Below are 56,295 nucleotides of genomic sequence, written 5' to 3'. Positions count from 1 at the left end.
CCCGCTGATAGCCGGTCGACTGCGCGGACAGGCCGTACACCCGGGCGGCGCCGGCGGCGAGGATCTCGGCGTGATGGTCGCGCAACCAGCTGTCCTGGCTGCGGGCCCCGTGGATCTCCAGCAGGCCGCGGGGCAGATCGACGCCCGGCCGGCCGGTCAGCGGGTAGACGAAGATGACGCTGCGGCCGGGCCCGAGAGCGTGCAGGCTGATCGGCCGGCCGTCGGTGCCGTAGAACCGCAGCTCCGGCAGCGGCTTGCCGATCAGGTCGACCGGCTCGCTGCCGGCGCCGGCCGGGCCGGTGACGACCTGGCGGGCAGCGGTGTCGATGCGCGCGTCGAGGGCCTCCCGCTGGGCGGTCAGTTCACCGATGCGTGCCTGCAGGTTGGTGACCGTGCTGCGGAACGTGGCCACGGCGGCCGCGCACACGTCGTCGTCGTTGGCGATGGACTCGACGAACGGGCGGGTCTCCTCGACGGTCAGCCCCAGGGCCATCAGCTCGCGAATCTGCGCGACCTGGCGTTCGGCGATCGGGTCGTAGTCGCGGTACCCGTTGCCGAGGCGCCGCGGCACGACCAGCCCGGTCTCCTCGTAGTAGCGCAACGCCCGAATCGTCGTTCCGGTCCGCCGAGCCAGTTCCCCCACGCGCATGCGCCGACCTTAAACCCGCACCCCCGGGTACGGGTCAACGTGGTTCTCCTCGCGATGACAACCCGGCCGGCGGGCGGTCAGTCTGGTCCGGCAACCACGACGGGACCAGGGAGTGTGCGATGACGGCCATCAGCCGGGTGATCGGACGGCAGATCCTCGACAGCCGGGGCAATCCGAGCGTCGAGGTCGACGTGATCCTCGCGGACGGCTCGGTGGGCCGGGCCGCGGTGCCGTCCGGGGCGTCGACCGGAGCGAACGAGGCGGTCGAGTTGCGTGACGGCGACCCGGCCCGGTTCCACGGCAAGGGCGTGAGCAGGGCGGTCGCCGCGGTCAACGGGGAGATCGCCGGCGCCGTGACCGGTCTGGACGCCGAGGAGCAGGCGCTGATCGACGCGACGATGATCGAGCTGGACGGGTCGAAGGACAAGGGCCGCCTCGGCGCCAACGCGATCCTCGGGGTGTCGCTGGCGACGGTGAAGGCCGCCGCGCAGGCACACCGGCAGCCGCTCTACCGCTACGTCGGCGGGGTCGGGGCCCGGCTGCTGCCGGTGCCGATGATGAACATCATCAACGGCGGTGCGCATGCCGACAACCCGCTCGACTTCCAGGAGTTCATGATCGCCCCGGTGGGTGCGACCTCGTTCTTCGAAGCCGTACGGATGGGCTCGGAGGTGTTCCACACGCTGCGCAGACAGCTGGCCGCGGCCGGGCACAGCGTCAACGTCGGCGACGAGGGCGGATTCGCGCCGGACTTCGCCGACGCCGACGAGGCCCTCACCTTCGTCGTGCGGGCGATCGAGGACTCCGGCTACCGACCCGGCACGGACATCACCGTCTGCCTGGACCCGGCCAGCTCCGAGTTCTTCCACGACGGCGCCTACGTGTACGCCGGTGAGCGACGGACCCGCACCGTGGACGAGCACATCGCCTACCTGCGGGAACTGGCCGCCCGGTATCCGATCACCTCGATCGAGGACCCGATGGCCGAGGACGACTTCGCCGGCTGGAAGAAACTCACGGCGCAGGCCGGCGACCGGCTCCAGCTGGTCGGCGACGACGTGTTCTGCACCGACGCCGACCGGCTGCAGAGCGGCATCGAGGGCGGCTACGCCAACGCCATCCTGGTGAAGGTCAACCAGATCGGCACGCTCACCGAGACGCTGCGCACCGTCGACACCGCCCACCGCGCCGGATACCGGGTCGTGATGTCGCACCGCTCCGGCGAGACCGAGGACACCACCATCGCCGACCTGGCCGTCGCCACCGGCTGCGGGCAGATCAAAACCGGCTCGCTGTCGCGCAGCGACCGCACCGCCAAGTACAACCAGCTCATCCGCATCGAGGAGGAACTCGGCCGGGCCGCCCGGTACGCCGGCGCGCGGGGAGGCGTGCGATGACAGCCGAGACGCTGACCGGCGACGCCACACTGGCGCTGCCCGAATTCGATGCGCCACCGGCCGACCCGCTCGGACTGCTGCGAGCCTGGCTCGACGCCGCGGTCGCCCACGGTGTCCGGGAGCCGTACGCGATGGTGCTGGCGACCGCGGACGCCGCCGGGTCGCCGTCCAGCCGTGTCCTGCTGCTCAAGGCGGCGGACACCCGAGGATTGATCTTCACGACCTCGGCCGGCAGCCGTAAGGGCGCCGACCTGGCCGTACGGCCGTTCGCGTCAGCGACGTTCTACTGGCGTGAGACGCTGCAGCAGCTGCACGTGGCCGGCCCGGTCCGGCAGCTGCCGGAGCAGGAGTCGGACGCGCTGTTCGCGCAGCGCCCGGCCGGCGCCCGGGCCACGACCGCGGCCTCGCGGCAGAGCGCGCCACTGGACGACGCGGCCGCCCTGGCGCGGCGCGCCACCGATCTGCTCGCGTCCGGCGATGCCGTCCCGCGCCCGCCCGGCTGGCCGGTTACCTGCTGGAGCCGGCGGCTATCGAGTTCTGGCACGGCAACGCCGACCGCCTGCACCGCCGGCTGCGTTACGACCGGACCGACCACGGCTGGCGATCACAGCGTCTGCAACCGTGACCGCGGATCGTCCGTGACGGATGACGGGCTCGCCCGGTCCGCCTGCGACAGTGGGCCGGAGGAGGTGGCCCCGACTGATGCTTGACTCCGATGAGCTCGCCGTCAACCGCGCGCTGTGGACCATCGTCAACGAGCAGTTCACCGACGCGCGCGCCCGTCAGGCGTGGGCGGCCGAGGACTTCGCCTGGGGGCTTTTCGGCAACTCCGAGCGGCGGTTGCGCGTACTCGGTGACGTCGCCGGCCTGGACGTCGTCGAGCTCGGCTGCGGCACCGCGTACGTCTCCGCGTGGCTGGCCAGACTGGGCGCGCGACCGGTCGGCGTTGATCTGACACCTGCGCAGCTGGATACCGCCCGGCGCTGCCAGCAGGAGTTCGGGCTGTCGTTTCCGCTGGTCGAGGCGAACGCCGAGGATGTTCCGCTGCCGGACGGCTCCTTCGATCTGGCCGTCAGCGAGTACGGGGCGTGCGTCTGGTGCGACCCGGAACGCTGGATCCCGGAGGCGGCCCGCCTGCTGCGGCCCGGCGGGCGGCTGGTGTTCCTGACCAACAGCGTCCAGGCGATGCTCTGTGTGCCCGAGGACGGCGGACACGCGGGGGAGCGGCTGCTGCGGCCGCAGAAGGGAACCTTCCGGCTGCAGTGGCCGGGCGGCGGGTTCGAGTTCCATCCCAGTCACGGCGAATGGATCCGCATCCTGCGCGCCAGCGGGTTCGCCGTCGAAGGCCTCCACGAGCTGTACGCCACCGACGACGCCGAGACACACGAGTACTACGACATCGCCACGGCTGAGTGGGCGGGGAAGTGGCCGGTCGAGGACCTGTGGACCGCACGGCTGACCGCGAATCGGCCATCGGCATGCGAGGAGGGTACGCCGTCCTTCAGGGCGGTGGTGAATCCTCGCCGGGCATGCCAGGGGCCGTTGTTGAGTTCCTAACGGATGTCAAGCCGCCGACGGGTGGTTAATGTGGTCTGTGGACGGGCCGGCTGCTGGAGCGCTTCGCGACTCCTTACTGCGTCGGCCTGTTCCTTGTTTCTGCCGCTGCGCGGCACGTTGGGGCCGGTTGCGGGCGCGGTTGGCATCGGTGACCTGGTAGCGGGTTGCGCAGATGGTGCGGCCCTCGGTTGCGGTGATCGGCCGGGCGTCGACGTCGTGCAGTTGGTAGGGCGTGCGGTTGCGCCAGCAGGCGGCCAGCCGGGTGACGAGCACGGCGGCGAGGGTGCAGACGGCGGAGTTGTGGTGTTTGCCGGCCTGGGTGACCAGGCGGTGATACCGGGCGGCCAGGGTGGGGTCGGTTTTGCGGGCCCGGTCGGCGGCGTTGAACAGGGCTTCGCGTAGGGCGGGGTCGCCGGCTTTGGTGGGTGGTCCGTAGCGGCTGCTGGTGCCGGACTCGTCGAGTTTGGGGACCAGGCCGGTGAACGCGCGGACCCCGGCCAGGGTGGCGAACCGGTCGGGGTCACCGAGTCCGGCCAGGATGGTCGCGGCGGAGGTGACGCCCAGCCCGGGAGCCGACAGCAGGATGCCGGTGGGGTCGGCGTCGTCGTAGAGCACATCGATGCGGTCGTCGAGGCCGTCGATCTCAGCACTGAGTTGCAGGGCGAGGCGGGCCTCGCCGGTCAGGTCGGCGGCGAGTTCGGTGAAGTCCAGGCCGCCGGCGGCCCACAGTCGCAGGCTCTGTTCGGCGGCGTGCAGGATCCGGTCGGCGTGCTCGTCCCGCCACTGGCCGCGGCTGGCCCGCACGAGTAGGGCGGTCAGCCGTTTACGGCCGAGGCGTTTGAGGGCGTGCGGGTCGGCGCCGGTGCGTTCCAGGAGCGTGAGGGCGGTCTTGCCGTACTCGCCGGTGTTGAGGGCGTCGGCCCAGTGCGGTCCGAGCAGTTCCAGCAGCGCGTCGATGCGTGCGTAGGTGGCCGTGCGCCGTTTCACCAGCGAGCGGCGCCGGCGGGTGGCGCGTCGTAGCGGGTCGGCGGGGCCGAGTTCATCGTCGCCGAGGACTCGGAGTCCTTCGGGGTGCAGCAGCGGCAGCCGGGCCAGCATCCGGGAGTCGAGCCGGTCGTTCTTGGTGTGTTTGTGGTAGTAGTCGCGCAGGTCAGCCGACTGTTCCGGCGGCACCAACGCGACCTTCGCGCCGCGGGCGCGTAGCCACGCGGCCAGCGGCACCCAGGCGTTGCGGGTGGGTTCCAGCACGACCAGTACCTCATCGGCGGCCGGCAGGCTCGCCCACAGTTTCTCCAGCTCGTCGACGGTGGTCCGGAACCTGCGGCCGGAGAACAGGAAATGGCCGGTCTCGTCGGTGCAGCTCACCTGGTGTGCCGCCTTGCATGCCACGTCGACACCCAAACGCAGCCGCACATCACCTCCCCATCGTGGGCGTCCATCACGGTCGGGAAGCCTTCGTCACGACTCGCCGCGCACCCTCCGCAGGGGTGTGCCATCCAGACATTCGGTAGCAGCGGTCCATCGAAACTCGCTTCCGCGGCCGCGGGTTCCCGAACAGGGATCACGTGCGCCGGGCGGCCCTACCAGCCGAACGATCAATCCTCAGGAGTCACCGCGAAGCGGTGCTACCAGTCGTATACCGAGCCGTACCGGAGGAACCCGACCCGACGCACCCTACGAAGCCCCGAATCGATCTTCAAGGCCCAACATCAAAGCTAAATGTCGTACCCGGCCGCTAGGTTCAGGGCCAGGATCGTCTCAGAAAAGGGGTGGGCGAGGTGGCGCGGCGTGCGTACGTGTTCCTGTTGCGTCCCACTTCGGGGCAGGTGCAGCGGGCGTTTGCCTGCATCGAGGATCACCGGATCTTGTATAACGCGGCCCTGGAGGAACGGCGGACCGCGTATCGCAGGGCGGGGGTGACGATCCGCTACGGGCAGCAGTCCGGACAGCTCAAGGAGATCCGCCGCGCCGACCTGCAAGGACAAGGCCGATGGTCGTTCTCGTCGCAGCAGGCCACCTTGCGGCGGTTGAGCAAGGCGTTCGACGGTTTCTTCCGCCGGGTGAAAGCCGGGCAGGCGCCGGGCTATCCGCGGTTCAAAGGTCGCGGCCGGTTCGATTCGGTGCAGTGGCCGAAAGACGGTGACGCGTGCCGGTGGAACTCCACCCCGGACAGCGATCACACCCGGGTCTACCTGCAAGGCATCGGGCACATCAAAGTCCGCGCGCATCGCAAGGTCGAGGGCCGGGTCAAGACGATCACGCTCAAACGTGCGGGCAAGCGCCTGTACGTGGTGCTGTCGTGCGATGACGTGCCCGCCCTGACACTGCCGCAGACCGGCAGCAAGGCCGGGATCGACATGGGTGTCGTATCGTTTCTGACCACCAGCGACGGCCGGCACGAGCCGAACCCCCGGTTCGTCAAGACGATGGCGGGCGAGCTGGCCACCGCGCAGCAGGCCCTCGCCCGTAAGCAGCGCGGGTCGAACAACCGGGTGAAAGCCCGCGCGAAGGTTACGGCGATCCACACCAAGATCCGCCGGCAGCGCGCCGACTTCCACCACAAGAGCGCCCTCACGCTGGTCCGCGCCCACGATGTGATCGCCCACGAGAAGCTGCGCATCGACAACATGACCCGCTCGGCGTCCGGGACAGTGACGGAGCCGGGTACCAACGTGGCCCAGAAGTCCGGGCTGAACAAGAGCATCCTGGACGCGGGCTGGGCTGCGTTCCTGCGAATCCTGACCGCCAAGGCTGAAAGCGCCGGACGGACCACGATTCCCGTGGACGCTGCCCACACCTCCCAAACCTGCCCCGAGTGCGGGCACGCCGCGAAACAGAACCGCCGCACCCAAGCCGAATTCACCTGCCAGGGCTGCGGCTACACCGACCACGCCGACATCGTCGGCGCGATCAACGTATTGAGACGCGGGCTGGCGTCTCAGCCCGAACCCGTCAAGGTTTAGGCGAAGCCCCGTCCTTCAGGACGGGGAGCAGTCACGCCTGTCCCCGCGCAGATCGCCGCCAGTAAGCAGATCAGCCTGACCACCTACCGCAAGGACGGCACCCCGGTCGCGACCCCGGTCTGGCACGTGGCCGAGGGCGACACCGTGACCACCGTCTCGGTCGCCGACGCCGGCAAGGTCAAACGCATCCGCCGCAACCCCGAGGTCGAGATCGTGGCCTGCGACATCCGGGGCAAGGTCGCCCCGGACGCCCAGCCGGTCCGCGGCACCGCCATGCTCCTGCCACCGTCGGAGACCGAGAACGCACGCCGCCTGCTGGCGCGCCGCTACGTCACCGCCCGCATCGGCGCCTGGTTCTCGAAGATCCTGCGCATCAAGCGCCCACCGGGCATCGGCATCGTGATCACCATCTGAACCACCGCGATCGTTTGACCCCGACGCGACGTCATGGTTTGCGATGCACGCATGAACCGCGTGTCGTCGGCGTACCTCGCCTCCTACGTCCTGTCCCTGCTGGGCAACTCCATCGCCGGGGTCGTGCTGCCCCTGCTCGTGCTCCAGACCACCGGCAGCGTGCTCGCCACCGGCGCCGTCGCCGTCGCCTCGGCGCTGCCCGCGGCCGTCGCCGGCCTGGTCATGGGCGTCGTCATCGACCGGATCAACCGGCGGACCGCGTCGGTGATCACCGATGTGATCTCGGCGCTCTCGATCGCCGCGCTGCCGCTGCTGGACGCGACGGTCGGGCTCGCGCTGGGCTGGTTCGTGCTGTTCGCGGTGATCGGGTCGTTCGGTGACGTACCGGGGATGACCGCCCGCGAGGCGATGATCCCGGGCATCGTCAGGGCCGGGCGGATCAGCGCCGAGCGGCTGCTGGGGCTGCGCGAGGCGCTCGGCGCGGCGGTCCTGCTGATCGGGCCGGCGGCCGGTGCGGCGCTGATCGCGGCCTTCGACGGCGTCACCGTTCTGTGGGTCACCGCCGCGACGTCGGCGGCGGCCGCGGCCGTCACGATGATCATTCCGCGTGCCGCGGGCGCGATCCCGGCGGCCGAGGCCGGGACGGGTCCGCGGCGGGTGGTGCTGCGCGACGGCTGGCACACGCTGGTGCGTTCGCCGTTCCTGCTGACCACCACGCTGCTCAGCGTCGGTCTGGTCGTGGTGCTGGCCGGCTTCCAGGCGCTGGTTCTGCCGGTCTACTTCACCCTGCAGCAGCGGCCCGAGATGCTCGGCCTGGTGCTCAGCGCGCTCGCGGTCGGCCTGCTCGCCGGCGGCGGAATCTATGCCGCGGCGGGCGGCCGGGGCCGGCGGCGGACCTGGTTCCGGACCGGGTTGCTGATCACGATCGCCGGGTTCGGCGCGATGGCGACACTGGCCGGCCCGTGGCTCGTGCTCGGCGCCGCGGCCCTCGTCGGGTTCGGCAACGGCCTGTTCGGCAGCCTGATGGGTGTGCTGATGGTCGAGCGGATCCCGGACGCGATGCGGGGGCGGGTGATGGGCCTGCAGAACTCGATCCTCACCCTGGCGCCGGCGATCGGCATGGGCGGCGCGGCGCTGCTGGTCGACGGATCCGGCGCGCGGACCGGCGCTGTCGTGCTGGCCGTCGTCTGGCTCGCCGTCGGCGTCGTGGCGATGCTGGCGCGGGCGCTGCGCGACCTGGAACCGCAGCCGACGATCGAGCCGGAACTCGTACGCTGACCGGCGGGAGGCACCGATGAACAGCGGCGAGATCGCCCGGATGGCCGGGGTCAGCGTGCGCACCCTGCGGCACTACCACCAGGTCGGGGTGCTGCCCGAGCCGGTGCGGCGGGCGAACGGCTACCGCGAGTACACGGTGCGCGACCTGGTGCTGCTGTTGCGCATCCGGCGGCTGGCCGAGCTCGGCATCGCGCTCGACGAGATCCCGCCGCTGCTGCAGGCCGACGGGCGGGCCGACGCGGTGCTGGACGAGCTGGACCGGGAGCTGGCCGCGCAGATCGAGCGGCTCACCGCCCGCCGCGCGGTGATCGCCCGGCTGCGCGCCGCCGGTGCCAGCCCGGACACGCCGCCGGAACTGGCCGGCGTGCTCGGCAGCGGCCCGGACCTGCCGGCGGAGATGCTCCAGCACGACCGTGAGGTGATGATGCTGCTGCACCACCGCCTCGACGAGTCCGGCCGGGCGGCGCTGACCGGGCTGATGTCGCAGGTCGCCGAGCCGGCCGTGCTGGCGGCCACCACCGAACTCACGGTCCGGTTCGCCGCCCTCGCGCCGGACGCCCCGGACGAGGAGATCGACCGGCTCGTCGCGGACCTGCAGCTCGTGCTGGGGCAGTTGAACTTCGACGGGCTGGAGGACGTGGATCCGCGGACCGGGGCGCTGCTCACGGCGTACCAGGATGCGGTTTTCAATGATGCCCAGCGGGAGTTCCTTGCCCGGCTGAACCAGGTGCCCGGCCCGCCTCAGCGCTGAGACAGGTGCTCAGCCTCGAGGCGTTCCGCCTCCTCGCCGCCGATCGCCTCGCCGCGGGCTTCCATCCCGGCGACGTCCGACAGCGGGATCTCCTTGAGGAACAGCGCGAGGACCAACGCGATCACCATGAACGGGATGAGGTACCAGAACACCGGCGCAAGAGCGTCGGCGTACGCGGTCACGATGCCTTCCCGCACCTCAGCGGGAAGCCCGCGCAGCGTGGCCGGGTCGATCGTCGCGGTAGCCCGGCTCGCCTGCTCGGCGTCGGCGCCCGCGCCGGTGAACACGGCGGTCAGGTTCTCGGTCAGACGAGAGGTGAAGATCGTTCCGAACACGGCGATGCCGACCGCGCCGCCGACCTCACGGAAGTAGTTGTTGGTCGACGTGGCGGTGCCGATGTCGTTGGGTGAGACGGCGTTCTGCACCACCAGGACCACGACCTGCATGATGAAGCCCAGGCCGGCGCCGAAGATCAGCAGGTACCCGCAGATCAGCCAGATCGGCGTCGCAGCGGTCAGCGTGGTCATCGCGGCCATCGCGCCGCCGGTGATGAGCGCGCCCAGGACGGGGAAGATGCGGTAGCGGCCGGTCCGGGTGATCAACATGCCGGCCACGATGGAGGTGCCCAGCAGGCCCACCATCAGCGGCAGCAGGAGCAGACCGGACGCCGCGGCCGAGGTGCCGGAGGACATCTGCAGGAAGGTCGGGACGAAGCCGAGAGCGGCGAACATCCCGATACCCATCGCCAGGCCGATCGCCGTCGCGTTGACGAAGATCGGGTTCCGGAACATCGACAGCGGCATGATCGGGTCGGCGGCGCGGGCCTCGGTGAGCACGAACAGACTCGCGGAGATCACCAGGCCGGCGGCCCATGCCCAGGTGGACCACGCGGTCCATCCGTGACCGGCCGAGCCGCCGAAGTCCGCGAAGAAGATCAGGCAGGTCGTGGCGGCGGAGAGGAACAGTACGCCCAGCCAGTCGATCGGTTTCACTCGCTTCTTGTCGGGCAGTCGGAGCGCGAACACGGCGACCAGCAACGCGGCGATGCCGACCGGGAGGTTGATGTAGAACGCCCACTGCCAGGTGAGGTGGTCGACGAAGAACCCGCCGAGCAGCGGGCCGCCGACCGCGGCCAGGCCGAAGATGCCGCCGAGCGGGCCGAGGTACCTGCCGCGCTCGGACGCGGGCACGATGTCGGCGATGATCGCCTGCGAAAGGATCATCAGGCCACCGCCGCCCAGCCCCTGCATGGCGCGGAAGACCACGAACGTCCAGAAGTTCGTGGCGAACGCGCAGCCGAGTGAGGCGAGCGTGAAGACGGCGATCGCGACGATGAACAGACGCCGGCGGCCGAGCACGTCACCGAACTTGCCGTAGACCGGCATCACGATGGTGGTGGCCAGGATGTAGGCCGTGGTGATCCAGACCTGGGACGAGACGCCGCCCAGTTCGCCGACGATGGTGGGCATCGCGGTCGAGACGATCGTCTGGTCGAGGCTGGCGAGCAGCATCCCGGCGATCAGTGCGGAAAAGATGATCCAGATGCGGCGCTTCGTCAGGAGCAGTGGAGTCGTCATGCCCGGCTTTCTGAGAAGATCTCGGGAACGTCGTTCGCGAACACCGTATCCGAAGCGGCAGGGCAGGTGCAATCGAAGTGATCTATCTGCGGCCGGCGATCCGCTGCGTCAGCGCGTGCGCGGCCTCCAGCAGCAGCGCACCCAGCTGGGCCGTGCGCTCGCCGTTGAAGCGGGACTCCACCCCGGTCAGGCTCAGCGCCCACGCCGGTGATCCGGTCCGGTCGAACACCACCGCCCCGACGCCCCAGCTGCCCGGCACGACCAAGCCAGGGTTCACCGCGTACCCTCGCCGCCTTGTTGCCGCAACCCGCCGCGACAGCGGCGCCGCCTCGTGCTGCACACCGTACGCCGCCGCCAGCTCACCGCTGCGCGAGCGGACATACGCCTGCGCGTCCTCGATCGGCAGGTAGGCCAGGATCGCCAGCCCGGCCGAGGCGACGCCGAGCGGCAGCCGCAGCCCCTCGTGCAGCACGTGCGAGCGCAGCGGGAAGCTGCCCTCCTCACCGGCCAGGCAGACCGTCTCGTCGCCGCGCCGGGCCGAGAAGAACGCGCTCTCGCCGGTCTTGACGGCCAGCGACCGCAGGATGTCGCGGGCTGTCGACGTCACGTCGTAACGCTCGGCGGCCACCGAGCCGAGCAGGAACAGCTCGGGTCCGAGGAACCATCGTCCGCGCCGCACGTCGCGGTCGACGAACCCCTCCTCGGCCAGGGCGGCCAGCACCCGCTGCGCGGTCGAGCGCGGCAGCCCGGTCGCCGCCGCCACCTCCGCGGTGGTCACGCCCTCCGCGGCGCTCGACCCGACCCGCCGCAGAACAGCGGTCACACGTGCGATCAACTGAGTGCCCTGCATGCTCACATTATGAGCATCAGCTGCTCACCGGAGCCGCTGGGTGATCAATGATGCCGGCTGCGACGGCGGTGTGCCTACCGTGCCCGGCCATGAGCAAACTCGTCGACAGCGCGGCCGCAGCCGTCGCGGCCGTCGCCCGTGACGGCATGACCGTCGCGGTCGGAGGCTTCGGCCTGTCCGGCATCCCCACCTCGCTGATCACCGCCTTGCGCGACACCGGCGTCAGCGACCTCACCATCGTCAGCAACAACATGGGCGTCGACGGCAAGGGCCTCGGCCTGCTGCTGGAGAACCGCCAGGTCCGCAAGGTCCTCGCCTCCTACGTCGGCGAGAACAAACTCTTCGCCCAGCAGTATCTGGACGGCGAACTCGACGTCGAATTCGTCCCCCAGGGCACCCTCGCCGAGCGCCTGCGCGCCGGCGGCGCCGGCATCCCCGCCTTCTTCACCCCGACCGGCGCCGGCACCCCGGTCGGCGAGGGCAAACCCCAGGAGCACTTCGATGGCATCCGTACGATCCTCGAGCGCGGCATCGTCGCGGACCTGGCCCTCGTACGCGCCCACCGCGCCGACCTCGACGGCAACCTGCGCTACCGGCTCACCGCCCGCAACTTCAACCCGCTCGTCGCGACCGCCGGCCGGGTCACCATCGCCGAGGCCGAGACGATCACCTCGCTGGACCCGGACGACGTGCACACCCCGGGCATCTTCGTGCAGCACCTGGTCCGCAGCGAGATCCACGAGAAGCACATCGAGCAGAGGACGGTGCGGGCCCGTGTGGACGCGTGACGACATGGCGGCCATCGCCGCCGCCGAACTGAGCGACGGCCAGTACGTGAACCTCGGCATCGGCATCCCCACCCTGGTCGCCAACCACCTGCCCGCCGGTGTGCGGGTGACGTTGCAGAGCGAGAACGGCATCCTCGGCATGGGCCCGTTCCCGTACGACGGCGACGAGGACCCCGACCTGATCAACGCCGGCAAGCAGACCGTCACCCTGCTGCCCGGCGCGTCGGTGTTCGACTCGGCGCACTCGTTCGGCATGATCCGCGGCGGCCACGTGCAGACCGCGATCCTCGGCGCGCTGCAGGTCGCGGCCAACGGCGACCTGGCGAACTGGACCATCCCCGGCAAGCTCGTCAAAGGCATGGGCGGCGCGATGGACCTGGTCGCCGGCACCCCGCGGGTCGTCGTCGTCACCGAACACGTCGCCAAGGACGGCACCCCGAAGATCGTCGATAAGTGCACCCTGCCGCTGACCGGCGCGGGCGTCGTCGACCGGATCATCACCGACCGCGCCGTCTTCGACGTCACCGGCGACGGGCTCGTGCTGCGCCGTCTCGCCGACGATCAGACAGTCGACGGGGTCCTGGCCGTCACCGGCGCCGGTTTCACGGTGGACCTGGCATGAACGCCGTGATCGTGGGCTACGCCCGTACCCCGTTCGCCCGCTACACCGGCGCCCTCGCGCAGATCCCGGCCGCCGAACTCGGCGCCCACGCCACCCGCGCCGCGCTCACCCGCGCCGGGGTCAGCGCCGACGCCGTCCAGCGGGTCTTCGCCGGCCACGTCCTGCAGGGCTTGGCCGGGCAGAATCCGGCCCGGCAGGCCGCCGTCGCCGCCGGCATCCCGCTGAGCGCACCCGCGACCACGGTCAACGCCGTCTGCCTCTCCGGCCTGGAAGCCGTCGTCGCGGGCGCCGCCGTCATCGAAGCGGGCCGCGCCGACATCGTCGTGGCGCTCGGCATGGAATCCATGTCCCTCGCGCCGCACGCCTGGCACGGCCGGGCCGGCACCCGCTACGGCGCCGCCGAAATGCTCGACACCCTCGAACACGACGGCCTGACCGACGCCTTCGAACACCGCTCGATGGGCGCGCTGACCGAGGCCGGCAACGCCGCCCTGCACCTGGACCGGGCCGGCCAGGACACCTGGGCCGTCCGATCCCATCAGCGGGCCGCGGCCGCCCGCACGTTCCTCGCCGCCGAGATCGAACCGTTCACCGTGCGCGACCGGAACCTCGACACCGACGACGGCGTGCGTCCCGACACCACCGTGCAGACGCTCACCGGCCTGCGCCCCGCGTTCGGCGGCCACGGCACCATCACCGCCGGCAACTCCTCCCAGCTCACCGACGGCGCAGCCGCTCTCGTGCTGATGAGCGCGGCCGCCGCGGCATCGCACGGAGTGACACCGCTGGCCCGGATCCTGGCGTCGGCGATGGTCGCCGGCCCGGACCTCCACCTGCACCACCAGCCCGCCCACGCCATCCGCGCCGCCCTGACCCAGCTCGGCGCCAAGCCCGGCGACCTGGGCCGCATCGAGATCAACGAGGCCTTCGCCGCGGTAGCCGTCGCCACGACCGACGCCCTGGACGCCGACCCCGCCAACGTCAACGTGCACGGCGGCGCGATCGCCCTCGGCCACCCGATCGGCGCCTCCGGCGCCCGCATCGTGGGCACCCTGGCCCGCCAGCTGCGCGAGCCGGGCGCCGACGGCCTCGGCGCGGCAGCCATCTGCGGGGGAGGAGGCCAGGGCTCCGCCGTCATCGCGGAGGCGTGCTGACCGCGCCCCCGCCCGTCCCGCGGGTTGCGTCGGGGACGACGAACCTCATCCTGGAGGCGTGCTGACCGCGCCCGAATTTCGTCCCGCGGGTTGCGCTGACGGCGACGAAGGGAATCACGGCGAGGGCCAGCACGCCGCCCAGGACCGACAGGGTGGGATAGCTCGTCGCGCTCATGATCATGCCGCTGGCGATGCCGCCGCCGGCCCCGGCGAGGGCGACACTCACATCGACGGCGCCCTGGGTCTTCGCGCGGGTGGCGGCGGGCGCGGAGTCGGCGATCATGGCGGTGCCGGAGACGAGACCGAGGTTCCAGCCGAGGCCGAGCAGGGCCAGCGCGACGGTGAGCAGGACGACGGAGTCCTCCGGCGCCGTCGCGGCCACGATCCCGGCGGCCAGCAGCGTGCCGCCGGAGGCGATGGCCACCGGGACACGGCCGACGCGGTCGACGAGGATGCCGGTGATCGGCGACGGCAGGTACATGGCGGCGATGTGCACGGCGATGACCAGGCCGGTGGCGTGCAGATCGTGGCCGTGGGCGTGCATATGGACCGGGGTCATGGTCATGACGGCGACCATGACGACCTGGGTGAGGACCATGGTGACGGCGCCGGCCGGGACGCTGCCGGCGAAGGCGCGTGCCGAGGCCTGGCCGGTGGCCGGGGCCGGCGTGGACGGTGGCATGGTGCGGGCGGCCAGCAGCGGGTCAGGGCGCAGCAGCAGGAACAGGATGACGCCGGCCACGCTGTAGGCCAGGGTGGCCAGGGCGAACGGTCCGGCCAGGGCCGGGATGCCCCAGCCTTCGGCAAGCGTGCCGGTCGGGGCGACCAGGTTGGGGCCGGCGACGGCGCCGAGGGTGGTGGCGACCAGGATGGTGCTGACGGCGCGGCCGCGGCGCTCGGGGGAGGCCAGGTCGGTACCGGCGTAGCGGGCCTGCAGGTTGGTGGCGGTGCCGGCGCCGTAGACGAGCAGTGCGGCGAGCAGCAGCAGGACGTTGTCCAGGTAGCCGGCGAGCACGACGCCGGCGCCGCCGAGCGCGCCGGCGGCGTAACCCGCGGCGAGTCCGGTGCGGCGGCCGAAGTTCTGCGAGAGGCGGCCGACGATCAGGGCGGTGGCGGCGGAGCCGGCGGTGAACAGCGCGCTCGGCAGCCCGGAGAGGCTGGTGGTGTTGAGCATGTCCTCGGCGAGCAGGGAGCCGACGGTGATGCCGGCGGCCAGGCCGGCGCCGCTGAAGACCTGCGAGGCCATGACGACAGCAAGGGTGCGACGTTGCAAGGCCCGCTGTGCCGTGTCGACATCGGTGGTTGAGGTCATGTCGGGGTGTGTTCCTCAGGGTGTGGAGTGAGATGCGTGCAGCCCGGCCGGCGAACGCAGTGTCTCGCATCTCGCCACCGCGGCGGGTCTCGGCCTGACCATGTGCTCGGCGCACCGTCGAACAGGGCGAACTGCGCCGCCCGCCGCATGGATGCCGGCCCGTCGCGGTATGAGGCGCCGGTCCGGTTGACGATGGTGACCCGGCCGGTCAGCCCGGGACGCCCCCCGGCAAGCTCCCTGATCAGCCGTAACCTCGCTTGAGCAGGAACTTGGCGCCCGCGTCGAAGCCGTCCTTGTCGAGCACCTCGAAAGCGAACGCATCGGCCAGCCGGTTGGTGATGTTGAAAGCGGCGCACACTGCGAGAGCGTCTTCGACCTGCTGGCGGGAGACGCCGGCGGCCAGGACGGCCCGCATGTCCGCGGCGGTGACCGTGTGCTGCCGCGTCAGGGTGTCGAGCAGGCGCAGCGTCGCCCGCAGGCCCTCCTCGATCGGCGCGGTGTCCAGGTTGGTGAGCACCGCGTGGACCAGGGGCGGGTCGGCGTACGCCTGCTCTGCTGTTGCCGTGTGTGCCCCGACGCAGAACGTGTTCGCGTTGGCCCGGGACACGACGGCTGCCATGAGTTCGCGGTCGGCGACCGACCAGGGTGAGGGACCGCGCATCGCCAGCTGGGTGAAGCGCTTGGCGGGATTGCCGTAGAAGTCGGGCCGGTAGAAGACCAGCTTCGCGGCGTCGGGCAGCGCGCGGCCCGAGAACAGCCGGATCGTCGCGAACAGCAGCTTGGTCATCGGCCGGTAGCCGCTGTTGAGCACCTCGGGGCGCATCAGCCGGCGGCCGCTTCGTCGAGGGCGGCGAGCGCTGATTCGTACATGCGGGTCGACTCGCCGACGGCGGCGGCGACGACCACCTCGAACAGCTGATCCCCGGTGAAGCCGGCCGCCCGGGCGGTGTCGAAGTCGGCGTCGGTGATCCGGGCGGGAGCGTCGGCGACCTTGCCGATCAGCGGCTGCAAGGCAGGGTCCAGGCCGGCGTTTGCGTACGCCTGGGCGCGCTGCTGCGTGCTCGTCGTACCCGGCCCGTGCAGGATGCGATCGACCAGTGCTCGATGCGCTGCGCGTCTGTCGGCCATCAGCGGTCTTCTTCGAACAGCGCGGCGTACCGGTCGAGGTAGAGCGGCCATCCCTCGTCGTGCTCGACACCGTCGCGCACCGACTCCCAGCCGGTGCCGTGCCGGTCGAGGTGCCGGTGCTCCAGCTCGACCCGGGTGCGGTCGGCGGCCTCTGCGGTGAAGGTGACCTCGACCTCGCTGGTGAACTCCGGGTCCGTCTCCACCTGCCAGGTCGGGCCGATGTCCCAGCTGAACACCACGCGATGCGGCGGATCGTAGGCGAGGATCCGCGCCCAGCGGCATTCGCTGCCGTCGGTCCCGCGGTCGTAGATGTTGCCGCCGACCTTGGGTTCGAACACACTCTCCGCGATCGGAACGCCGAGCAGGTTGTGTTCGCGCGGCTTGAAGTCGCCGAACCGTTCGGTGAACACGGTGAACGCCCGCTCGATCGGCGCCCGGACCACGATCTGACGGCGCACCACCGTTGCTGCCTGCGTCATGAAGTCTCCTCATCCTGCTGCTCCGTGACGTCCCGATAGCCCTCCAGCGCTCTGCTCCAGAACGTCTCCAGCTGATCCCGCAACGCGGCCATCCCGACCGGATTGAGCCGGTAGACCCGCCGCGTGCCCACGGCCTGGTCGGTGACGAGCCCGGCGCCCTTGAGCACTTTCAGGTGCTGGGACACCGCGGGCCGGCTGATCGGCAGCTCGTCGGCCAGCTCGCCGACCGCGCGGGGCCGGTCGGCCAAGCACTGCACGATGGCGAGCCGGCTGGGATCGCCCAGCGCCTCCCAGCCCTCGGATGCTTGGTAAGTGGCCACGAACGGAAAGCTACGACTTACCGAAGGCCGGCGCAAGTCACCCGGCCCGGGGAAAGCGACCTCGTTCGAGTTTCGAGGTTTCAAGGGGTCTGTGCCGGTCGATACATTCCCGCATTCGGGGGAGGGACGGTGCAATGAGGACTGCAGCTGTGGAGTACATCGCCGCGACAAGCGTCGATGAGGTGCTCGCCGCGCTCGCGGACGGGGGAACGTCGGTGCTGGCCGGAGGCCAGAGTCTCGTCCCGGTGGTGACCCGGGCCGGCGCGCCACCGTGCCGGCTGGTGGACATCAACCGGGTCGAGGGACTCGGCACGCTGGCCGAGGTGGACGGATACCTGCGCGTCGGAGCGCTGGTGCGGCACCGCACGTTCGAATCCGACGTGGTCGGCGGGCCCCTCGGTGACCTGCTGCGGGTAGTGGTGCGCCACATCGGGCATCCGCCCATCCGGGCCCGGGGGACGATGCTGGGAAGCCTCGCGTACGCGCATCCCGCGGCCGAATGGCCCGCCATGGCGGTCACCGTCGGGGCCCGACTGGTGCTGCAGGGCCCGGACGGGCGGCGCACGGTTCCGGCGGACAGCTTCTTCACGGCGCCGTTCCGCACCACCCGCAGGCCCGAAGAATTACTGGTCGAAGCGCAGCTGCCGGTGCTGCCGGACGGGACCGGCATCGGGTACGCGGAGGACCGGCGTACCACGATCTATCCCCAGGCGGCCGTGATGGCGGCGATCACGGTGACCGACGGCGAGGTCAGCGCGGCGGCGATGTGCCTGGTGAACTCGGGGCCGTACCCGGTGCGGGCCGCCTGCGCCGAGCATGCCCTGTTCGGCACCACACTCTCGGACACTGCCATCGCCGCAGCCGCGCAGATCGCGGCGGAGAGGGACACCCGCCTGCTCGACGAGGACGCCAGCCGGCCGGGACGACGGCGTGCTTACGAGGTTCTGGCCCGCCGGGCGCTGCGCCATGCCCGGGAAGGAGCCGGCCGGTGCGGGTGAAGCTGACCGTGGACGGAACATGTCACGACCTCGACGTAGACCCCCGCCGCACGCTTGCCGACGTGCTGGGGACGGAGTGTGGCATCGCCGGTTGCCGGGTCGCCTGCTCCGACGGCACCTGCGGCAACTGCGCCGTGACGGTGGACGGCGACGCCATCCGCTCCTGTCTGATGCTGGCCGTGCAGGCCGATGGCCTGCCGGTCAGCAGTCGCTGCGCTGTCGGATGACGGATTGTGATCACACGGTGGCGTTAGGTAGACAGCGGGTGTTCACCGGGTCGCAGATCGGCAGGGACCATCATGGCGCTCGACACCTCCAAGGCCTACCGCCTGACCAATGACACGCTCGGCAGCGTCCGATCCCTCGACGCCACCACGCGGCTCACCACCGCGCCGGGCAACGACAGCGCCGGGCAGCGATGGCGGCTGCAGCCGCAGGACGGCGGGACGTACGGGCTGACCACCGAGGCGTTCGGCCCGTGCTACGCCATCGACGTCACCAATGACGACAAGCGGACGTTCACCCCGGTGCTCGTCCCGAAGGCGGGATTCACCGGCCAGATGTGGCACGTCGAGCCGCTGCCCGGCGGCACGTTCCGGCTGCGCAGCAAATACCCGGACGACCAGCAGCGCTGGCTGGGGGTGGACGAGCGCGGCGCACTGGTGACCCGGCCCGGAACCGCACAGCCATGGCGGCTCACCCCGCTCGCACCGCCACCCGCGGCGCCGTCGCCGGGCCGGATCCCGCAGCTGTGCCCCGGCCGCGCGGTCGACGAGACCGAGGGCCACGCCGACTACACGATGCATCTCTACCCGCACGGCGTGCTGCGCGCGGTGGTGATCTTCGCGGAGTTCCCCGATGCCCCCGGGCAGGTGGAGCCGGCCGAGATCGGCGCGCGGGTGCACGGGTCCGGTGCGGCCTCGCGGATGTTCGACACGCAGTCCTACGGCGCCCTGCAGCTCGAGGTCACCGTCCGCTCGGACCTGGGCTGGCTCGAGCTGCCGCATCCCTCGACCGACTACGACCACGGGGACGGCGGCAAGCAACGCCAGTTCATGACGGACCTCGCCGCCAAGATCAGTGCTGACGAGCTGCGGTTCGACGACTACGACCTGGTCCTGGCGGTGGCGGCGTACACGAAGAACGTCGGCCTGTCACCGGCCTACCATCACGTTCCCGGAGACGGCGCGCAGTCGAACTCCGGCGAGATCCTGCACGGCGTCACGTTCGGCTACGACCTGTACGACCGCGACCACCGGGTCCTGGTGCACGAGCTCGGCCACGTCCTGGGCCTGCCCGACCTGTACCCGCACGAGCCCGAGGACCAGGCCCGCGGCTGCCGCCCGGCCGACCCCCGCGAGAACATGGTCGGGTACTGGGACCTGATGTCCGACGTCGAGCACGCCGAGCACTTCCTCGGCTGGCACCGCCACAAGAACGGCTGGCTGCCGGCGGCGAGAAGCGTCTACCTCGACCGGGCCACGACGCGCCGGCGGGTCACGCTGCACCCGCTGTCCGGCCCGGACGGGCTGTCCATGCTCGTCGTCCCCTGCGACAAGGCTCGGCAACCGCGCAAGGTTCTCGTCGTCGAGCCCGCCGAGCCGGTGCGGGACCTCCCGGACGCGCAGGGTGTGCTCGTCTACTCGGTCGACGCCGGAATCGACGGCGGGAAGTCCCCGGTGGTCATCCATCCGCGTGACGGCCACGGGCTGGAGGACGCCCCGTACCGCGTCGGCGACGTCGCCGACATCGAGGACGAGCGGGGCGCCCGCCTGCGCGTGAAGGTGCTCGGCCGGTCCGGCCCGGCGTGGGACGTCGAGATCAGCTTCACGCCGGCCGGCTGATCAGCGCCCGGCTCGCGCCTCCGGAGCAGGTCCCGGCACGCCGATGACCAGGCCGGCGCCGGCCGGGGCGAGCGCGTTCGCGAATGCGGTCACCGCCTCAACCTCAAATGCTCGCCCCCCGCAGCGCGTGCCTCGGTGATGCCGCCGGTGTAGAGCAGGGCAGCCGCGGGGTCCGGGTAGTAGGCCGCGGCGGCCCGTCACGGCGCAGCCGGTCACTCTCACGTCCGGCGGACCGCCGCGGTGTCGGCGGCCTGACGGGCGTGCACCAGTTCCTGCTCGCAGGCGCGGCGCTCGCCAGCGCCGAAGGCGATCGTGCGGATCAACCGGCCGAACAGTGTGGCGTTGACCTTGGTGATCGTGCCGCCGGGCAGCGAGGACTGGGCGCGCTCTGGTACAGATCGTCGGCGCTGTAAGTGGGGGAGACCTCGCATTGCCGGATCGACAGCGGGCGCAATTCAGCGTGTCCGCCTGATCGCCCCGCTCCTACGCTCGACCCTGGAGGCAGCCCCACAGGAGGAACGATGCGCCTCATCACCTATCTGAGCCATCCCCGGACGGCCCTGCTGGCCCGGTGGGGACGGATCCCCGGGCTGCGCACCGCCAAGGTCACTCTGGCCGCCGTGCTGGCCTACGTCGTCGCCGACTCGCTGAACACCAGCGCGGCGCCGATCCTCGCGCCGCTGACCGCCATCCTCGTGGTGCAGCTCACCGTGTTCCAGACGGTCACCGAAAGTCTGCAGCGCATCCTCAGCGTGCTGGCCGGCGTCCTGGTCGCGGTCGCGCTGGCCACCATGGTCGGGCTGAACTGGTGGAGTCTCGGCGCCGTGGTGGCAGTCACGCTCGTACTCGGTCAGGTTCTGCGGTTGGGGCCGCACACCCTGGAGGTGCCCATCAGCGCAATGCTCGTCCTGGCAGTCGGTGGTGCTGCGGCGCCGCAGGCGGCCGCCGGCCGGGTGTACGAAACCCTCATCGGCGCAGTCGTCGGCATCGCGGTGAACTCCGCGATCGCGCCGCCGGTGCACGTCGGACCGGCCGGCGCGGCTGTCTCCGGCCTGGCCACCCAGCTGGCGGAGTTCATGCGCGCGCTGGCCACGGAACTGCGCGCCGGCTGGTCGCGTCACGTCGCGCAGAACTGGCTCACGGCCGCCCGGGGCCTGAGCGCACCGGTGCTGGCGGCCGACCGCGCGCTCGTGCAGGCCGAACAGAGCGCCGTGCTCAACCCGCGCGGCGCGGAGGTGCGCCTGGCCCAGCCGCGGCTGCGCACCGCCCTCACCGCCATCGAATACTGCAGCATCGTCATCCGCACGCTGTGCCGGGAGATCTTCGACCGGACGTTCTACCTGCCGCCGGAGCTCGACAGCGAGGCCTACTCCCCGGCAGCCCGCGACGCCCTCGCCGACGTGCTCGACGGCGCTGCCGCCGCCATGGACGAACTCGCCGCCGTTGCCGCAGGCGCCGAGCCGCTCGAAGCCGCCCGCGCCCGGGTGGCGCAGCGGCTCGACGAACTGCACCGCCGGCGCGACCTGCTGGGCCGGCTGCTGCTGGTGGACCCGCACACCGACGCCGCGGCCTGGCAGCAGCACGGCGCTCTGCTCACCGCGGTGGACCGGCTGCGGGTCGAAATCGAGGCGGCGGCCCGTCCCGCTGTCGAACCGTGGCGGCCACCGCTGTTCACCGCCGCGCCCCGGCGGGCCGCGCGGCGCGTCGTCAGCGCCGCCGAGGAGGCCATGCCTGTGGTCACGGATCGGTCCCGGCAGGCGGTGCGGCGGGTGATGGACGTTGCGGCGGAGGCCGCCACCGAGGCCGCGGCCAACCTGGCCACCCCTGATCCGCAGGCCGCACGCAGCCGCACCGCGGGCGCCGGCGCGACCTCGCCGACCGAGCAGGCGGCCTTCCGGGCCGCCGCGGAGTCCCTCGCGGAGCAAGAGACGGAGGCCGACCGGGCCGCCGGTCGAGACTGACCCGGGTGGCAGACGCGGACCCGCCGAGGGCGGCAGCGGTCATCAGATCGCGACCGTACGCGCGGCATCGCCGCACGACCCGCCCGCCGCCGGATGCACCGCTCATCGCCGAGGTCAGCTATCTTGCCCGGGTGGATATCCAGGTGGTGGAAGGTGCGCTGGTCGAGGTGCCCACAACCGACGTCACGGGCATCGACCGGCGGGCGTTCGGAGAGTTCGTCGGGCCGCGTGGCGAGTTGGCTTCATACGCGTTCGGCTGGACCACCGGATCAGACCCGCACATCGCTCACCTGTCGATCGGGATCGGCGCCGGCAATCCGGGCGGCGGCACCTTCCACGCCGTCATCTTCCGGCATCAGGACGGCCACGCGTACTCGCTGACCGATGAGCGGTTCGAGCGGGTGCCGCAGGGCGGCCCGGATCTGAGCGCGGACCAGGCGCGTGCCCATGGGGACCTGCCGTTCGTCTGGTGGGTCACCGACCACGTCATGCAGCACGACCGGCGGGCCTGGTGGATGCGGCACTGGCTGCTGGGAACCACCTGCATCCAGACCCGCGAGGTCTTCGAGCGCCACGAGCCCGTACTGATGGTCAGTCACGACGCCGACGACGGCATGTGGCAGCTCATCGGCGCCTCCGACGCGGACCCCGACACCGGCAAGGTCGGGCATCTGCACCACGCCGTCGACGAGGACCAGAGCCTGCTCGACGTCCTCGACCTGCCACCCGGACGCCACGCCACCCGACCCGGCGACGGGAAGCCCTGGGCCGTCCACCTTTAGTGCGGCAGCTGAACATCCAGCCCGCGCCGCCAGGTCGGCGGCCGCAATCACCCGTCCAGGCAATCGACGTCGATCACCGCCACCGCCAAGGTGGTGCGGGTGACCTACGGACCACCGCCGAACCAGCCCCCGTACCAGCCACCGCCCGGCTGGCAGCAGCCCACCCTCATCCAGCCGCCACCGAACAAGCGTGCGCCGTGGAAACTGATCGGCGGCATCACCGCCGCCGTGGTCGCCCTGTGCTGCGGCGGCACCCTTGCGATCGGCGTGTTCGCTGATCCGCCGGCCGAGCAGGAGAAGACCGCCCTGACCGGCGGCGCTGCTGCGCCCACCGAAACCACCCAGCCTGTGGGCACCGAGCCGACCAGCGAACCGGCCGCCGAGCCGGCGGCGACGACGGTGGCGCCGTCGCCCAGCGTGGCGCCGTCACCGTCGCAGGTTGTGCAGCCGAAGAAGTCGAAGTCGCCGAAACCGTCGCCGACGAGGACGACGAAGAAGGCAACCCCGAAACCGAAGCCGACCACCACGAAGCCGAAACCGAAGCCGCGGGTTGTGACGCCGGGCGCGTACTGCTCGCCGGAAGGCGCAACCGGGGTGTCGAAGTCCGGCAAGGTGTACCGGTGCACCCGCAAGGCCGGCGAGGACCGGGCACGCTGGCGGCGGGCCTGACAACTCCGCGTATCGGCGGACAATGCTCCTATGTTGCGGAAGATCGACTGCGTGCTGGTGCGCGTTCCTGATCTGACGGCGGCCGCCGACTTCTACACCGGGGTGTTCGGTCTGCGGCCGCTGTGGCGCGACGCGTCCTCGGTCGGCATGGGTATGCCGGACACCGACGCGGAAGTCGTGCTGCACACCATGGACCTGCCGGCAGATCGCAGCGTGCACTACCTGGTCGACAACGTGCCCGACGCCGTCCGGACGTGTCAGTCGGCGGGGTGCGTTGTCCGCGAGCCGCCGTTCGAGATAGCGATCGGCTTGTGCGCCGTGGTGCAGGACCCGTTCGGCAACGTGGTGTGCCTGCTGGACATGAGCAAGGGGCCTAGAGCGAGCTGATCGAGCCCGGATTTGTCTGGTTGCGGCGGGATGGTCACCGTTCGAGTCCTACGCTCGTGTGCGGGGCGGTGATCGCTCGAGCTGTCGGACGGATGAAGCGATGACGACACTGCACACGCAGGCCGAGCGGCCGGCCGGGCTGACATCGGCGCAGGTGGCGGCGGCTCGGGAGCGCGGCGAGACCAACGCGGTGCCGTCGGCGGCGTCCCGGCGGTACTGGACGATTCTGCGGGCGAACCTGTTCACCCTGTTCAACAACTTCCTGTACGTCATCGGCCTGTCCCTGCTAGCGATGGGTCGCACCAAGGACGCCGTCGTCAGCGTCGGCCTCGGGCTGCTCAACTCGCTGATCGGCTCGGTGCAGGAGATCCGCGCCAAGCAGAAACTCGACCGGCTCAAGCTGCTGCACCGGGCGCCCTGCCGGGTCGTCCGGGACGGCGTCGAGCAGCAGGTGCCGCCCGAGGAGATCGTCCGCGGCGACCTGGTCCGGGTCGCCGCCGGCGACCAGATCGCCGTGGACGGGCCGGTCACCGCCGGTGACCGGCTGGAGGTCGACGAGTCCGCGCTGACCGGCGAGGCCGACCCGGTGCTCAAGGGCGTCGGTGACCGGCTGCATTCGGGCACGGTCGTGCTCGGCGGATCGGCGTACCAGACGGCCGAGGCGGTCGGCGCGGCCAGCACCGCGGGAACGCTGACCACCACGGCCAAGTCGTGGCAACCGGATCCGACACCGATGCAGTGGCGCATCGACGCGATCGTCCGGCTGATCATGCTGACCGTGGCGCTGATGAGCGCGGCGGTGCTGGCCAACTCCGCGCTCAAGGGGCTCTCGCTCGTCGAGGTGGTCCAGACCGCGGCGGTGCTGTCCGGACTCGTACCCTATGGGCTCTTCTTTCTGATCACCATTTCGTACGCGGTGGGCGCGGCCGCCATCGCCCGGCGCGGAGCACTGATCCAGCAGATCAGCGCCGTCGAGGCGCTGTGCAGCGTCGACGTGCTGTGCACTGACAAGACCGGAACCCTGACCACCGGGCGGATGCGCCTGGACCGCGTGCAGCCGCTCGACGGGTACGACCTTGCGGAGGTGCGGCGGCTGCTCGGGGCCGCCGTCGAGGGCCTGACGACCCGCAACCACACCGTCGACGCGCTGGCTCCGGCCCTGCCCAGCGCGCCGTCGGATCGCCGCGAGCAGGTCCCGTTCTCCCCGGAACGCCGGTGGAGCGCGGTCAACGGCTACGTCCTGGGAGCGGTGGAAGCGTTGAGCCCGGCGTTTCCCGCCGAGGCGAACCTGCAGATGTACGCCGAACTGGACGCCCTCACCCGGCAAGGGCTACGGGTGCTGCTGTTCGCCGCGACCGTGGACCCCGACGCCGGGTTCGCCGACCACGCCGGTGCGCCCGCCCTCCCCGCGCTGACCCCGCTGGCCCTGGTCGCCCTGCGCGACGAGCCCCGCGACGGCGTCGCCGAAACCCTCGAGCGTCTGCGCGGCGAGGGCGTCACCGTGAAGATCATCTCCGGCGACGACCCGCGGACGGTGGCCGTCCTGGCCCGCAGCCTCGGGCTCGGCGACGGCGACCCGCTCACCGGGGCCGAACTGGAGGCGATGACCCCGGCGGCGTTCGACGACGCGGTAGCCCGCGGCACGGTGTTCGGCCGGGTCAGCCCGCGCACGAAGGAGCGGATGCTGGGCAGCCTGCGCCGGCAGGGCCGCTACACCGCGATGATCGGCGACGGCGTCAACGACATCCCGTCGCTGAAGAAGGCCCACGTCGGCGTGGCGCTGGGCAGCGGCAACAGCGTGGCCTGCGACGTCGCCGACGTGGTGCTGCTCGACGACTCCTTCGACGCGCTGGCGCCGGCCCAGCAGCAGGGCCGGCGGATCGTCACCGGCATCGCCACGTCGATGTACCTCTACCTGGCCCGGGTCAGCACCTCCATCCTCATCATCATCGGCGTCGCTATCCTCGGGCTCGGCTTTCCCTACGAGCCGTCGCAGGTGGCACTGGTGCTGTTCACCGTCGGCCTGCCCACGATGCTGCTCACCGCCTGGGCCGACCCCGAGCCGCCGAACCCGCACCTGATCGGATCGCTGGCCCGGTTCGTGGCCCCTGCGGCGATCGTCACCGCAGTGTTCGGCGTCGCCGTCTACGCCACCCTGTACGAATTCGTCACCGGCCTGCCCGACAAGCACGTGCCCGACCATCTGGTCGCCCGGTTCGAGGAGTTCACCGGCCTGCTCAGCACCAACGCCACGTTCCTCGAGCAGGCGGCCACGGTCGTCGCGCAGACCGGCCTGACCGTGTTCACCTCGTTCGCCGCGTTCCTGCTGATCCTCTTCCTGAAGCCGCCGGCCCGCCTGTTCGCGGCCTGGACGCCGGTGGTCCGCGACAAACGCCCCGCGCTCCTGGTCGCTGTACTCGTCGCCCTCTTCTGCGGCATCCTCGCCACGCCGCTGTTCTCCAACTACTTCGGCCTGTTCCCGGACGTCGCCGCCTTCGTCGTCGCCGGCCTGGCCCTGCCACCCTGGTTCCTGCTGCTGACCGCCGTCTGGCGCTACGACCTGCTGAGCCGCATGATCGGCTTCCACCGCGCACCCGAGCGGGACTGACCCCTGCGAGATGCCTTTTCGAACGGAAACACGATGAGGGTTGAAGTTCGGCGATCTTCTCGTTCGAACTACTCGCTCGAGGCCGCATGGCCTTTCACGCCGCCGAGTCGAAAGCCCGGAGGAGCGGCCGCAGCGCCGAGGGCATCTGTAGCACTCGGAGCCATCGCATCGCAGTGTGATTCGGCACCTCGAACGAGTGATAGTGCATATCCGTGCCTAGTCCTAAAGTGCGACAGTGAACAGTTCGCTGGTCTCGATAGATTCGTTGCGGCGCTCGGTGCAGTCGCGGCGATAATCTACGCAGTCTGCGTGATGTACCAACGCCGCCTCTGGCAATTCCCCGGTGATGCTGCGGCTAAGCATCGGAGACCAGCCGACAATCAGTTGGCAATCACGTTTGCGAGCCTCCTCCCTCAACGCCGGCTCATGTCCATCGTCAGCATCACGCGACGCGTGGCGGCAATTCTTTTGGCTATCTCAATTTTGACCTGCGGAGGCTCCTTCCTTTTTTGGCTTGGCAGAAATTCGATATCGATTGAGCAGACGCATGGGCCCAAGCCTGAGAAGCTCCACGTCTGCCCAGCATCCACTTCGCCGTTCGCCGCTTGCTTGACCTCAGCTTGGTGGCCGCTACCCAAATCGTCATCGCCTATTCGACTTGAGTATGAAGTAACCACCCACAGCGGAAGCAAAAAAGCACGGCAGGAATACTTCTATCTGGCGAAGGACAAGGACAATCAGGAAACCTGCAGTACGCGAGTCGAATACCAGGCGTGGATCAATGACAGCTTGGTCGAATCCGGTATTCTCAACAACCACACACTCAGCTTGACGTTGAACACCGACTCGACGAAGGTGGCCGTGCAATTCCGATCCACGGGAGAGGCGGATTGTACACCGAATATCCACATCGAAGACGACTACGGGATGGGCGTCGATTGGATGGATTGAGTAGTTCCTCCGGGGGAACGGTTGGCATGCCCGGCTTTGGGCGTGCTTGCGGTTGCCTCGTTCAGCCGGCGAGGTTGTCGTGTTGTTCGCTGTCGAAGCGGAACGCGACCCTGCGGACGTAGAAGCTGAACGGCTCGGCGTCGCCGATCAGCGTCTGCGCCGATTCTGAGCGGACAGGCCCGGCGAGGGACTCGCAACCCTCCGGTGTCAGGTCGAGCTGGATCTCCTGACGGGTGATCCAGCGGTGCCATGGCTGGACCGACAGCGCGCGATCCTGGTGCACGACGTACTTGAGCATGTCCTCGTAGGTGGCGAAGGCGGGATTCCACGGGCCGGCTGACGGGCGACGCGTCAGCGTCAGCAGTGCATGTGCGTCGGGGGCGCTGCCGTGCCCGGGGTCCAGGCGGAGCTGGACCGTGGCATCGCCGACCGTTTCCACTGCGGCGTGGTGCAGCAGGTGCATGGGCATCGCCTCGCACAACAGGCGCGCGCCGAGCGCGTACGCGAAATGGTTGATCGCGGTCGTGATGAAGTGGACGCCGGCGTGGCCGGTGTGCGGATCGTGGACGTAGATGCGCCAGTTGGTCTGGACGGGCGAGTGCAGCAGCCGGCGGAGCGGTCCGAGCAGGGCGGGACCGAGATGCCCGTGCCGGTAGGTGAGGAAGGTCAAGACCGCCCACTCACCGCCGGGTCCGACGCGCTGCAACCCCAGGCCCGCGGGCACGAGCGGCTGAAGGCGGCCGGCCGGGACGGCGTAGTTGACGTACACCACGTCGGTGACGTCGCTGAGCATCGCCGGAACAGGGAACAGTTCGCACATCGCCCGGGCGGCGCGGCTGTTGGCGAGCGCCTGTGCGGGCCTGGCCAGCAGGCCGCCCGGATGGATCCAGTTGGCGTAGCGGCCGTGGGCGGTCCGCGGCCGGCGTCGGCGCAACACCAGCTCGGTCACCGCCGCGAGCCCCAGCACACCGGCCGCTGCCGCCGTCACGCGAAGATCCACCAGAGGATTGTCCTTGGACGCTGCAACCGGTCAGCTCGGGTACGCCTCCAGCGCCGACAGCTGCCCCGCCGGCCAGCCGGTGTTCCCGGTCGCGGTGACCCGCAGATACCGGGTCGAGGTGGCCGCGAAGCCGACCGTCACCGTGTTGCCGGAGCCGGGATTGAACACCCGGGCGGAAGCCCCGGACAGTGTGGTGAACGTGGACCCGTCCATGCTTCCCGAGATCGCGAGCGTCTGGGTGCGCGCACCCCACGACGGCGGAAGCTTCAGCACGACCCGCCCGACCGTGACGGCCGCGCCCAGATCCACCTGGAGCCACTGCGGGAACGCGTTGTTCGCGCTCTCCCAGTAGCTGCCCGCGTCGCCGTCGACCGCGTGGCCCGGCCCGTACGCCTGGACCTGGCTGCTGGCGGTGGCACTCCTGCCCCGCGCCAGGTCGGTGACGGGCGGCGGGGTGGTCGGGGCGTCATCGCCGTACACCTGAAGTTGGGCGAGCTGGGCCGCCGGCCAGCCGGTGTTGGCCGTGAAGCTGAGCCGCACGTACCGGATGGTGGTGCCGGAAAGCGTGACCGTCGCCGCGTTGCCGGAACCGGGATCGAAGACGTAGCCGGCGGCGCCGGCGAGCGTGCTGAGGCTCGAGCCGTCGATGCTGCCCTGCACCGTGACCGTCTGCGTACGCCTCTCCCAGCCGGCGGGCAGGCGCATGACCAGGCTTTTCGCAGCGTACGCAGCACCCAGGTCGACCTGGAACCACTGCGGGAGCGCGCCGCTGGACTCCCAGTAGGTGCCGGTGCTCGCGTCGACGGCGTTCGACGGGGCGTAGGGACCGTTCACGCTGCTCGCGCTCGCCGCCCTACCTGCGGCGAGGTCTCCCTGCGCGGTTCCGGTTGTCGGCTGCGTCGGGCGTACGGAAGTCAGCGGAATTTGTCCTTTGAGCATTTTCCCCGCGTCCGTGGTGATCCGCAGGTAGTAGTCGGCGGAGCAGAACGTGCCGTCCTCGTCGAGCGCGCGGATGCCGGCGCCGGCGGGCACGGACGCGGCCGTCTCGGCGGTCTTGGCGATCTGGTTGCCCTCGTTGAACTCGTCGAACATGGACACGTAGAGGCCCTGCGCGCCGAGCCGGACCATGTTGTAGACGCTGCGCCAGTAGAAGTCGCCGTGCCGGCGGTGGCCCGAGGACAGGTCGCCGGGCAGCACGCAGGGCTGATAGTCGATGCCGTGCGCGTTGCAGTCGGCCTGGTCGCCCGCGTTGACGTTGGTGTAGAACCAGTCGAGCCCGGCCAGGTCGCCGGTGCGGCCGACCATCCACGGCGAGATCATGTGGAAGGCGTGGTAGACGTCGAGGAAGCCGGTGCGGCTGTCGTTCTTTCCCTCCCGCCAGTAGGTGGGGACGCCGCCGATCACGTAGCAGCCCTGCGCCTTGAACCAGGTGACCACGTCGAGGCACTGGGCCGGGGTGAACGGGCGGCCGTCGTCGTTGAAGCCGAAACCCCAGATGCAGACGACCGGTTTGCCGTTCTGCCTCGCGTACGCGCTGGACGCGGTGTGCGCCGACATCTTCGACGTCCAGTCGGTCTTGATCTGCGACTGCATACCGGTCCAGCCGGTCACGTCGTACATGATGTAGAACTTGCGGCCGGTGCGCTCGGCCGCGGCCCGCACTTTCTGCGTCATGGCGTCGCGGGTCGGGCCCTCGTCCCCGGTCGGGTTGAACCGCTGCAGCGCGGCGGTGTCGATGCCGTAGTCCCGCATCCAGTTGAAGTGCGTGTCCACCGTCTGCTGGTCGTAGGACGAGAACAGCGCGGCAGGCTGGCCGTTGCCGAGATTCGGGTACGCCGTCGGGTACGTGCGCGTGAAATCGCGCAGGTCCGGCCAGGACACGATCGTCGTGTTGCTGGGCGACGGCGGCTGGAAGCGGTCGCGGCTCCAGTGCCACCAGCCGCCGATCGGCGCGCCGTCGCCGGGACAGGCGAACCAGCCCTGGTAGCCGACGCTGACCTTGCCGACCACATCGCCGACGGGGGACGCCGCGCGAGCCGGTGCGGTGCCTTCGAGCAGGGCGGCCGCGGAGCCGAGAGCGACAGAGGACAGCAGGGTACGGCGAGTGACGGCCATGGGGACTCCAGTCGATCCTGAGGACGGGGGAGGGATCGACGGTCATCGTGACAGCATTGGGCATGGCGTCGCAATAGTTAGACGGGACTATGAAAGAATGCGACCCTCTTGCAGGTTCAGCGTTCGCCTGCCGACAGGATGGGGGCCGTCGGACGGAAGCCCTCGGGCGCCACGAACAGGCCCACCGCGCCGGTCTGCTCCCACCAGCCGAACAGCACGCCGATGTTGCCGACCAGCAGCAATGGCCCGCCGATCAGACCGAGCCAAGTCATGCCGCGCGGCACGAGGCCGGAGGCGTACATCAGGTAGCCGAGGATCAGGCGTTCCCGAACGGGACGACGAGTCCGGGTCCGAACAGGAACGCGGCCGGGATCGAGGTCAGGAACGTGAGGATGAACAGCACGCCGAAGATCCGGGCGTTTCTCTGGTCAACCGTCATATCGACCTGCCCTCCGAACCGCCGAAGCCGCCGAGTGTCCATCTGAGCGGGTGCGCCCGGCCCCCAGGGCCACCTGATCGGACCATCCCTGGCATCGATAACCCACGTTACGTTCTGGGACGACGCGCTTCACGGGGAGTCACGGAGCATCTTTCGATACATGCACCCGGGGGGAACTATGCGCACCTACCTACGCAAGGGGGCCGTCGGCGTCGCTGCTGCAGCCACGTCCCTGGCTCTGATCGTCGCTCAACCGGCACCGGCCACGGCCACCGTGCCGCTCGATGACGTGTTCGCCAAGATCCTGGTCAAGCAGGTCACCGGCGCGCACGCCAAGGAGCACCTCAACGCCCTGCAGGCGATCGCCGACGCCAACGGCGGCAACCGGGCCGCGGGGACGCCCGGCTACAGGGCCTCACGTGATTACGTCGCCAACAAGCTGCGCCGGGCCGGCTACAAGGTCACGCTCGATCCGATCAACTTCGTCCAGTCCTGGACGGAGAACAGCCCGCCCACGCTGAACCAGACCGCGCCCAACAGCAAGGTCTACGTGCCCAACCAGGACTTCTTCACCTTCCAGCCGTCGCCCGCCGGCGATGTGACCGCGCAGGTGCAGGGTGTCGACCTGACCCTGCCGCCGACCCCGACACCGACCTCGACGAGCGGCTGCGAGGCCGAGGACTTCAACGGCTTCGTCGCCGGCCGGATCGCGCTCATCCAACGCGGCACGTGCGGATTCGCCACCAAGATCCGCAACGCCGGGTTCGCCGGGGCCTCCGGGATCATCGTCTTCAATGAGGGGCAGCCCGGGCGCACCGACCCCTACCCGCTCGACATCGGCGAGTGGCGGGCCGGAGTGCCGATGGTCTTCGCCAGCTTCGCCGTCGGCAACGAGCTCGCCACCACGCCGGGCGCCACCGTCCGGCTCAAGGTGGACTCCACGCTGACGCTGGGGGCCGACCACAACGTGATCGCCGAGACCCGGTTGGGCAACCCGAAGAACGTGGTGATGGTCGGCGCCCACCTGGACAGCGTGACGGTCGGACCCGGCATCAACGACAACGGCTCGGGCACCGCCGCGATCCTCGAGACCGCGTTGCAGATGCGGCACTTCCCGGTCCGCAACAAGGTCCGCTTCGCCTTCTGGGCGGCCGAGGAGATCGGGCTGCTCGGCTCCGACCAGTACGTCGAGGGCCTGTCCGCCGCCGAGCGGGACCGGATCAGGCTGTACCTAAACTTCGACATGGTGGCCTCGCCCAACTACGCCTACAAGCTGTACGACGGCGACGACTCCGACGCGGTCGGCTCGCCGGCCGGGCCGCCCGGCTCCGCGCAGATCGAGAAGCAGCTGGAACGGTTCTTCGACTCCCGCGGCCTCGGCCACGTCGGCACCGACTTCGACGGCCGTTCCGACTACGGCCCGTTCATCGCGGTGGGGATTCCCGCCGGCGGCATCTTCACCGGTGCCGAGGGCATCAAGACACCCGAGGAGGCTGCTCTGTTCGGCGGCACCGCCGGTGTCGCGTACGACATCTGCTACCACCAGGCCTGCGACACCATCGCCAACCCGAACATGACCGCGCTGGACGTCAACGCTGACGCCATCGCCGACTCGACCGCCAGGTTCGCCTTCAACACCACGGCGATTCCCTGACGACGCCGGTAGGGGCCTCCGGTGGTGCGACCACCGGAGGCCCCGCGCTGGTCTGGTACGCGGCGTACGGGTCGAACATGTGCTCGGCGCGGCTGCGTTACTACCTGTCCGGTGGCTGCCCGCCGGGCGCACGCCGGGTCCTGCCGGGATGCCGGGACACCCGCGAGCCCGCCGCGATCCGGCCGCTGATGCTGCCGGGCGGCATCTACTTCGCCCTGAACTCCAGCCAGTGGACCGGCGGCGTGGCCCTCTACGACCCGCACCTTCCCGGCGCCACCGCGGCCCGCGCCTACCTGCTGACAGCCGGGCAGTTCGCCGACGTGGTGGCCCAGGAGATGCGCCGCGAACCCGGCATCGACCTGGACAGCATCCTGACCTCGGGCACCGCCCAGCTGGGACCCGGCCCGTACGAGACGCTCGTGCACACCGGCGAGCACGACGGCCATCCGGTGCTCACCTTCACCGCGCCGTGGGCGGCCGGCGACGTGAGCACCACGTCACCGGCCGCGCCGTACCTGGCGGTGCTCGCCGACGGCCTGCGCGAGGCACACGGCTGGTCCGCCGACCGCATCGTCGGCTACCTCGCCACCCGCCCCGGCATCGCCGGCGCATGGACCGTGGACCAGCTGCGGGACGTGGTCACCTCAGCGCCGCACCGTGCATGAGGTGGTCGCCTTCGCCGCCGGGTTGCTCTCGGAGGCGATCGTGACCGGCACCTTCGCGGCGCCCTGGACGTAGACCTCCACCGAGGACGAGCGGCCACCGGCCACGCCGACGACCGCCCGCGGCAGCACAGCGCCCGGCGCCGTGACCCGCAAGACGTCGGCGCTGCGGCCGGTGTTGCGGATCGGGATCTCGCACCGCGCCCAGCCCGAGGAGCCGGTACGGGCCGTGGCCGGCCACGCCTTCACCCCGCGGGCGGACGGTCCGGCGCCGTCGAGGGAACGCACCGCCACCTCGTACGAAAGCACGCCCTTGCGGTCCTTCTTGCGATCCAGAACGTAGAAGTGCAGCCGGTTCGCCGTGTCCGTGTACTCGAACAGGCTGCCCGAGCCGGTGCCGGCGTGGAACAGCGCGTCGGACAGCTGCCGGTAGTCGCCGATGGTCATCTTCTGCGGTGTCCCGTCCGGCAGCACGAAGTCGACCTTGTCGATGTCCTGCGGGTTGGCGTCGATGGTCCAGATGAACGGCGCGTTGTCCGCGTTCTTGGTCTTGGCCAGCAGCACACCGGAGTCCGGGGTGAACGAGTCGAAGCCGATCCGGTCGACCACTTCGAGGGTGTAGTTGTCGTAGCCACCACCGTCGCAGTACGGGTCCGCCGCGGGATCGCAGGTGGGGCTGCGGTCGCCGCCGTCCAGGGTCACGTTGATCCCGGCGAGCCGGCGGCCGTCCGGATCGATCGCGCGTGCCGTCACCCGGGTCACCACGACACCGGACCGGGCGAGCGCGTCGCGCGACAGTTTCAGCACGGCGTCGTCGTCGACGATGCCGAGTTTCATCTTGTTGCGCAGCATGTGCTGCGCGCCCATCGACGAGCCTGCGGTGCCCGGGATCAGCCACCGGCTGTGCGGCCCGCCGGGCCCGTTGAAGGTGCCCCGGCTCAGCATCTCCCACGGCCCGCTGTAGTCGCGGCGCGGCGGGACGCTGTACGGATTGTTGTAGTTGTCGCCGATGCCGAGGATGTGGCTGAACTCGTGGGCGTACGTCGACATGCCCGAACTCTCCGCCTGCAGCGAGCTGCCCTGCGTGGCGTTCGGCCAGATGTTCGCCGAGGCCTGCCAGGAGGTCCACTCGACGTAGCGGGTCGCGTTCCAGTTCGGCAGCGAGTCGTCCGGCGGGCCGAACTCCTCGGTGACGTCCTCCTTGGTGGTGAACTTCATCTGGCCGAACTCCTGCCAGGTGGCCGACTCGTCCTGCCCGGCCGACAGATAGAACACGAAGTCGTAGGTGGCCGCCTCGGCCTCACCGACCGCGGCGATCCAGGCGGCACGCGCGTCGGTGCGCAGGTTGCGCCCGCACACGTCGTCGCCCGGGCAGCCCATGCCACGCTGCATCGAGGCCTCGATGCCGTACTCGTGGCTGTCGGCCGGCATCTGGTACACCCCGAACGCGCCCAGCTCGATGCCGAAGCGCCCGTTCGAGTCCTCCATCCAGTACTCGTGGATGGTGTGACCCCGGTTCAGCGCGCCCGGCTTGTTGAGGAAGTCCCGGTAGAAGGCCGGGACCTCGGAGCGATTCAGATTCTGTACGCCGGACGGGTTGCCGTAGATCGTGGAGTTCGCCGGCTGGGTGACCACGAACGGCTGGTTCGGATAGTCGACCAGCACCAGAGCACCGCGGAAGTTGCGTTCCGAACCCCGCACCGCCGGGTTCGCCCAGTCGGTGCCGGGCACCGGCTTGTAGTCCGACCAGGTCATCGTGTCCGGCAACTCGTACCGTTGCGGGTCGATCGGCTGCGGCCCACCGGAATGCGCCAGCGTGGCGGCCTCGTCGACCTGCCACGGCTGGGTCTGCGGCCAGTGCCGCATCCGCCACGGCGTGTCCGGGTCGACGCCGCCCGGCGGCGCGGCGCTCGCCGGGGTCACGGTCAGGGCACCGGCCACCGCCAGCGCCGTTACGGACAATGCCGAGAGCAGCCGTCGCACCGTCATCCCGCCATCCTGGCAAAGCAATCGACGTCGCTCAATGACCATTTAAGCGGTGCATGATATACCCGGCGAATGGACCTGCAGCTCACCGGCAAGGTTGCCGTCATCACCGGCGGTAGCGCCGGCATCGGCCTGGCGATCGCCCGCGGCCTCGCGGCCGAAGGCGCGCACGTCGCGTTGTGCGCCCGCGACGCGGCGCGCCTCGAAGAAGCCGCCGACAAGATCAGAACCGACTTCGGGGTACGCGCGACAGCGGTCCCCGCCGACCTGACCGCCCCCGACGGCGCCACCGAGCTCGCCGCGGCCGTGGACCGCGAGTACGGCGGCGCCGACCTGCTGATCAACAACGCCGGCACGGGCAGCGAGGAGAAGATCCTCACCGCGCCGGACGAGCGCTGGCAGGCGTACTGGGATCTGCATGTGATGGCGGCGGTGCGGCTGGCCCGGGCGCTGGCTCCCGGCATGAAGTCCCGCGGCGGCGGGGTGATCCTGCACAACGCGTCGATCTGCGCCACCCAGCCGCTCGGCTACGAGCCGATCTACAACGTCACCAAGGCCGCCCTGGTGATGTTCTCCAAGTGCCTGGCCAACGAGCTGATCGGCGACAACATCCGGGTGAACGCGGTGAACCCGGGCCTGGTGATGACCGGCGACTGGGTGAAGACCGCGAAACAGCTGACCGCCGGCACCGACCAGACCTGGGAGGACTACCTGCAGAACATCGCGCAAGAGAAGGCGCCGATCGGCCGGTTCGCCACGCCTGAGGAGATCGCCGACCTGTTCGTCTTCCTCTGCTCACCACGGGCGGCGTACGCGGTCGGCTCCACCTATTACATCGACGGCGGCTGGCTGAACGTGACCACCTGACCGCCGCGGCGGCGTTCAGGAATAATCCAGTGGCGCGGTGTTGGTTTCGCGCCATGGCGTTCGAAGAAGTCGATGCGGTCGTGATCGGGTCGGGAATGGGTGGGCTCGCGGCACGCAATGTGCTGTCGTCGATGCCGTCGCCCGTACAGAGAATGGGTTTTCCGGTCGTCGAAAGGCTGTTCCCGGCGGCCTACCGATCGTCGCGCGACGAGATCGATCGCAGTGTCACCGACCCGCGGTTGCGGGCGATTCTGCAGGCCCGCCGGGGTCTGTACGGCACGCCGCCGGCGACGAGCGCGTTCGGCTATCACGCGGCGGTGCCGACGACGTTCTTCATGGCCGGCACCGCGCATCCGGTCGGCGGTGGCCGCGATCGACGCCGTGACCCCGCAGATCAGCAGGATCCGGTTGGCGCCGCTCGACGGTGATGTGCTGCCGTCCAGGGCCATCAGGGCAGCTCGCCGGTGCGGGCCAGCGCGCCGTACCAGTGGGCGCTGGGTTTGACCGTGCGCCTGAACGTGGTGCGGTCCACGGCGACCAGGCCGAACGTGTGCGCCCACGACCCCCACTCGTAGTTGTCCAGCAGGGACCAGTGCAGGTAGCCGCGTACGTCGATGCCGTCGGCGACTGCCCGGCCCAGCCCGGCCAGCGCGAGCCCGGTGTATTCCTGCCGGTCGGCGTCGTCGCTGGTGGCGATCCCGTTCTCGGTCACCAGGATCGGCACGGACACCCGCGAAGCCGTGTGCCGGACCGCGGCCTCCAGAGCGCCGGGATAGAACTCCCAGCCGTTGCCGGTGCGCCGGCCCGAAGGCGGCACCGGCCCGTCCGGGCCGAGCACCACCCGGGTGTACGCCTGCACGCCGATGAAGTCGTCGTCGCGGGCCGCGTCGATGAACTGGTCCTCCCGCGGCCAGGCCCACTCGTCGACGGAGACGCCCTGGAAGGTCTGGTTGGCGACCGTCCAGCCACTGGCGATCGAGCCGAGCGACGAACGGGCCGCGTGGTGCGCCTCGATCAGCGCCGACGCCACCTGCTGGTCCGGCGGCGGCAGTGCCCCGGCGACCAGGTCCGGGGCGTCGCGGTCCAGCCGGGCGGCCACCATGGCCAGCATGTTCGGCTCGTTGATGGTGACCACCCACGGCACGCCGTCGAGGATCGGGCGGACCGTCCGGGCGTACGCCGCGAACTGCTTGACGCCGTCGGCGCCGGTCCAGCCGCCGCCATGCCGGAACCAGGCGGGGGAGGTGAAGTGGTGCAGCGTGACGACCGGCGTGATGCCGCGCGACAGGCAGCCCTCGATCATCCGCCGGTAGTGGTCGAGCGCGGCCCGCGAGATCTGGCCGGGCACCGGCTCGATACGGGCCCATTCGACGCCGAAGCGGTAGGCGTTGAGGCCGAGGTCGCGCAGGATGTCCAGGTCTTCGCGCCAGCGGTGATAGTGGTCGCAGGCGTCGCCACTGCGTTCGGGCAGCGGCGAGCCGGGCATGTTCTCGATGGCCCACAGATCGCTGGCGGTGTTGTTGCCTTCCACCTGGTGCGGCGAGGTGGCCGCACCCCAGAGGAACGAGCGGGGAACAGGTACGGGCACAGGGGGATCCTTTAACGGGTCTGGTCGACGAGGGTGGCGATGACGTCGGGGGTGAGGCCGACACCGAAGGTGCACAGGGTGATCAGGGGCATCCCGTCGACCATGCGCAGCAGCTCGGGGGCGATCTCGGCGGTCCGCCCGGCCCGGGCCTGCTGCAGCACCTGACCGAGCAGCGGGCCGCCGACCGGGTGGGTGCGCCACTCGGCGACGGTGGAACTCTCGGTCAGCGGCGGCACGAACCCGTCGCCGTCGCTGCGGAGTTCACCGGTGAGGCGGATGTCGCGCGACGACGCCCCGACCCGGATCAGATAGGTGCCGGGGTCGACGTTCCAGCGCTGGTGGCGTACATCCCAGATGGCCAGATCTCGCGAGGTGAGCGGGAGGCTGACGGGCCTGGTCTCCCCGGCCTCGATGGTGATCTTCCGGAAGCCGCGCAGGACGCTGCGTGGCCGGGTCGGCGCGGCCTCGTCGAGGCCGACGTAGAGCTGGACCACCTCCTGCCCGGCCCGCTCGCCGGTGTTCGTGACGTCGCAGCTGATCTCCCAGGTCCCGTCGCCGGTCGCGGTGATGCTCAGCCCGGAGTACTCGAACGTGGTGTAAGTCAGGCCGTGCCCGAACGGGTAGGCGACCGGAACGTCGAGGGTGTCGAAGTGCCGGTAGCCGACGTAGATGCTCTCGCCGTGCACGACCTGCCCGTCGCGGCCGGGAAAGTGCAGGTGGCTGGGGTGGTCCTCGAGGCGCAGCGGAATGGTCTCGGCGAGGCGCCCGGAGGGGGAGTGGACGCCGAGCAGCAGGTCGGCGAGGGCTGCACCGCCGGCCTGGCCGGGCAGCCAGCCCTCGAGGATCGCCTTGGCCTGGTCGCGCCACTCGGCGACCGACACGACACCGCCGTTGGCCAGCACCACCACGATGTTCGGGTTGACCTCGGCCACGCGCGCGAGCAGCTGCAACTGATCCTCGGGAAGCGCGATCGTGGTGCGGTCGAAACCTTCCGACTCCTCGCTTTCCGGGAGGCCGAGGACCACGACCACGGCGTCCGCGCCGGCCGCCTCAGAAGGGCCGAAGACCACCGCGTCGCCGAGCCGCGCGGTCAGCGCGTCCAGCAGGTTGGACAGCGACGTCGGCACCACCCGTGACGAGCCGCCGCCCTGGTAGCGCGGGGTGCGGGCGAACTCGCCGATCACCGCGAGGCGGCGGATCTGTCGAAGCGGCAGGATCGCGTCGTCGTTCTTGAGCAGCACGGCCGCCTCGGTCGCGGCCTGTCTCGCCGGTGCATCGCCGTCTGCTTCAGTGGAGCCGGAGACGCGCGAGTGCAGCAGGGCGAGCCGGTCCCGGACCTGGTCGAGGACGGCCGGGTCGAGGGTGCCGTCGCGGACCGCGCCGGCGATCAGGTGGTCGGTGCCGGTCGGCGGCATCTCCACGTCGCAGCCCGCGGCCACCGCAGCGACCCGGTCGCGGACCGCGCCCCAGTCGGAGACGACCACCCCGTCGAAGCCCCACTCGCCGCGCAGCAGGTCGGTCAGCAGCCACCGGTTCTCGCTGGCCGGCACCCCGTTGACCCGGTTGTAGGCGCTCATCAGCGCCCACGGCCGGGCGGTACGCACGACATGCTCGAACCCGGCCAGATACACCTCCCGCAGCGCCCGCTCGTCCACGACAGCGCTGACCCGCATCCGGTCGGTCTCCTGGTTGTTCACGGCGAAATGCTTCACGCAGGCGCCCACCCCGGCAGACTGGATGCCGTCCACCATCGCCGCCGCCAGCACCCCGGTGAGGTGCGGGTCCTCGGCGAAGTACTCGAAGTTGCGCCCGCCCAGCGGCGACCGCTTGATGTTCATGCCCGGCCCGAGCAGCACGTCCACACCGAGTGCGCGGGCCTCGGCACCGAGCGCCCGGCCGACCCGGCGCACCAGGTCCGGGTTCCAGGTCGAGCCGAGCGCGACCGCGGGCGGGTAGCACGTCGCCGGGATGCTGTCGCCGATGCCGAGCTCGCCGCTGGACCGGGGGCGGCGCACGCCGTGCGGACCGTCGGCGAGGGTCAGCGCGGGCAGCTCGTCGCCGTCGCCGGTGGTGTGCCAGGTGTCGCTGCCGGAGGTGAGAGAAGCGCGGCGATCGGTCATGCGAACCCCTTCTGAACAGGGAGAACAACGAGCGGGAACAAAAATCTACCACGTGGTAGATTTTTCGCTATGCTCGGTCCCGCACCGCGGATCGCCGCCGTGCATCCCCCTTTTGACCACGAGGTGTTCGTCCATGAAACGGACTCTGCGCACCGCCACCGGTGTGCTCGCGCTCGGCGCGCTCCTCGCCCTGAGCGCCTGTACCGCTGACGCCGACTCCGCCGGCGAGAAGCTGAAGACTTTGACGATCGGCACGATGACCCCGGCCCGCAGCATGGACCCGGTCGACTCGGGCGGCGGGACGATCCCGTACTACCAGGCCGTCTACGACACGCTGATCAAGCGGGAGCCGGACGGCAAGCTCACGCCGATGCTGGCCAGCGAGTGGAACTACGACACCGCCGGTACTTCTTTGACGCTCACCATCCGTGACGGCGTGACCTTCGACGACGGCACTCCGGTCGACGCGAAGGCGGTCAAGGCGAACCTGGACCGGTTCCGGGCCGCCGGCGCCGCCGAGAACGCGCAGGCGCTGAGCACCAAGGCGGTCGAGGTCACCGGCCCGAAGACGGTCGTGATCACCCTGAACGGGCCGGACCCGGCGCTGCTCGACAGCCTGTCCGACGCGTACGGGTTCATCGCGAACCCGGCCAAGTTCGGTCAGGACAAGCCGTTCGCCACCGTCCCGGACGGCACCGGGCCGTACCGGCTGGTCGCGGACGCCACCATGGCCGGCACGGTCTGGAAGTTCGAGCGCAAGGAGAAGTACTGGGGTGAGCAGCCGCCGTTCGCGTCGGTGACCTTCTACGCCTTCGACAACGAGAACGCGATCGTCAACGGCCTCAAGACCAACCAGATCCGCGCCGCCGTGCTGCAGAGCGTCGACCAGCAGATCGCCGCCACCAGCGGCGAGCAGTTCACCACCAGCACGCAGGAGATCGACCTCAAGCTGCTCAACATCTTCGACCGCAAGGGCGCCAAGGTGCCCGCGCTCGGTGACGCCCGGGTCCGGCAGGCGATCAACTACGCGATCGACCGGGACGTGCTGGTCGGGCAGATCCAGCAGGGCCGCGGCACCGCGACCAGCCAGATCTGGGGCACCGGGACCGAGGGATACGCGAGCGAACTCGACACGTACTACTCGCACGATCCGGCGAAGGCGAAAGCCCTGCTCGCCGAGGCCGGCTACCCCGACGGCTTCGCGCTGACCCTGCCCCGGCTGGCCGCCCTGGTCCCGGACTCGCTCGCCGAGGCGCTCAAGTCCGACCTGGCCGCCGTCGGCATCACCCTGACATGGGACGACCTGGACCGGGTCTCGTTCCTGACCAGGACGTTCCGCGAGTTCCAGTACCCCGGCGTGGTCATGAACGGCGGCCAGCCCGCCAAGGACTGGGCCACGGTCAGCGCGAACATCCTGCCCAAGACGATCGCCAACCCGTTCGGCGACACCGACGCCACGATCCAGGACCTGACCGGCAAGATCCGTACGGCCGAGCCGGCGCAGGCCGCCCAGTACGCCCAGCAGCTCAACCGGCACATCGTCGAGCAGGCCTGGTACGTGCCGCTGTACCGGATGCAGTACCTGCACGTCACCGTGCCGACCATCACCGCGGTCCCGCAGGCCGGTCTCGCCGTCCCCGCCCTGTACAACTACCAGCCCGCCGCCTGAGCAACGCCGCCCGGCGCCGGTGACAGCGCCGGGCGGCACCGCACCCCGAGAGGAAGATCCGGCGTGCTCGGATTCGTACTGCGACGAACCGGCGCGGGCCTGCTGCTCGTGCTCGTCATCTCCTTCGTGACCTTCCTGCTGCTGTCCCTGCCGGACAACGACGTGGCCCGCAGCCTGCTCGGCCCGGACGCCCCGGCCGAGATCATCGACGCCACCAACGCTGCGCTCGGCGTCGACCGCCCGGTGCTGGTCCAGTACGCCGACTGGCTCTCCCACGCGGTCCGCGGCGACCTCGGCCAGTCCTGGTTCACCAGCGAGAACGTCGGCACCGCCATCGCCGGCCGGCTGCCGGTCACGCTCAGCCTGATGCTCGGCGTCACCCTGCTCACCGCGATCGTCGCGTTCGGCCTCGGCATCTGGGCCGGGGTGCGCCGCGGCGCCGCCGACCGGTTCGTGCAGATCCTCGCCGTCGCCGGGTACGCCCTGCCCGGCTTCCTGGTCACCCTGGTCATCGTGCTGGTGTTCGCGGTACGCCTCGGCTGGTTCCCGGCCATCGGCTACATCCCGATCACCGACTCGGTCGGCGGCTGGCTGTCCACGATCACCCTGCCGATCGTGGCGCTGTCCATCGGCGCGGTCGCCGGCACCAGCCAGCAGGTCCGCTCCGCGGTCATCGAGGTGCTGCGCCAGGACTACGTGCGAACCCTGCGCTCGCGGGGCCTGTCCACCCGCAGCATCCTGTTCAAGCACGTGCTGCGCAACGCCTCCGCGCCCGCGCTGACCGTGCTCGGCATGCAGTTCGTCGGCCTGCTCGGCGGCGCCGTCCTGGTCGAGCAGATCTTCGGCCTGCCCGGCCTGGGCAGCATGGCCGTCACCTACACCACCCGCGGCGACATCCCGGTGATCATGGGTCTGCTCATGGTGACGGTCGTCGGCGTCGTCCTGATCAACCTCGCCGTCGACGTCGCCATCGGCGTGCTCAACCCGAAAGCGAGGCGCGCGTGAGGCGATTCCTGCGCAACCCGCTCGGCGTACTGTCGGCCCTGATCCTGCTGGTGGTGGTCGGCGCCGCGCTCTTCGCGCCGCTGCTCACCGACGCTCGCCCGGACGCGGCCGCGCTGCGCGACGCCTTCGGCGCGCCCACCGACGGCCATCCGCTCGGTTTCGACTCGGCCGGCCGCGACATCTACAGCCGGCTGCTGCACGGCGCCCGCAACACCCTGGGCGGTGCGCTGCTCGCGCTGGCAGTGGCGGTCGCGCTGGGCATTCCCACCGGTCTGATCGCGGGGTACGCCGGACGCAGGTTCGACGCCGTCGCCGGCTGGATCGTCAACCTCGTCATGGCCCTGCCCGCGATGATCGTGCTGCTGGCCTCGCGCGCCGTGCTCGGCCCCACCGTCTGGGCCCTGATGATCATCCTGGGGGTGCTGGCCGCGCCGAGCTTCTTCCGCCTGGTCCGCGGCATCGTCGTCAACGTGCGCGGCGAGCTCTACCTCGACGCCGCCCGGGTCGCCGGCCTGCCCCCGTGGCGGATCATCACCCGGCACGTGCTGATCGTCGTCCGCGCCCCGATCATCATCCAGCTGGCCCTGGTCGCCGGTGTCGCCCTCGGCCTGCAGGCCGGCCTGGAGTTCATCGGCGTCGGGTCCAGCGGCAGCCTGCCCACCTGGGGTGCGATGCTCAACGAGGGCTTCCAGTACGTGCAGCGCGCCCCGCGCCTGATGCTCTGGCCCGGCCTGGCCCTGGGCCTGACCAGCGCCGCCCTGGTCCTGCTCGCCGCCGCCCTGCGCGACGCCCTCGAGGACCGGGCCGGCGACCCCGCCCCGATCCGGCGCAAGGCGGCCGCGGTACGCCCCGCGGCGCTCGACGGGAAACCGGCCCGCGCCGCCCTGCTGTCGGTGCGTTCCCTGTCCGTCGCCTACCGGCTGCCCGACGGCACCGAACGCGAGGTCGTCCACGACATCGACCTCGACGTCGAACCCGGCCGGATCGTCGGCCTGGTCGGCGAGTCCGGCTCCGGCAAGACCCAGACCGCGTTCTCGATGCTCGGCATCCTGCCCGAGGGCGGCCGGGTCAGCGGCGGCAGCATCACCATCAACGGTCAGGAGATCGTCGGCCTCGGCGCCCGCGACTGGCGGCGACTGCGCTCGAAGGTCGTCTCCTACGTGCCGCAGGAACCGATGAGCAACCTGGACCCGTCGTTCACCATCGGCTCCCAGCTGATCGAACCTCTCCGCGCCGCCGGACTGTCCCGCAGCGCCGCCCGGCAGCGGGCCGCCGAGCTGCTGACCGCCGTCGAGATCCGCGACCCGCAGCGGGTGCTGAAGAGCTACTCGCACCAGATCTCCGGCGGCATGGCCCAGCGGGTCCTGATCGCCGCCGCCATGGCCGGCGACCCGCAACTGCTGATCGCCGACGAACCCACCACCGCCCTCGACGTCACCGTGCAGGCCGAGATCCTGGCCCTGCTGCGCCGGCTGCAACGCGAACACGGCCTCGGCGTCCTGCTGGTCACCCACAACCTCGGCGTCGTCGCCGACCTGTGCGACACCGTCGCCGTGATGCGCGCGGGCCGCATCGTCGAGACCGGCCCGGTCGCCGACGTGCTCGGCGACCCGCAGCACGACTACACCCGCGCGCTGGTCGACGCCGTCCTCGACGAACTGCCCCTGATGGAGACACGATGACCACCTCAGCGCTGCTGCGCCTCGACGGGCTGCGGGTGAGCTTCCCCGGCAAGGGCTGGCGGGCCGCACCCACCGACGTGCTGCGCGGCATCGACCTGACCGTCGAGGCCGGGCAGACCCACGGGCTGGTCGGCGAGTCCGGCTCCGGCAAGACCACCATCGGGCGGGCCGTGCTCGGGCTCGTCCCGGTGGCTGGCGGGAGCATCCACCTCGACGGGGTTCCCGTTCACGGCCTGACCGGGCGGGGACGGCGTGCCCTCAGCCGGGACCTGCAGGTGATCTTCCAGGACCCGTACACGTCGCTGAACCCGTCCCGGCCGGTCGGCGACACCCTCGCCGAACCGCTCTACGGGCAGGGACTGCGGCCCCGCGAGGCACGCGACCGGGTCGCCGGGCTGCTCGACCGGGTCGGGTTGCCGGCCGACGCCATGCGCCGCCTGCCCCGCGAGTTCTCCGGCGGGCAGCGCCAGCGCATCGCCATCGCCCGTGCCCTGGCCATCGAACCGCGGCTGATCGTCTGCGACGAGCCGGTGTCCGCGCTCGACCTGACCACCCAGCGAACCGTCCTGGACCTGCTGCAACAGATCCAGCGCGACACCGGCGTGGCGTACCTGTTCATCTCGCACGACCTGGCGGTCGTGCGGCACATCAGCCACGTGGTCTCGGTGATCCGGCACGGCGAGATCGTCGAATCCGGTACGGCCGAGCAGGTCACCGCCGCGCCACAGCACCCGTACACCCGGCGGTTGCTGCTGTCCGCGCCGGTCGCCGACCCGGCCCGGCAGCGGCTGCGCCGGGAGGCGTACGAGCGCGAGTTCGCCGGGGAGCGGTCGTGAACCCGCCCGTCGTGCCCGCACCCCGGCACCTCACCTGGACCGGATCCGCCCGGCACCTCGACGGCGGCGCGCTGCGCGTCAGCGGACCGTCCTCGCTGGTCGACGCGGTGGCCGAACTCGCCGCCCGGTGCGCCGGCGTCGAGGTCCTACCGGCCGGCCCGGCCGACGCCGATGTGATCGTCGACATCGACCCGTCGTGGTGGCCGGACGGCGCCGCACCGGCCGGGTTGGACCCGGGCAGCGGCGACGAGTCGTACCGCATCGACCGGCGGACGGTCCGGGCCGCCACCGAGGCCGGCGCGTTCCGGGCCCTGACCGTGATCCTTCAGGCCATCGGGCCGGCCGGGCTGCTGCTCAGCACGGCCACCGACGCCCCGGCGCTGCGCTGGCGCGGGCTCACCCTCGACGTGGCCCGGCACTTCCTGACCGTCGCCGAGCTGGAGTCGGTGATCGACCTGCTCGCCTGGTACCGGTTGAACGTGCTGCACCTGCACCTGACCGACAACCAGGCGTGGCGGCTGCAGATGCCGGGCCGGCCGGAACTCACCCCGGCGACGACCGGCAGCTACCGCGTCGCGGACTTCGCGCACCTGGTCGCCTACGCGCGGCGGCGGCACGTGACGATCGTCCCCGAGTTCGACATGCCCGGGCACGTGCAGGCGGCGCTCAGCGCGTACCCCGAAATGAACGGCGACCAGACGCCCGCGCTGCCGGGCCTCGGCCACCTGCGGCCCGGCGTGGACGCCGCCGTCCGGTTCGCCCACGAGGCCGTGGATCAGCTCTGCGGCCTGGTCGACACGCCCTATGTGCACGTCGGCGGCGACGAGGCGTTCGGCATGGACCCGGGGGAGTACGCGGCGTTCGTGCGGCTGCTGCACCAGCGGGTCCGCGCGCACGGCAAACGGCCGGTGGCCTGGCAGGAAGCCTCCCGGGCGGGCGCCTTTACCGGCGGTGACGTGCTGCAACAGTGGATCTCGCCGCGGGACGCGCCCGGGCCGGACCTGCTCGATCAGCTGCCACCGGAGTACGCGCCCTACCGGGACGTGCTGGCCGCGACCTTCGCCGAAGCCCCGCAGGACCTGCCGCGGGCGATCGCCGCCGGCGCGTCGGTGCTGCTGTCGCCGAGCTTCCCGTTCTACCTCAACCGCCGGTACGCCGAACCGTCCGCGCGGGAGTCGCAGAACACGCTCATGCAGCGGCTCGGGCACGCCGGCTATCCCGCGGAGCGTACCGCCGATCTCTATCGATGGGACTGGGGTGACGTGCCCGGCCTGGCCGGGGCACAGGCGGCGCTGTGGGCCGAGACGATCGACAGCATCGACGACCTGGCGGCGCTGCTGCTGCCGCGCCTGCCGGTGCTCGCGGAGATGATGTGGAACCGGCAGCGGCAGCCGTGGCCGCAGCTCGCGGCCCGCATCGCCGGGCACACGCGGGTCTGGGAACGGCTCGGGCTGGGCGGCTACTACCGTTCGGTTGAGGTTTTTCACGAGGAGACGCTGTGACCCAGACACCGGAACGCCTGACCAAGGGCGAACGGACCCGCCGGCGGATCCTGCACACCGCCCTGGAGATCTTCGCCGAGCGCGGGTACGCCGGAGTGTCGCTGCGGGAGGTCGCGGCGCGGGCCGGCATCACCCACGCCGGGCTGCTGCACTACTTCACCGGCAAGGACGACCTGCTGCTCACCATGATGATCGAACGGGACCGGGCAGAGGTCGAGGCGATCCGCGCCCATGTGGCCACCGGCGCCGGGCCGTCGTCGGTCGAGCAGGTCATCATCCGGTGGATGCTGCGCGACGTGGCCCGCAACCAGAGCCGGCCGGACATCGCGCCGCTGTTCGTGAAACTGTCCACCGAGGCGACCGAGAGCAGCCATCCCGCGTACGAGTACTTCCGGGGCCGCTACACCCGGCTGCGGGAGACCCTCGCTCGCGGATTCGCGTACGAGTTCGCCGCCGCCGACCCGCCGGTGTCTCGTGACCCGCAGTTGTGCGCGCAGCAGTTCATCGCGCTGGCGGACGGGCTGCAGGTGCAGTGGCTGCTCGATCCGTCGTCCACCGACATGGTCGCCGCACTACTGGACTACCTGGGGATCCTCGGGATCGACGTGGAAGGGTGGGCGCAGATCGCCGTGCCCGAGGACCGGCCGGCGTGACCATTCTGCTGATCTTCGCGGTTGTCGTCGCGGTCCTGGTCACTGGTGTGCTGCTGGCGTTCCGCCTCAGTCCCTGGCCGATGGTGCTGGTGATCCGGTACCTGCCGGCGCTGTCCGGGGCGGGCATCAACGAGCGGCTGCAACGGTTCGTGCCCGACGGCATCGACAGTGTCCTCGACGAGCACTACGACCCGGCCGACCGCGACGCCTTTCTGGACGTGTTCCGCCCGGCCGGCGCCGGCGCGCTGCCGACCGTGGTGTGGGTGCACGGCGGCGCGTTCATCGCCGGCAGCCGCACCGACCTGCGTAACTACCTGCGGATCCTGGCCGGGCGCGGGTTCACCACCGTCGGCGTGGAGTACTCACACGCGCCCGAGCGGCACTATCCGGCACCGATCCTGCAGGTGGCCGCCGCGCTGTCCTATCTGCGGGTCAACGCCGCCCGCCTCGGGATCGACCCGGACCGGATCGTGCTCGCCGGTGACTCGGCGGGCGCCCAGATCGCCGCGCAGACGGCGCTGGCGCTGTGCGACCCCGACTATGCGGCCGCGGCGTCACTGCCGGTGTCCGCGCCGGGCGTCCGGATCCGCGCTACCGTGCTGGCCTGCGGGCCGTACGACCTGCGGCTGCCCGACTACCAGGGCGAATACGGGCGGTTCCTGAAGGCGATCATGTGGGCGTACACCGGGACCCGTCACTTCCAGGACAACACCTTCTTCGGGTACGCCTCACTGCCGCAGAACGTCACTCCCCGCTTCCCGCCGGCGTTCCTGACCGTCGGCAACGGCGACCCGCTGCGCCGGCACTCGGTGGCCCTGGCCGAGGCGCTGCGGGAACAGGGCGTCGAGGTGGACGCGCTGTTCTACCCGGACGATCACACGCCGCTGCTCGACCACGAGTACCAGATCGACCTGAACACCGAGGCCGGCGCGGCAGCGCTGGAGCGGATCGTCGCGCACGTCACCACGTACACCAGCGATCGCCGTCACTCTGTCAGGTAGCCGACGCCCTTCATGCTCGACCGGACTGCCTACCGTCGATGGGGGAGAGGGACGGTGAATCGGAGGGGCCATGTGGAGCTGGGAAGATCTGCGCGTACGCCCGGAGGTCGGGCAGCTCGACACCGCGACCCGGCGGGTGATCGGGCTGGCCGAGGCGGCCGGGCTGGATTTCGGCCGGCGGCCGCTGCTGCGTGACGCCGGGTTCGTGGACCGGCTGCGGTCGCGGATCGGCGCGCCGGCCACGCTCACGGTGATCGGCCAGGTCGGGGCCGGCAAGTCGTCGTTCGTGAACTCGCTGGTCGGCCGCCGGCTGCTGCCGGCCTCCGGCAGCCCCACCGACGGTGTCATCTCGGTGCTGCTCTACGCGCCCTCGTACGACGACGAGCGGGCCGAGCGTGTCGACCGCGACGGTACGGTCGTCGCGTTCGACAGCGTCGAGGACGGGCTGCGGTTCGTGGACCGGGCGCACACCCGCGAGACTCTGCAGGACCGCTGCCGGGAGGTGCGCTTCTACCTGCACGATCCGCTGCTGCGCAGCCTGCGGGTGGTGAACACCCCGGGCCTCGGGGACCGGCGTGAGCAATTCGAGCGGGTCACCCTCGACTACCTGCGCGAGGACGAGTCCGACCTGATCGCCTGGATCTTCTTCCCGGACGCGGCCGCCAACCACGACGAGATCCGTACGTTCGCCGGCGCCCTGGAACGCCGCCGCGACGCCGTGCTCGGCGTGGTCAGCCGCTGCCTGGACGGCTACGAGGACGAACCGGACTACGACCCGCGGCAGGATCCGGACCTCGCCGACGTGGCCGCCCAGCTGCGCGCCGAACTCGGCGACTACCTCAGCGACCTGGTGCTCTACGACTCCCGGGTCGCCCAGAACCTGATCGGCCGGCTGCGCGCGCAACCCGAGCTGATCAGCGACGACACGTTCGCCGGCGAACTGGACCGCTGCGGCTACCGGCAGGTCGAGCGGGCGGTCGAGGAGGCCGCGCTGCGCCCCGGCGCCCAGGTCGGCTCGCTGCTGAAACGCTGCGCCGAGACCACCCGGTCCCTGTCCGGGGCCGTCGACGACGCCGAGCAGGTGTTCACCGATCGCACCGCCCGGTTCGGCGCGATGACCGAAGCCTGGCTGGTGCTCAACCGCGACGTGCTGGAACCGGCCCGCGCCGAGCTGCGTACCGCGCTCAGCCCGGTCGCCGACAGCTACGCCGGTGAACTGGCCGACACCATCGGGCAGGTCACCGAGGACGTACTCGTCGACGGCTTCACGCTCGGCAAGGTGCTCGGCAACAAGACGTTCGGGCGGCTCACCGGCAAGGGGCCGCTCGCCGAGCAGCTGACCGAGCTCATCGAGGAGCGGGTGCAGGCCACGCTCGCCGCCCGCAACTTCGACCACCGTCTCCAGTCGGACTTCCAGCGCGCCCTCGAAGCCCAGCTGCTCGACCTGCAGCTGCGCCTGAACCGCCAGGTCGAAGCCGGCCCGCAGCGGCAGCAGAACCGTGCGTACGACGTCGGGCGTCCCGCGGCCGGCGCCGACGCGGTCCTGGACAAGGTCCTCGCGCCGGCCCTGGGACGAGCCCTCACCGGCCTGATCACCGGGCTCGCCAAGAAGGTCGCCAAGGCCGGCGGCAAGGCGATGGCGAAACCGGCGGCCGAGGCGGTGAAGACGGCCTCCGGCGCAGCGGCCACCGGCGCAGCGGTGAAGGCGACCGCGGACCAGGCGGCGAAGACCGGGCTCAGGGGCCTGGTCAGCGGCCCCGGGGCGACGGTCTTGGCCGTCGTCAACCTGGCAATCGTGCCGTTGGACATCAAGAAGATCATCGCGGAGTTCAACGACGGCAAGACCGCGCTGATGGGTTCGGCACGGACGAAGGTCTCCGCCGAGCGCAGCAACTACGCGCGGCAGATCGAGGCCCAGTTCGCCGAGGCGGTCGACGAGGTGTGGGCCGGGCTGCGGCAGTCCGTCGGGGAGGCCCTCGGCCCCGACGACCGGGCCGCTGCCGAAGTGAGCGCGCGACTGGCCGAGGTGCAGGAACTGCGCGCCGACCTGGCCGCCCTGCGGACCACGTTCGAGCGGGCCGGGCAGTGACGCTGACCGGCCTCGACCCGGTGCTCGCCGAGGCCGCCGGCATCGCGGGCCGCCTCGACGGCGGACCGGCCGCCGGTCTCGCGCACGAGTTGGAGGAGTTGCGGCGGCGGGCCGGCGAGCCGCAGCCCCGGGTGGTGCTGGTCTCGGCGTTCAGCGCCGGCAAGACCACCCTGGTCCAGCGCTGGTTCGGGTTGCCGCGGCTGCCGGTCGGCCGGACCGCCACCACCGCCGTGCCGACCCGGGTGGCCTTCGGCGACCCGGACCGGGTCGTGCTGCGCTATCGCCGGGCCGTCGAGCTCACACCGGATCGTGACGCTGTCGCCGCGCTCACCGCGTGGGCCGGGGACCCGCGGGCGTACCGGATCGCCGGCTTCGAGACGTCCGCCGGTGATCCGCTGCGCCCTGGTGACGTGCTCGACCAGCAATCCGGTGTGGTGGTCCGGTTCGAGCCGCGGCCGGACGAGCACGTCCGGCTCAGCGAGGTGCCCGCGGACTGGCTGAAGGCCCGGCTGACCCGGCCGGAGAGTTCGCTTGCGCTGGCCGAGGTGGCATGTCATGCGCAGCATCCGCGGCTGAACGACGTCACGATCATCGACACTCCCGGGTACGGCGCCGCCGCAGGGCACCACGAACGGGTCACCGCCGACGTGCTGCGGCTGCGCCCGGAGGTGGTCGTGGTGCTACTCGACGCCCGGCGGCTGGACGAGCCGCGGACCCATCGCATGGTCGCTGACGTGGGGGCGCAGGAGCGCACCGTCGTCGTCGGGCTCACCTACTGGCGGTCGTTGCTCGACGGCGAGGCCGCGGACCGCGGGGTTGATCCGGCGGTGGCGCGCGAGCCGGCCTTTCACGACACGGTGCTGGCCGCCAAGCATCGCGAGTTAGCGGGGGTGCTTCGGGCGTACCCCGAAGTGGTTGCGCTGGAGCTCGGCGCGCGCTGCCCGCCGCCGCTGGCCGGGCATCCGGCCGCGCTACTGGATCTGGCCGTTTCCCATGCCCTGGCCGAGCCGCGCCCGTCGCTGGCTGAGCCGGTGGCGGATGCGCTCGGCCGGCTCCGGGAGCAGACACACAGTGCCGCGATCGCTGCCGGGCGCAAGCGTGACCGGCTGCGGCAGGCGGCCGAGGCCGTGCAGGACCGCCGCCGGGCGCTCGACGCCGCCGCCATCGCGGTGCAGGCTACGGTGGCGCAGGGCGCCGCCCGCCTGCCAGCGATCGTGGAGACCGAGAAGGCGGCCCTGCAGGCCGCGGTCGGGTCAGCCCGCACCCGCAAGGGCATCCTGGGCTTTCTCACCGATGAGTACGACCAGGCCTGGGCCGCGGCGACCGAACGGGTACGCGCCGCCGCCCTCGCTCACCAGGAAGGACTTCGCCGGCACCTCGGCGACGTCCTGCCCGGCCTGCCGGACCTGTGGGTCCCGCCCGCCGCCGAGAAGGATCTGCGCCTGCGGCGGATCACCACCATGATGGACACCGGCCGCTACTGGACCCGCCGGGTCTCCGACACCGTGCTGCCCACCCGGCTGGCCGAGGAACCCCACCGGGCCGCCCGCGAGCTCGTCCAGGTCTTCATCGCCGGCGACATCAACCCGGTCCGCCGGGCCGTGCAGGTGTGGCTCGACCTGATCAGCGGGCACGCCGTCGCCCATCAGGAGCGGCTGCGCGCCGAGCAGCGGGAACTGGACGCCCCGATCGCCCGGGCCCAGGCGGAGGCGGTGGACGCCGACCGGCGTGCCGACGATCTGGCCGGTCTGCACGAGCATGCGTGCCGCCTTGCTCAGGAGTGACCGATCCGCACGCACACGTCGGGAAGCCCGGCCTGCTCCCACGCGACCAGCAGGGTGAGTACGTCGCCGCCGGGCCTGGCCACGACGTACTCGGTGTCGGAGCGGAAGGTCCCGTCACCACCGCTGAACGTGTCGGCGACCGGCCGGATCCAGGACGCGTCACCGCCGTCCACCACGGCGACGGCCGCACCCGGCCCGCGGGTCCGGATCTGCCGGGGATCCAGCGGAATCCCCTCCGCAGCCGCACCCTCGGCCACGCTGAGGACCTCCAACGACAGCATCGCGCCGACGGCCGTGAGCCGGGTCAGCACGACCGCTGCGCCGCCGCCGCGGCTCAGCACGCGGGGTACGGCAACGACGCGCCCGGCCTCCACCGCCGGCTCGTCGAGCAGATCGTCGCCGAACCGGTGCCGCAACTCGCCCGGCGGCGGTGCGGCGTCCAGCGGCGCATCCCAGATCGACACGGTGCCACGTTCCACCGCTGCCCGGTCCGGCAGGGCCAGCTCCACGACGGTCTCCGCAAACCCGATCTCCGGCCACGCGAAGACCACCGAGGCCTGGTCGAACAACGGCGGAAACCGCAGCACGGTACGCAGACTCGGGCCGTTGCTGCCCTCGAAGTGGTCCCCGCTGCTCGACGACCACGAGCCGTGATGCCAGTGCGCGCGCCCGTCCGCATCGAGCAGTCCGACCCGCAGTTCGATGCCCTCGTCGTAGGCCGGCAGCAGTCGCCGCGGTGCGACGGCGGGCCCGGCCCGGCCGGCGCGGATGTCCGCCTGCCGTTCGGTGGCGCTGCGCCGGTCCAGAGGCCGGCGCGCGATCAGCTCGAGCTCGAACCCGGTGGGCCGGGACACCGCGCGGACGACGCCGATCGTCAGCTGCGGTGTCTCGACGACCAGGCCACCGGCGTGCGCCGGCACCCCCAACGTCTCGATCGGCACACGTCAGGATACGTCGATCTGGGTCCGCAGCTTGGTCAGCGCCTTGGCCAGCAGCCGGGAGACGTGCATCTGCGAGATGCCGATCTGCTGGGCGATCTCGGACTGGGTCAGATTGCCGTAGAACCGCAGGCTGATGATCTTCTGCTCGCGCTCGTCCAGGCTGGCCAGCGCGGGCCCGAGCGCGAGCCGCAGCTCGGCGTGCTCGAAGCCGGCGTCCTCGCCGCCCAGGGTGTCGGCGAGCGTCGTCGGGCTGTCCGCGGTCGCCGGGGTCGACAGGCTGGTCGAGTTGTACGCCCGGGCGCCCTCCAGACCTTCGAGGACCTCCTCCTCGGTGATCCCGAGGTGCGCGGCGACGTCGGCGACCGTGGGGGAGCGGCCCAGGGTGCTGCTCAGGGCACTGTTCGCCGAGGCGATCGCCAGCCGCAGCTCCTGCAGGCGGCGCGGCACCCGGATCGCCCAGGTGCGGTCCCGGAAGTGCCGCTTGAGCTCGCCGATGATGGTCGGGATCGCGAAGCCGGCGAACTCGATGCCGCGCTCGGCGTCGAACCGGTCGACCGCCTTGATCAGGCCCATCACGGCGACCTGGTGCAGATCGTCGTAGGGTTCGCCGCGGCCCGAGTAGCGGTTCGCCAGGTGCCGGGCCAGGGGTAGCCAGGCCTCGATCGTCTGGTCGCGCAGGGCGGGCCGGGCCGGGTGGCCGGCGGGGAGTTCCGACAGGGCGGTGATCAGCTCGCTGGCGCGGTCGGTCGTCGTGGCGGCTTCGGTGGCGACGGTCATGGTGGTTCTCCTGCCGACGGGGGTGAGGCCCGTGTTCCCCCACCGGGTGGTCGGCTAAACGTCGGACGACTGCCATCGACCGGGGTACGCCACCCGGCGGATCCCCACCGGCCCGGAACGCGCGTAGCGTCCCCGGGGTGGGCACGGTTGCGATGGATTCCGACGCCGGCGGCGTCCTGACGGTGGCGCTGTCCGGCGAGATCGACTTCACCAACGCCTCGCCGATCAACCTCGCCGTGCGCGACGAGATCAACCGCTGCCGGCCGTCCGCCGTCCGGGTCGACCTGGCCGCGGTGACCTTTCTGGACTCCTCCGGCATCGGCGTGCTGGTCCGGGCCATGCGCGCCGCCGGTGACGCGGACGCCGGCTTCCGCGTGGTCAACCCCACCGACAAGGTCTTCGACCAGCTGCGCGGCGCCTGCCTGCTCGACGTGTTCGGCCTCGCCGAGCCGCAACCGGAGCCGGAGGCGACGCCGGAGCCCGAGCCGGACCCGCCGGGCCGGGCCGGCTGACGGGCGCGGCAGACGATGGACGCCCAGCAGGGATACCGGCAGCGCCTCGCCGAATTGGACGCCAAGATCGAGCAGGCCCGGCCCCGGCCGGACATGGTCTGCGAGCGGGCCGCCGGGCTGCTGGCCGGGCACATCGGCTGCCGCATCGACGAGGCGCACAGCCATCTGCGGCTGCTCGCCGCCCAGCAGGCGACGCCGGTCTCCAGGGTCGCGGCCGACCTGATCGCCGCGCTGGAGCCGACCCGGCCGACCTCCTCGCACCGGTTGCGGGAGGCCACCGACGCGGCGCTGCGGGAGGCGCCGCCGGCGGACCGTCCACCGCTGACCGACCCGGGCACGCACGGCTGGACCTCCGCCGTGCAGCAGGTGCTCGACGGCGTCCCCGGCAAACACATGCTGGTCGTGGCGGTCCGCGACGCCGCCGGCGATGTCGTCGACTACGAGCTGGCGGCGGTCAGCCCGAACGTGGTCGACCTGTCCGGGCGGATCGGCCCGCACCTGATCGGGCGGCGGATCAGCGACATCTACCCGCCGGTGGTGGGCGGTCCGGTGTGGCACGCCTGGGCCGACGCTCTCGCCGACGGCCGGGCCCGCACCGTCGGCCCGTTCCCCTACCTGCACCGCGACGCCTCGCACTCCTCCGAGCACCTGCTGACCGTCCAGGTGCAGCCGGTCGGCCCGGGCCTGCTCAACAGCTGGATCCGCCAGGACGAGCAGACCCGGCTGGCCGAGCGCATCGCGCAGACCGAACGCCTCGGCAACCTGGGCTGGGGCGAATGGGACCTGGTCACCGACGCCACCGTCTGGTCCGAGGGGCTGTACCGCATCTACGAACGCGACCCGGCCGACGGGCCGATGCCGCGCGCCGAGTCCGAGGCGCTCGGCCTGCCCGAGGACGACCCGCTACGCCTGGAGGCCGCCGCCGCGTTCGGCCGGGGTGAGACCGTCGACGTGACCACCCGGGTCCGGGTCAACGAGCAGATCAAATACCTGCGGGCGGTGGTCGACGCGATCCGCGACACCGAGGGCCGCCCGGTGAAGATCTACGGCCTGGTGCAGGACATCACCGCCCGCGAGGCCAGCCGGCGCAAACTGGCCGAGGTCGAACGGCAGTTGCACCAGCAGCAGGAGGTCCTCGCCGCCGAACACCGCCTCGCCGCTCAGCTGCAACAGATCGTGCTGCCCATCCCGCAGGCGCCGATCGACCTGCCGGGCCTGCGCGCCGCGGTCCGCTACCTGCCGGCCGAGCAGGCCAGCCGGGTCGGCGGCGACTGGTATCACGCCGCGCCGGCCGGTGACGGCGGCATCATCCTCGCCGTCGGGGACGTCGCCGGGCACGGCGTGCAGGCCGCGGCCACGATGGCGCAGCTGCGGCACGCCCTGGCCACCCTGGCCGCCACCACCACCTCCGAGCCGGCCGTGCTGCTCGCCTACCTCAACCGGATCATCTACAGCTCCGAACCGACCGGTGACACCGCCACCGCCGTCGTCGCCCGCTACGACCCGGCCACCCACGAGCTGACCTGGGCGCAGGCCGGGCACCCGGCGCCGCTGCTGGCCCGGGCCGGCGTCACCACCGAGCTCACCCGGCCGCACGGGCCGCTGCTCGGCGCGGTCCCGGATCCGGGCTATGCGACCGCCACCACCGCGCTGGGCGAGGACGACCTGCTGGTCCTCTACACCGACGGTCTCGTCGAACACCGGTCGCACAGTCTCGCCGAGGGCCTCGTCCCGGTCGTGGCCGCGCTCAACCGCGCCACCGCGTGCCCCGGCGAGCAGTCCCTGCCGGGCATGCTCGCCGACCTGCACCGGGCCAACCCGGACGACGACACCTGCGTGCTCGCCGCCCGCCGGCTGCCGGCCGGAGGCCCGTCGTGAACGAGAATCTGCTGGCCGGCGACTTCGACCTGAGCACCCTGGTCGACGTGCGCCATCAGGTCGAGCAGCGCGCCCAGGCCAGCGGCGTGGCCGACC

At 71.2% G+C, this 56,295-nt stretch carries 53 protein-coding genes and 2 pseudogenes (2 of these 55 only partly in view); 36 read left to right on the top strand and 19 right to left on the bottom strand.

The genetic code is table 11. From position 1 onward, the window contains the following. On the bottom strand, positions 1 to 649 hold the 5' portion of the coding sequence (locus OHA21_RS14885) for a MerR family transcriptional regulator (RefSeq protein ID WP_328474329.1). The gene continues 245 nt to the left of window position 1, outside the view; the window shows 649 of its 894 coding nt (coding positions 1-649); its start codon is at positions 647 to 649; its stop codon lies off the left edge, out of view. Between the two features lie 119 nt (positions 650 to 768). On the opposite strand from OHA21_RS14885, the gene eno reads away from it, so the two are divergent. The 3 genes from eno to OHA21_RS14870 are packed head-to-tail and all read left to right on the top strand — an operon-like array spanning position 769 to position 3,603. Beyond that, positions 769 to 2,046, top strand: a complete 1,278-nt coding sequence (gene eno, locus OHA21_RS14880; protein ID WP_328474327.1) for a phosphopyruvate hydratase — start codon at positions 769 to 771, stop codon at positions 2,044 to 2,046. Then, positions 2,043 to 2,756: a pyridoxal 5'-phosphate synthase gene (locus tag OHA21_RS14875; RefSeq protein ID WP_328474324.1), complete on the top strand. Its 714-nt coding sequence runs from the start codon at positions 2,043 to 2,045 to the stop codon at positions 2,754 to 2,756. Before eno ends, OHA21_RS14875 begins: the two co-directional genes overlap by 4 nt. Then, a complete protein-coding gene (locus OHA21_RS14870; protein ID WP_328474322.1) occupies positions 2,749 to 3,603 on the top strand; it encodes a class I SAM-dependent methyltransferase in 855 nt (284 codons plus the stop codon). Before OHA21_RS14875 ends, OHA21_RS14870 begins: the two co-directional genes overlap by 8 nt. Positions 3,604 to 3,609: 6 nt before the next feature. Here OHA21_RS14870 and OHA21_RS14865 read toward each other — a convergent pair whose 3' ends face one another. After that, a complete protein-coding gene (locus OHA21_RS14865; protein WP_328474320.1) occupies positions 3,610 to 5,016 on the bottom strand; it encodes an IS110 family transposase in 1,407 nt (468 codons plus the stop codon). A 365-nt stretch (positions 5,017 to 5,381) separates the two neighbouring features. On the opposite strand from OHA21_RS14865, the gene OHA21_RS14860 reads away from it, so the two are divergent. The 4 genes from OHA21_RS14860 to OHA21_RS14845 are packed head-to-tail and all read left to right on the top strand — an operon-like array spanning position 5,382 to position 9,009. After that, on the top strand, positions 5,382 to 6,566 hold the full coding sequence (locus tag OHA21_RS14860) for an RNA-guided endonuclease InsQ/TnpB family protein (protein ID WP_328474318.1): 1,185 nt from the start codon (positions 5,382 to 5,384) through the stop codon (positions 6,564 to 6,566). Positions 6,567 to 6,617: 51 nt separating this feature from the next. Further along, on the top strand, positions 6,618 to 6,980 hold the full coding sequence (locus OHA21_RS14855; RefSeq protein WP_328478418.1) for a PPOX class F420-dependent oxidoreductase: 363 nt from the start codon (positions 6,618 to 6,620) through the stop codon (positions 6,978 to 6,980). A gap of 51 nt (positions 6,981 to 7,031) precedes the next feature. Next, complete coding sequence (locus OHA21_RS14850) at positions 7,032 to 8,258, top strand: MFS transporter (protein WP_328474316.1); 1,227 nt, start codon at positions 7,032 to 7,034, stop codon at positions 8,256 to 8,258. Positions 8,259 to 8,274: 16 nt separating this feature from the next. Then, positions 8,275 to 9,009 (top strand): MerR family transcriptional regulator, encoded by a 735-nt coding sequence (locus OHA21_RS14845; protein WP_328474314.1) that lies wholly within the window; start codon positions 8,275 to 8,277, stop codon positions 9,007 to 9,009. On the opposite strand, the gene OHA21_RS14840 is transcribed toward OHA21_RS14845, so the two are convergent. Further along, positions 9,000 to 10,586, bottom strand: a complete 1,587-nt coding sequence (locus OHA21_RS14840; protein ID WP_328474312.1) for an MDR family MFS transporter — start codon at positions 10,584 to 10,586, stop codon at positions 9,000 to 9,002. The two genes, OHA21_RS14845 and OHA21_RS14840, sit on opposite strands and share 10 nt — an antisense overlap. 82 nt (positions 10,587 to 10,668) lie before the next feature. Then, complete coding sequence (locus OHA21_RS14835) at positions 10,669 to 11,436, bottom strand: IclR family transcriptional regulator (protein ID WP_328474310.1); 768 nt, start codon at positions 11,434 to 11,436, stop codon at positions 10,669 to 10,671. Between the two features lie 89 nt (positions 11,437 to 11,525). Between OHA21_RS14835 and OHA21_RS14830 the strand changes: the two genes are divergently transcribed. The 3 genes from OHA21_RS14830 to OHA21_RS14820 are packed head-to-tail and all read left to right on the top strand — an operon-like array spanning position 11,526 to position 14,000. Further along, positions 11,526 to 12,224, top strand: a complete 699-nt coding sequence (locus OHA21_RS14830; protein WP_328474308.1) for a CoA transferase subunit A — start codon at positions 11,526 to 11,528, stop codon at positions 12,222 to 12,224. Further along, a complete protein-coding gene (locus OHA21_RS14825; protein WP_328474306.1) occupies positions 12,211 to 12,846 on the top strand; it encodes a 3-oxoacid CoA-transferase subunit B in 636 nt (211 codons plus the stop codon). Before OHA21_RS14830 ends, OHA21_RS14825 begins: the two co-directional genes overlap by 14 nt. Beyond that, positions 12,843 to 14,000, top strand: coding sequence for an acetyl-CoA C-acyltransferase (locus OHA21_RS14820; protein WP_328474304.1), 1,158 nt, complete (start codon positions 12,843 to 12,845; stop codon positions 13,998 to 14,000). The genes OHA21_RS14825 and OHA21_RS14820 overlap by 4 nt, the downstream gene beginning before the upstream one ends. Here the strand turns inward: OHA21_RS14820 and OHA21_RS14815 are convergent. The 5 genes from OHA21_RS14815 to OHA21_RS14795 all read right to left on the bottom strand — a co-directional run bounded on the left by OHA21_RS14815 (position 13,981) and on the right by OHA21_RS14795 (position 17,239). Next, the gene (locus tag OHA21_RS14815) at positions 13,981 to 15,312 is read right to left on the bottom strand and encodes an MFS transporter (protein WP_328474302.1); all 1,332 of its coding nucleotides are present in this window, start codon (positions 15,310 to 15,312) and stop codon (positions 13,981 to 13,983) included. The genes OHA21_RS14820 and OHA21_RS14815 overlap by 20 nt on opposite strands. A gap of 241 nt (positions 15,313 to 15,553) precedes the next feature. Further along, positions 15,554 to 16,135: a carboxymuconolactone decarboxylase family protein gene (locus OHA21_RS14810; protein WP_328474300.1), complete on the bottom strand. Its 582-nt coding sequence runs from the start codon at positions 16,133 to 16,135 to the stop codon at positions 15,554 to 15,556. Continuing rightward, positions 16,135 to 16,440, bottom strand: coding sequence for a hypothetical protein (locus tag OHA21_RS14805; RefSeq protein ID WP_328474298.1), 306 nt, complete (start codon positions 16,438 to 16,440; stop codon positions 16,135 to 16,137). The genes OHA21_RS14810 and OHA21_RS14805 overlap by 1 nt, the downstream gene beginning before the upstream one ends. Beyond that, positions 16,440 to 16,919, bottom strand: a complete 480-nt coding sequence (locus tag OHA21_RS14800) for an SRPBCC family protein (protein WP_328474296.1) — start codon at positions 16,917 to 16,919, stop codon at positions 16,440 to 16,442. The genes OHA21_RS14805 and OHA21_RS14800 overlap by 1 nt, the downstream gene beginning before the upstream one ends. After that, positions 16,916 to 17,239 (bottom strand): ArsR/SmtB family transcription factor, encoded by a 324-nt coding sequence (locus OHA21_RS14795; RefSeq protein WP_328474294.1) that lies wholly within the window; start codon positions 17,237 to 17,239, stop codon positions 16,916 to 16,918. The genes OHA21_RS14800 and OHA21_RS14795 overlap by 4 nt, the downstream gene beginning before the upstream one ends. 134 nt (positions 17,240 to 17,373) lie before the next feature. Here OHA21_RS14795 and OHA21_RS14790 point away from each other — a divergent pair, with 134 nt between their 5' ends. From OHA21_RS14790 to OHA21_RS14780, 3 genes are all read left to right on the top strand, one after another. Continuing rightward, positions 17,374 to 18,237 carry an FAD binding domain-containing protein gene (locus tag OHA21_RS14790; RefSeq protein WP_328474292.1) on the top strand — a complete coding sequence of 288 codons (864 nt, stop codon included), beginning with the start codon at positions 17,374 to 17,376 and terminating at the stop codon, positions 18,235 to 18,237. After that, complete coding sequence (locus OHA21_RS14785; protein ID WP_328474290.1) at positions 18,228 to 18,464, top strand: hypothetical protein; 237 nt, start codon at positions 18,228 to 18,230, stop codon at positions 18,462 to 18,464. Before OHA21_RS14790 ends, OHA21_RS14785 begins: the two co-directional genes overlap by 10 nt. 72 nt (positions 18,465 to 18,536) lie before the next feature. Further along, positions 18,537 to 20,081: a hypothetical protein gene (locus OHA21_RS14780; RefSeq protein WP_328474288.1), complete on the top strand. Its 1,545-nt coding sequence runs from the start codon at positions 18,537 to 18,539 to the stop codon at positions 20,079 to 20,081. A gap of 218 nt (positions 20,082 to 20,299) precedes the next feature. Here the strand turns inward: OHA21_RS14780 and OHA21_RS14775 are convergent, their stop codons facing one another. Next, positions 20,300 to 20,512, bottom strand: a complete 213-nt coding sequence (locus OHA21_RS14775) for a hypothetical protein (RefSeq protein WP_328474286.1) — start codon at positions 20,510 to 20,512, stop codon at positions 20,300 to 20,302. Between the two features lie 90 nt (positions 20,513 to 20,602). On the opposite strand from OHA21_RS14775, the gene OHA21_RS14770 reads away from it, so the two are divergent. The 6 genes from OHA21_RS14770 to OHA21_RS14745 all read left to right on the top strand — a co-directional run bounded on the left by OHA21_RS14770 (position 20,603) and on the right by OHA21_RS14745 (position 27,439). Continuing rightward, positions 20,603 to 22,042, top strand: coding sequence for an FUSC family protein (locus tag OHA21_RS14770; RefSeq protein ID WP_328474284.1), 1,440 nt, complete (start codon positions 20,603 to 20,605; stop codon positions 22,040 to 22,042). A gap of 131 nt (positions 22,043 to 22,173) precedes the next feature. Next, a complete protein-coding gene (locus tag OHA21_RS14765) occupies positions 22,174 to 22,824 on the top strand; it encodes a hypothetical protein (RefSeq protein ID WP_328474282.1) in 651 nt (216 codons plus the stop codon). A 99-nt stretch (positions 22,825 to 22,923) separates the two neighbouring features. Continuing rightward, positions 22,924 to 23,493, top strand: a complete 570-nt coding sequence (locus OHA21_RS14760) for a hypothetical protein (protein WP_328474280.1) — start codon at positions 22,924 to 22,926, stop codon at positions 23,491 to 23,493. A 30-nt stretch (positions 23,494 to 23,523) separates the two neighbouring features. After that, complete coding sequence (locus OHA21_RS14755) at positions 23,524 to 23,880, top strand: VOC family protein (RefSeq protein WP_328474278.1); 357 nt, start codon at positions 23,524 to 23,526, stop codon at positions 23,878 to 23,880. Positions 23,881 to 23,980: 100 nt separating this feature from the next. After that, complete coding sequence (locus OHA21_RS14750; protein WP_328474276.1) at positions 23,981 to 26,488, top strand: HAD-IC family P-type ATPase; 2,508 nt, start codon at positions 23,981 to 23,983, stop codon at positions 26,486 to 26,488. Between the two features lie 309 nt (positions 26,489 to 26,797). Next, a complete protein-coding gene (locus OHA21_RS14745; RefSeq protein WP_328474274.1) occupies positions 26,798 to 27,439 on the top strand; it encodes a hypothetical protein in 642 nt (213 codons plus the stop codon). 61 nt (positions 27,440 to 27,500) lie between these two features. Here the strand turns inward: OHA21_RS14745 and OHA21_RS14740 are convergent, their stop codons facing one another. The 4 genes from OHA21_RS14740 to OHA21_RS14725 form a co-directional block, all read right to left on the bottom strand. Next, on the bottom strand, positions 27,501 to 28,439 hold the full coding sequence (locus tag OHA21_RS14740) for a DUF2071 domain-containing protein (RefSeq protein ID WP_328474272.1): 939 nt from the start codon (positions 28,437 to 28,439) through the stop codon (positions 27,501 to 27,503). 30 nt (positions 28,440 to 28,469) lie between these two features. Further along, complete coding sequence (locus tag OHA21_RS14735) at positions 28,470 to 30,554, bottom strand: galactose-binding domain-containing protein (RefSeq protein ID WP_328474270.1); 2,085 nt, start codon at positions 30,552 to 30,554, stop codon at positions 28,470 to 28,472. Positions 30,555 to 30,670: 116 nt separating this feature from the next. Beyond that, positions 30,671 to 30,856: a hypothetical protein gene (locus OHA21_RS14730; protein WP_328474268.1), complete on the bottom strand. Its 186-nt coding sequence runs from the start codon at positions 30,854 to 30,856 to the stop codon at positions 30,671 to 30,673. A 14-nt stretch (positions 30,857 to 30,870) separates the two neighbouring features. Continuing rightward, positions 30,871 to 30,993 (bottom strand): hypothetical protein, encoded by a 123-nt coding sequence (locus OHA21_RS14725; protein ID WP_328474266.1) that lies wholly within the window; start codon positions 30,991 to 30,993, stop codon positions 30,871 to 30,873. Between the two features lie 160 nt (positions 30,994 to 31,153). On the opposite strand from OHA21_RS14725, the pseudogene OHA21_RS14720 reads away from it, so the two are divergent. The 3 genes and pseudogenes from OHA21_RS14720 to OHA21_RS14710 form a co-directional block, all read left to right on the top strand. Then, positions 31,154 to 31,831: pseudogene (locus OHA21_RS14720) on the top strand (PA domain-containing protein); the annotation flags it as partial. Between the two features lie 123 nt (positions 31,832 to 31,954). Continuing rightward, a pseudogene (locus OHA21_RS14715) lies at positions 31,955 to 32,602 on the top strand (M28 family metallopeptidase); the annotation flags it as partial. A 122-nt stretch (positions 32,603 to 32,724) separates the two neighbouring features. Continuing rightward, complete coding sequence (locus OHA21_RS14710; protein ID WP_328474264.1) at positions 32,725 to 33,312, top strand: histone deacetylase; 588 nt, start codon at positions 32,725 to 32,727, stop codon at positions 33,310 to 33,312. Here the strand turns inward: OHA21_RS14710 and OHA21_RS14705 are convergent. Continuing rightward, positions 33,292 to 35,298 carry a M6 family metalloprotease domain-containing protein gene (locus OHA21_RS14705; RefSeq protein WP_328474262.1) on the bottom strand — a complete coding sequence of 669 codons (2,007 nt, stop codon included), beginning with the start codon at positions 35,296 to 35,298 and terminating at the stop codon, positions 33,292 to 33,294. The genes OHA21_RS14710 and OHA21_RS14705 overlap by 21 nt on opposite strands. 69 nt (positions 35,299 to 35,367) lie before the next feature. Here OHA21_RS14705 and OHA21_RS14700 point away from each other — a divergent pair, with 69 nt between their 5' ends. Beyond that, positions 35,368 to 36,162, top strand: a complete 795-nt coding sequence (locus tag OHA21_RS14700) for an SDR family NAD(P)-dependent oxidoreductase (RefSeq protein WP_328474261.1) — start codon at positions 35,368 to 35,370, stop codon at positions 36,160 to 36,162. 29 nt (positions 36,163 to 36,191) lie between these two features. Then, the gene (locus OHA21_RS14695) at positions 36,192 to 36,590 is read left to right on the top strand and encodes a hypothetical protein (RefSeq protein ID WP_328474259.1); all 399 of its coding nucleotides are present in this window, start codon (positions 36,192 to 36,194) and stop codon (positions 36,588 to 36,590) included. A 20-nt stretch (positions 36,591 to 36,610) separates the two neighbouring features. On the opposite strand, the gene OHA21_RS14690 is transcribed toward OHA21_RS14695, so the two are convergent. Together OHA21_RS14690 and OHA21_RS14685 are read right to left on the bottom strand one after the other, a co-directional pair. Beyond that, complete coding sequence (locus OHA21_RS14690) at positions 36,611 to 37,750, bottom strand: glycoside hydrolase family 1 protein (RefSeq protein WP_328474257.1); 1,140 nt, start codon at positions 37,748 to 37,750, stop codon at positions 36,611 to 36,613. 11 nt (positions 37,751 to 37,761) lie between these two features. Further along, positions 37,762 to 39,870: a glycoside hydrolase family 3 C-terminal domain-containing protein gene (locus OHA21_RS14685; RefSeq protein ID WP_328474255.1), complete on the bottom strand. Its 2,109-nt coding sequence runs from the start codon at positions 39,868 to 39,870 to the stop codon at positions 37,762 to 37,764. Positions 39,871 to 40,003: 133 nt separating this feature from the next. On the opposite strand from OHA21_RS14685, the gene OHA21_RS14680 reads away from it, so the two are divergent. From OHA21_RS14680 to OHA21_RS14640, 9 genes are all read left to right on the top strand, one after another. After that, on the top strand, positions 40,004 to 41,539 hold the full coding sequence (locus OHA21_RS14680) for an ABC transporter substrate-binding protein (RefSeq protein ID WP_328474253.1): 1,536 nt from the start codon (positions 40,004 to 40,006) through the stop codon (positions 41,537 to 41,539). 63 nt (positions 41,540 to 41,602) lie between these two features. Next, positions 41,603 to 42,544: an ABC transporter permease gene (locus OHA21_RS14675; RefSeq protein WP_328474251.1), complete on the top strand. Its 942-nt coding sequence runs from the start codon at positions 41,603 to 41,605 to the stop codon at positions 42,542 to 42,544. Next, positions 42,541 to 44,226 carry a dipeptide/oligopeptide/nickel ABC transporter permease/ATP-binding protein gene (locus OHA21_RS14670; RefSeq protein ID WP_328474249.1) on the top strand — a complete coding sequence of 562 codons (1,686 nt, stop codon included), beginning with the start codon at positions 42,541 to 42,543 and terminating at the stop codon, positions 44,224 to 44,226. The genes OHA21_RS14675 and OHA21_RS14670 overlap by 4 nt, the downstream gene beginning before the upstream one ends. Further along, positions 44,223 to 45,062, top strand: a complete 840-nt coding sequence (locus OHA21_RS14665; protein ID WP_328474247.1) for an ATP-binding cassette domain-containing protein — start codon at positions 44,223 to 44,225, stop codon at positions 45,060 to 45,062. Before OHA21_RS14670 ends, OHA21_RS14665 begins: the two co-directional genes overlap by 4 nt. Further along, on the top strand, positions 45,059 to 46,564 hold the full coding sequence (locus OHA21_RS14660; RefSeq protein ID WP_328474245.1) for a family 20 glycosylhydrolase: 1,506 nt from the start codon (positions 45,059 to 45,061) through the stop codon (positions 46,562 to 46,564). The genes OHA21_RS14665 and OHA21_RS14660 overlap by 4 nt, the downstream gene beginning before the upstream one ends. Beyond that, positions 46,561 to 47,217 carry a TetR/AcrR family transcriptional regulator gene (locus OHA21_RS14655; RefSeq protein ID WP_328474243.1) on the top strand — a complete coding sequence of 219 codons (657 nt, stop codon included), beginning with the start codon at positions 46,561 to 46,563 and terminating at the stop codon, positions 47,215 to 47,217. The genes OHA21_RS14660 and OHA21_RS14655 overlap by 4 nt, the downstream gene beginning before the upstream one ends. After that, the gene (locus tag OHA21_RS14650) at positions 47,214 to 48,218 is read left to right on the top strand and encodes an alpha/beta hydrolase (protein WP_328474241.1); all 1,005 of its coding nucleotides are present in this window, start codon (positions 47,214 to 47,216) and stop codon (positions 48,216 to 48,218) included. The genes OHA21_RS14655 and OHA21_RS14650 overlap by 4 nt, the downstream gene beginning before the upstream one ends. Before the next feature lie 70 nt (positions 48,219 to 48,288). After that, on the top strand, positions 48,289 to 50,307 hold the full coding sequence (locus OHA21_RS14645) for a dynamin family protein (protein ID WP_328474239.1): 2,019 nt from the start codon (positions 48,289 to 48,291) through the stop codon (positions 50,305 to 50,307). Next, a complete protein-coding gene (locus OHA21_RS14640; RefSeq protein ID WP_328474237.1) occupies positions 50,304 to 52,091 on the top strand; it encodes a dynamin family protein in 1,788 nt (595 codons plus the stop codon). The genes OHA21_RS14645 and OHA21_RS14640 overlap by 4 nt, the downstream gene beginning before the upstream one ends. Here the strand turns inward: OHA21_RS14640 and OHA21_RS14635 are convergent. Together OHA21_RS14635 and OHA21_RS14630 are read right to left on the bottom strand one after the other, a co-directional pair. Next, entirely contained in the window at positions 52,082 to 53,032 is a 951-nt protein-coding gene (locus OHA21_RS14635) for a hypothetical protein (protein ID WP_328474235.1), read from the bottom strand. The genes OHA21_RS14640 and OHA21_RS14635 overlap by 10 nt on opposite strands. Before the next feature lie 3 nt (positions 53,033 to 53,035). Next, positions 53,036 to 53,809: a SigB/SigF/SigG family RNA polymerase sigma factor gene (locus OHA21_RS14630; protein ID WP_328474233.1), complete on the bottom strand. Its 774-nt coding sequence runs from the start codon at positions 53,807 to 53,809 to the stop codon at positions 53,036 to 53,038. A 137-nt stretch (positions 53,810 to 53,946) separates the two neighbouring features. On the opposite strand from OHA21_RS14630, the gene OHA21_RS14625 reads away from it, so the two are divergent. The 3 genes in view from OHA21_RS14625 to OHA21_RS14615 are tightly spaced (at most 15 nt apart) and all read left to right on the top strand, a layout consistent with a single transcriptional unit that may run on beyond the window. Continuing rightward, positions 53,947 to 54,321, top strand: a complete 375-nt coding sequence (locus tag OHA21_RS14625; protein WP_328474231.1) for an STAS domain-containing protein — start codon at positions 53,947 to 53,949, stop codon at positions 54,319 to 54,321. 15 nt (positions 54,322 to 54,336) lie between these two features. Further along, on the top strand, positions 54,337 to 56,199 hold the full coding sequence (locus OHA21_RS14620) for a PP2C family protein-serine/threonine phosphatase (RefSeq protein WP_328474229.1): 1,863 nt from the start codon (positions 54,337 to 54,339) through the stop codon (positions 56,197 to 56,199). Continuing rightward, positions 56,196 to 56,295 carry the start of an ATP-binding protein gene (locus OHA21_RS14615; protein WP_328474227.1) on the top strand. The gene runs 284 nt beyond the window's last position, so 100 of the gene's 384 nt are visible here — the first part of the coding sequence; its start codon is at positions 56,196 to 56,198; the stop codon falls past the right edge of the window. Before OHA21_RS14620 ends, OHA21_RS14615 begins: the two co-directional genes overlap by 4 nt.

Origin of the sequence: Actinoplanes sp. NBC_00393, from assembly GCF_036053395.1 — a bacterium.
In the GTDB taxonomy this organism is placed as follows: Bacteria; Actinomycetota; Actinomycetes; order Mycobacteriales; family Micromonosporaceae; genus Actinoplanes.
Note: the sequence above shows the minus strand (reverse complement) of the source record. Positions and strands in the feature narration are given on the sequence as shown.

What these genes read in the sequence shown, in the direction of transcription:
- eno (WP_328474327.1), top strand. Translation starts at nt 769, where the DNA reads ATGACGGCCATCAGCCGGGTGATCGGACGGCAGATCCTCGACAGCCGG.
- OHA21_RS14875 (WP_328474324.1), top strand. Translation starts at nt 2,043, where the DNA reads ATGACAGCCGAGACGCTGACCGGCGACGCCACACTGGCGCTGCCCGAA.
- OHA21_RS14870 (WP_328474322.1), top strand. Translation starts at nt 2,749, where the DNA reads ATGCTTGACTCCGATGAGCTCGCCGTCAACCGCGCGCTGTGGACCATC.
- OHA21_RS14850 (WP_328474316.1), top strand. Translation starts at nt 7,032, where the DNA reads ATGAACCGCGTGTCGTCGGCGTACCTCGCCTCCTACGTCCTGTCCCTG.
- OHA21_RS14845 (WP_328474314.1), top strand. Translation starts at nt 8,275, where the DNA reads ATGAACAGCGGCGAGATCGCCCGGATGGCCGGGGTCAGCGTGCGCACC.
- OHA21_RS14840 (WP_328474312.1), bottom strand. Translation starts at nt 10,586, where the DNA reads ATGACGACTCCACTGCTCCTGACGAAGCGCCGCATCTGGATCATCTTT.
- OHA21_RS14835 (WP_328474310.1), bottom strand. Translation starts at nt 11,436, where the DNA reads ATGCAGGGCACTCAGTTGATCGCACGTGTGACCGCTGTTCTGCGGCGG.
- OHA21_RS14830 (WP_328474308.1), top strand. Translation starts at nt 11,526, where the DNA reads ATGAGCAAACTCGTCGACAGCGCGGCCGCAGCCGTCGCGGCCGTCGCC.
- OHA21_RS14820 (WP_328474304.1), top strand. Translation starts at nt 12,843, where the DNA reads ATGAACGCCGTGATCGTGGGCTACGCCCGTACCCCGTTCGCCCGCTAC.
- OHA21_RS14815 (WP_328474302.1), bottom strand. Translation starts at nt 15,312, where the DNA reads ATGACCTCAACCACCGATGTCGACACGGCACAGCGGGCCTTGCAACGT.
- OHA21_RS14810 (WP_328474300.1), bottom strand. Translation starts at nt 16,135, where the DNA reads ATGCGCCCCGAGGTGCTCAACAGCGGCTACCGGCCGATGACCAAGCTG.
- OHA21_RS14805 (WP_328474298.1), bottom strand. Translation starts at nt 16,440, where the DNA reads ATGGCCGACAGACGCGCAGCGCATCGAGCACTGGTCGATCGCATCCTG.
- OHA21_RS14800 (WP_328474296.1), bottom strand. Translation starts at nt 16,919, where the DNA reads ATGACGCAGGCAGCAACGGTGGTGCGCCGTCAGATCGTGGTCCGGGCG.
- OHA21_RS14790 (WP_328474292.1), top strand. Translation starts at nt 17,374, where the DNA reads ATGAGGACTGCAGCTGTGGAGTACATCGCCGCGACAAGCGTCGATGAG.
- OHA21_RS14780 (WP_328474288.1), top strand. Translation starts at nt 18,537, where the DNA reads ATGGCGCTCGACACCTCCAAGGCCTACCGCCTGACCAATGACACGCTC.
- OHA21_RS14775 (WP_328474286.1), bottom strand. Translation starts at nt 20,512, where the DNA reads ATGCGAGGTCTCCCCCACTTACAGCGCCGACGATCTGTACCAGAGCGC.
- OHA21_RS14770 (WP_328474284.1), top strand. Translation starts at nt 20,603, where the DNA reads ATGCGCCTCATCACCTATCTGAGCCATCCCCGGACGGCCCTGCTGGCC.
- OHA21_RS14755 (WP_328474278.1), top strand. Translation starts at nt 23,524, where the DNA reads ATGTTGCGGAAGATCGACTGCGTGCTGGTGCGCGTTCCTGATCTGACG.
- OHA21_RS14750 (WP_328474276.1), top strand. Translation starts at nt 23,981, where the DNA reads ATGACGACACTGCACACGCAGGCCGAGCGGCCGGCCGGGCTGACATCG.
- OHA21_RS14735 (WP_328474270.1), bottom strand. Translation starts at nt 30,554, where the DNA reads ATGGCCGTCACTCGCCGTACCCTGCTGTCCTCTGTCGCTCTCGGCTCC.
- OHA21_RS14730 (WP_328474268.1), bottom strand. Translation starts at nt 30,856, where the DNA reads ATGTACGCCTCCGGCCTCGTGCCGCGCGGCATGACTTGGCTCGGTCTG.
- OHA21_RS14725 (WP_328474266.1), bottom strand. Translation starts at nt 30,993, where the DNA reads ATGACGGTTGACCAGAGAAACGCCCGGATCTTCGGCGTGCTGTTCATC.
- OHA21_RS14710 (WP_328474264.1), top strand. Translation starts at nt 32,725, where the DNA reads ATGTGCTCGGCGCGGCTGCGTTACTACCTGTCCGGTGGCTGCCCGCCG.
- OHA21_RS14705 (WP_328474262.1), bottom strand. Translation starts at nt 35,298, where the DNA reads ATGACGGTGCGACGGCTGCTCTCGGCATTGTCCGTAACGGCGCTGGCG.
- OHA21_RS14700 (WP_328474261.1), top strand. Translation starts at nt 35,368, where the DNA reads ATGGACCTGCAGCTCACCGGCAAGGTTGCCGTCATCACCGGCGGTAGC.
- OHA21_RS14685 (WP_328474255.1), bottom strand. Translation starts at nt 39,870, where the DNA reads ATGACCGATCGCCGCGCTTCTCTCACCTCCGGCAGCGACACCTGGCAC.
- OHA21_RS14680 (WP_328474253.1), top strand. Translation starts at nt 40,004, where the DNA reads ATGAAACGGACTCTGCGCACCGCCACCGGTGTGCTCGCGCTCGGCGCG.
- OHA21_RS14665 (WP_328474247.1), top strand. Translation starts at nt 44,223, where the DNA reads ATGACCACCTCAGCGCTGCTGCGCCTCGACGGGCTGCGGGTGAGCTTC.
- OHA21_RS14645 (WP_328474239.1), top strand. Translation starts at nt 48,289, where the DNA reads ATGTGGAGCTGGGAAGATCTGCGCGTACGCCCGGAGGTCGGGCAGCTC.
- OHA21_RS14630 (WP_328474233.1), bottom strand. Translation starts at nt 53,809, where the DNA reads ATGACCGTCGCCACCGAAGCCGCCACGACGACCGACCGCGCCAGCGAG.
- OHA21_RS14620 (WP_328474229.1), top strand. Translation starts at nt 54,337, where the DNA reads ATGGACGCCCAGCAGGGATACCGGCAGCGCCTCGCCGAATTGGACGCC.